The 42,059-nt window shown below is 44.9% G+C and carries 35 protein-coding genes and 1 pseudogene (1 of these 36 only partly in view); 14 read left to right on the forward strand and 22 right to left on the reverse strand.

Features of this window, described 5'->3' with window-relative positions; all coding sequences use genetic code 11:
- Window positions 1-688, reverse strand: the 5' portion of a protein-coding gene (gene norW / locus R8269_RS09360) for an NADH:flavorubredoxin reductase NorW (protein ID WP_206225745.1). 461 nt of this gene lie to the left of the window's left edge; only the first 688 of its 1,149 coding nucleotides appear in the window; it begins with the start codon at window positions 686-688; the stop codon falls past the left edge of the window.
- Window positions 689-698: 10 nt separating this feature from the next.
- The gene (norV, locus tag R8269_RS09365; protein WP_033906753.1) at window positions 699-2,201 is read right to left on the reverse strand and encodes an anaerobic nitric oxide reductase flavorubredoxin; all 1,503 of its coding nucleotides are present in this window, start codon (window positions 2,199-2,201) and stop codon (window positions 699-701) included.
- Window positions 2,202-2,391: 190 nt separating this feature from the next.
- Between norV and norR the strand changes: the two genes are divergently transcribed.
- From norR to azu, 4 genes are all read left to right on the forward strand, one after another.
- A complete protein-coding gene (gene norR, locus R8269_RS09370) occupies window positions 2,392-3,924 on the forward strand; it encodes a nitric oxide reductase transcriptional regulator NorR (RefSeq protein WP_213867409.1) in 1,533 nt (510 codons plus the stop codon).
- A 398-nt stretch (window positions 3,925-4,322) separates the two neighbouring features.
- A complete protein-coding gene (locus R8269_RS09375; RefSeq protein ID WP_053307894.1) occupies window positions 4,323-4,841 on the forward strand; it encodes a hypothetical protein in 519 nt (172 codons plus the stop codon).
- Window positions 4,842-5,110: 269 nt separating this feature from the next.
- Complete coding sequence (locus R8269_RS09380; RefSeq protein ID WP_005385872.1) at window positions 5,111-5,761, forward strand: HAD family hydrolase; 651 nt, start codon at window positions 5,111-5,113, stop codon at window positions 5,759-5,761.
- A gap of 335 nt (window positions 5,762-6,096) precedes the next feature.
- Complete coding sequence (gene azu, locus R8269_RS09385) at window positions 6,097-6,549, forward strand: azurin (RefSeq protein ID WP_005375211.1); 453 nt, start codon at window positions 6,097-6,099, stop codon at window positions 6,547-6,549.
- Window positions 6,550-6,775: 226 nt separating this feature from the next.
- Here the strand turns inward: azu and R8269_RS09390 are convergent, their stop codons facing one another.
- The 6 genes and pseudogenes from R8269_RS09390 to R8269_RS09415 form a co-directional block, all read right to left on the reverse strand.
- Window positions 6,776-7,126 (reverse strand): ethanolamine utilization protein EutQ, encoded by a 351-nt coding sequence (locus tag R8269_RS09390; RefSeq protein WP_005375208.1) that lies wholly within the window; start codon window positions 7,124-7,126, stop codon window positions 6,776-6,778.
- Entirely contained in the window at window positions 7,123-8,439 is a 1,317-nt protein-coding gene (locus tag R8269_RS09395) for an NAD(P)/FAD-dependent oxidoreductase (RefSeq protein WP_258477448.1), read from the reverse strand. The genes R8269_RS09390 and R8269_RS09395 overlap by 4 nt, the downstream gene beginning before the upstream one ends.
- Window positions 8,440-8,451: 12 nt before the next feature.
- Window positions 8,452-9,735 (reverse strand): NAD(P)/FAD-dependent oxidoreductase, encoded by a 1,284-nt coding sequence (locus tag R8269_RS09400; protein WP_258477471.1) that lies wholly within the window; start codon window positions 9,733-9,735, stop codon window positions 8,452-8,454.
- Window positions 9,724-9,885, reverse strand: a pseudogene (locus tag R8269_RS09405) (rubredoxin); the annotation flags it as partial. The pseudogene R8269_RS09405 and the gene R8269_RS09400, both read right to left, overlap by 12 nt.
- Before the next feature lie 142 nt (window positions 9,886-10,027).
- Window positions 10,028-11,464: an aldehyde dehydrogenase family protein gene (locus tag R8269_RS09410; RefSeq protein ID WP_258477447.1), complete on the reverse strand. Its 1,437-nt coding sequence runs from the start codon at window positions 11,462-11,464 to the stop codon at window positions 10,028-10,030.
- Between the two features lies 1 nt (window position 11,465).
- The gene (locus R8269_RS09415; RefSeq protein ID WP_042521602.1) at window positions 11,466-12,653 is read right to left on the reverse strand and encodes an aromatic ring-hydroxylating oxygenase subunit alpha; all 1,188 of its coding nucleotides are present in this window, start codon (window positions 12,651-12,653) and stop codon (window positions 11,466-11,468) included.
- A gap of 319 nt (window positions 12,654-12,972) precedes the next feature.
- Here R8269_RS09415 and R8269_RS09420 point away from each other — a divergent pair, with 319 nt between their 5' ends.
- Window positions 12,973-14,709 carry a BCCT family transporter gene (locus R8269_RS09420; RefSeq protein ID WP_044129598.1) on the forward strand — a complete coding sequence of 579 codons (1,737 nt, stop codon included), beginning with the start codon at window positions 12,973-12,975 and terminating at the stop codon, window positions 14,707-14,709.
- Window positions 14,710-14,802: 93 nt separating this feature from the next.
- Here R8269_RS09420 and gcvA read toward each other — a convergent pair whose 3' ends face one another.
- The 6 genes from gcvA to R8269_RS09450 all read right to left on the reverse strand — a co-directional run bounded on the left by gcvA (window position 14,803) and on the right by R8269_RS09450 (window position 21,968).
- Window positions 14,803-15,729 (reverse strand): transcriptional regulator GcvA, encoded by a 927-nt coding sequence (gene gcvA, locus R8269_RS09425; protein WP_017635307.1) that lies wholly within the window; start codon window positions 15,727-15,729, stop codon window positions 14,803-14,805.
- A gap of 247 nt (window positions 15,730-15,976) precedes the next feature.
- The gene (locus R8269_RS09430) at window positions 15,977-17,341 is read right to left on the reverse strand and encodes a TrkH family potassium uptake protein (RefSeq protein WP_062730915.1); all 1,365 of its coding nucleotides are present in this window, start codon (window positions 17,339-17,341) and stop codon (window positions 15,977-15,979) included.
- A 1-nt stretch (window position 17,342) separates the two neighbouring features.
- Window positions 17,343-17,996 carry a potassium channel family protein gene (locus R8269_RS09435; RefSeq protein ID WP_005375180.1) on the reverse strand — a complete coding sequence of 218 codons (654 nt, stop codon included), beginning with the start codon at window positions 17,994-17,996 and terminating at the stop codon, window positions 17,343-17,345.
- Between the two features lie 151 nt (window positions 17,997-18,147).
- Entirely contained in the window at window positions 18,148-18,846 is a 699-nt protein-coding gene (locus tag R8269_RS09440) for a response regulator transcription factor (protein ID WP_062730914.1), read from the reverse strand.
- Window positions 18,843-19,886, reverse strand: coding sequence for a DUF4118 domain-containing protein (locus R8269_RS09445; RefSeq protein ID WP_318222514.1), 1,044 nt, complete (start codon window positions 19,884-19,886; stop codon window positions 18,843-18,845). Before R8269_RS09445 ends, R8269_RS09440 begins: the two co-directional genes overlap by 4 nt.
- A 228-nt stretch (window positions 19,887-20,114) precedes the next feature.
- Window positions 20,115-21,968 (reverse strand): ABC transporter ATP-binding protein, encoded by a 1,854-nt coding sequence (locus tag R8269_RS09450; protein ID WP_042521744.1) that lies wholly within the window; start codon window positions 21,966-21,968, stop codon window positions 20,115-20,117.
- A 145-nt stretch (window positions 21,969-22,113) separates the two neighbouring features.
- On the opposite strand from R8269_RS09450, the gene R8269_RS09455 reads away from it, so the two are divergent.
- The 4 genes from R8269_RS09455 to fhuB are packed head-to-tail and all read left to right on the forward strand — an operon-like array spanning window position 22,114 to window position 27,937.
- A complete protein-coding gene (locus tag R8269_RS09455; protein WP_206225750.1) occupies window positions 22,114-24,216 on the forward strand; it encodes a TonB-dependent siderophore receptor in 2,103 nt (700 codons plus the stop codon).
- Between the two features lie 51 nt (window positions 24,217-24,267).
- Complete coding sequence (locus R8269_RS09460) at window positions 24,268-25,053, forward strand: ABC transporter ATP-binding protein (protein WP_005383893.1); 786 nt, start codon at window positions 24,268-24,270, stop codon at window positions 25,051-25,053.
- Window positions 25,044-25,973: an iron-siderophore ABC transporter substrate-binding protein gene (locus R8269_RS09465; protein ID WP_318222515.1), complete on the forward strand. Its 930-nt coding sequence runs from the start codon at window positions 25,044-25,046 to the stop codon at window positions 25,971-25,973. The genes R8269_RS09460 and R8269_RS09465 overlap by 10 nt, the downstream gene beginning before the upstream one ends.
- Window positions 25,970-27,937, forward strand: coding sequence for a Fe(3+)-hydroxamate ABC transporter permease FhuB (fhuB, locus tag R8269_RS09470; RefSeq protein ID WP_206225751.1), 1,968 nt, complete (start codon window positions 25,970-25,972; stop codon window positions 27,935-27,937). The genes R8269_RS09465 and fhuB overlap by 4 nt, the downstream gene beginning before the upstream one ends.
- Window positions 27,938-28,032: 95 nt before the next feature.
- Here the strand turns inward: fhuB and R8269_RS09475 are convergent, their stop codons facing one another.
- The 8 genes from R8269_RS09475 to R8269_RS09510 all read right to left on the reverse strand — a co-directional run bounded on the left by R8269_RS09475 (window position 28,033) and on the right by R8269_RS09510 (window position 36,933).
- Window positions 28,033-28,881 carry a mechanosensitive ion channel family protein gene (locus R8269_RS09475; RefSeq protein ID WP_005375171.1) on the reverse strand — a complete coding sequence of 283 codons (849 nt, stop codon included), beginning with the start codon at window positions 28,879-28,881 and terminating at the stop codon, window positions 28,033-28,035.
- 95 nt (window positions 28,882-28,976) lie between these two features.
- Window positions 28,977-30,317, reverse strand: a complete 1,341-nt coding sequence (locus tag R8269_RS09480) for an HlyD family type I secretion periplasmic adaptor subunit (RefSeq protein WP_005383906.1) — start codon at window positions 30,315-30,317, stop codon at window positions 28,977-28,979.
- A complete protein-coding gene (locus tag R8269_RS09485; protein ID WP_053350060.1) occupies window positions 30,292-32,010 on the reverse strand; it encodes a type I secretion system permease/ATPase in 1,719 nt (572 codons plus the stop codon). The genes R8269_RS09480 and R8269_RS09485 overlap by 26 nt, the downstream gene beginning before the upstream one ends.
- 152 nt (window positions 32,011-32,162) lie before the next feature.
- Entirely contained in the window at window positions 32,163-32,753 is a 591-nt protein-coding gene (locus tag R8269_RS09490) for a calcium-binding protein (protein ID WP_005375168.1), read from the reverse strand.
- 206 nt (window positions 32,754-32,959) lie between these two features.
- Window positions 32,960-33,616: a LuxR C-terminal-related transcriptional regulator gene (locus R8269_RS09495; RefSeq protein ID WP_031777174.1), complete on the reverse strand. Its 657-nt coding sequence runs from the start codon at window positions 33,614-33,616 to the stop codon at window positions 32,960-32,962.
- Between the two features lie 228 nt (window positions 33,617-33,844).
- Window positions 33,845-34,513 (reverse strand): LuxR C-terminal-related transcriptional regulator, encoded by a 669-nt coding sequence (locus R8269_RS09500; RefSeq protein WP_021707603.1) that lies wholly within the window; start codon window positions 34,511-34,513, stop codon window positions 33,845-33,847.
- A gap of 246 nt (window positions 34,514-34,759) precedes the next feature.
- A complete protein-coding gene (locus R8269_RS09505; RefSeq protein ID WP_005375165.1) occupies window positions 34,760-34,960 on the reverse strand; it encodes a restriction endonuclease subunit S in 201 nt (66 codons plus the stop codon).
- Window positions 34,961-35,016: 56 nt separating this feature from the next.
- Window positions 35,017-36,933 carry a methyl-accepting chemotaxis protein gene (locus R8269_RS09510; RefSeq protein WP_017821859.1) on the reverse strand — a complete coding sequence of 639 codons (1,917 nt, stop codon included), beginning with the start codon at window positions 36,931-36,933 and terminating at the stop codon, window positions 35,017-35,019.
- A gap of 310 nt (window positions 36,934-37,243) precedes the next feature.
- Between R8269_RS09510 and R8269_RS09515 the strand changes: the two genes are divergently transcribed.
- The 5 genes from R8269_RS09515 to R8269_RS09535 form a co-directional block, all read left to right on the forward strand.
- Complete coding sequence (locus tag R8269_RS09515) at window positions 37,244-38,200, forward strand: AAA family ATPase (protein ID WP_017635415.1); 957 nt, start codon at window positions 37,244-37,246, stop codon at window positions 38,198-38,200.
- A 13-nt stretch (window positions 38,201-38,213) separates the two neighbouring features.
- Entirely contained in the window at window positions 38,214-39,140 is a 927-nt protein-coding gene (locus tag R8269_RS09520; RefSeq protein WP_206225752.1) for a DUF58 domain-containing protein, read from the forward strand.
- 37 nt (window positions 39,141-39,177) lie between these two features.
- Complete coding sequence (locus R8269_RS09525) at window positions 39,178-39,654, forward strand: DUF4381 domain-containing protein (RefSeq protein WP_206225753.1); 477 nt, start codon at window positions 39,178-39,180, stop codon at window positions 39,652-39,654.
- Window positions 39,647-40,651, forward strand: coding sequence for a vWA domain-containing protein (locus tag R8269_RS09530; RefSeq protein WP_206225754.1), 1,005 nt, complete (start codon window positions 39,647-39,649; stop codon window positions 40,649-40,651). The genes R8269_RS09525 and R8269_RS09530 overlap by 8 nt, the downstream gene beginning before the upstream one ends.
- Window positions 40,644-42,059, forward strand: a 1,416-nt coding sequence (locus tag R8269_RS09535) for a VWA domain-containing protein (protein WP_318222516.1), incomplete at its 3' end; no start/stop codon positions are given. The genes R8269_RS09530 and R8269_RS09535, both read left to right, overlap by 8 nt.

Raw genomic sequence — 42,059 nt, forward strand, 5'->3', positions numbered from 1 at the left:
CTTCGATCGCTTCACCATTCCTCAAGCTTGCCACCAGCGAATCATCTGAACGATTGATCGCAGCAACTCCAGTCTCCAAGGCAAGTTGAATACCTTGCTGCTTAAGTTGGTTCTCCAGCGGCAATGCGACGAATTCAGGAATCAAGTTAGCGAGCAAACGGGGATTTGGCTCAACCACCGTAACCGCTTTACCACTGGTTGCGAGATCCATGGCGATCTCGACGCCGATCAAACCACCACCCATTACTAGAATTCGTTTCGCACGGCTAATTTGCTCTTCCGCTAATTGATATTCTTGTAGCGAGTTCAGCGTTATCACCTTAGGTGCTGCATCACCAGATATTGGCGGCACAAAGGCTTTCGCGCCTGTCGCAAACACCAGTTTGGAGTAAGGATAGGTTTGGCCGTTGGCGACCACTTGCTGAGCTTGCACGTCGACATGCTCAATCATGGTATGGGCGAACAGTTCGATGTTGTGTTCCTGTGCGAACGCCTCAGCACTTTTAACCACTAAGTCTTGGGCGGTTTGCTTGTTGCTGAATACATGACTCAAATCAGGCTTGTTGTATTCCGCGCCATCATCAGCAGTAAACACTTGCAGCGGAATATGTGCGTCCATTCGACGCACTGTTTTCACCAATTGGTAAGCCGCAAAGCCGCTACCAATAATCACAATAGGTGCTTGCATATTCGCCCCCTTACCCGTTGTATTCGACAAAGACGTCTTTACCCAAATGGCATTCTGGGCACAAGAAGTAATCTGGCACTTCAGACCATGCCGTGCCCGGTTCAACGCCTTGATTAGGCTCGCCTTTAGCTGGGTCGTATACCCAATTACAAACCGTACAAACCATGCATTGACAATCTGCGGGATGCGCCTCGGCACTAGGGTTGCTAGGAGCAGCATCGACTACCGCTTGTGTTGCTATTTGTGCTGCGGGTTGTGATTGAACTTGTGGTGCAGACGCAGCAATCGCCGGAGAAATAACAGGACTTGTCAGGTCATGCTTCGCCCACAACTTCGCGATGTTCTGACCATGTTCGCGACATTCACGCATCGCATTACCATCTGGTCGCCATTTGGTTTTCAAACCCACTGCGGTTTCAAAGCCTGCGTCAGTCAATCGAGCATGGATACGATCCACCGCACCACCGTTCCAACCGTAGCTACCAAACGCAGCGGCTTTCTTCGCTTTGAAGCGCAGGCCTGTAATTTCTTCTAGCATGCCTGCGATCTTCGGCATCATGACGTTATTCATGGTAGACGAACCAACCAAGATGCCTTTTGAGCGAAATACGTTGGCGAGAATTTCATTCTTATCGTGCTTAGAGACATTAAAGACTTTAACCGCCACACCAGGATCGACATCGTGAATGCCTTGCGCGATTGCATCTGCCATCATTCGGGTGTTATTTGACATAGAATCGTAGAAAATCGTAATGCGATCTTCTTGATAATTGTCTGCCCACGCCAAGTATTGCTCGATGATTTGAACCGGATTATCGCGCCATACAATACCGTGTGACGTTGCGATCATGTCGACAGGCAAATTGAAACTCAGCACTTCTTTGATTTTTGCGGTTACCAAGCTGCTGAATGGCGTTAGGATGTTTGAGTAGTAACGCAAACACTGTTCCATCAACTCATTTTGATCCACTTCATCATTGAATAAGCGTTCATCGCAGTAGTGCTGACCAAATGCGTCATTGCTGAATAATACTGCATCGCCAGTTAGGTAAGTCATCATGCTGTCTGGCCAATGCAGCATCGGCGCTTCCACGAACACCAATTGCTTACCGTTGCCAATATCAATGCTGTCGCCTGTTTTTACGGTTTTGAAGTTCCACTCAGGATGGTGGTGATGACCAACGATGGAATCAATCGCCGCTTCTGTACAGTAAATTGGCGTGTTCGGAATCTTCTCCATTAATGCCGACAATGCGCCTGAGTGATCTTCCTCTGCATGGTTTACCACGATAAAGTCGATAGACTTAAGATCGATTTCCATTTCTAAATTTTGGATGAATTGTTGACTGAATCGATGATCGACCGTATCAATCAATACGGTTTTCTCTTCACGAATTAGATAACTGTTGTAGCTGGTACCTTTTGTCATTTTGTATTCTGTACCGTGGAAATCTTGGACTTCCCAATCGCGTTGACCTACCCAGTGGATGTTGTTTTTTACGTGAATTGTCATAATTACTACCTTGAATGACGGGATAAACAAAACTAATTTCTTCTTGTATTGCACTGGGCGTGCCAACTTTCAATTGCTATATATTTCAATGCCTTAATTAAAAATCAACTTTATAAAGTGTCATTTAGACACAGTTGAAAATTGTCATTAAGACACTACAATAGTCATATTGACACAATCGGTATTGGCTATGACTTCTTTAATCGCGCAATGGCTACACATCACGCAAGATCTTAACTCGGCGCTCACTCAACAGGCTCGCTTTGATACGTTATTAACCACGATTCGAGACGTATTGAAGTGTGACTCTTCTGCCCTTCTTTTATATGAAGATCAGCACTTTAAACCTTTAGCGATCAATGGATTGGCGAAAGAAGTGCTTGGACGCCGTTTCTCCATTGAGCAGCACCCAAGGTTAGAAGCTATAGCCCGAGCAGGCGACATCGTGCGCTTTCCCTCTGACAGCGACTTACCTGATCCATACGACGGCTTGATTCCAAACCACGATGACAAACTGCATGTCCATTCCTGCATTGGTTTACCTCTGCTGATCGACGATCAACTGATTGGTGCCATTACAATTGACGCCTTCGACCCCAACCAATTTGATGGGCTACGCAACCAAGAGTTACGTTTTGTCAGCGCGTTGGCAGCAGGTGGCCTTCACACTGCACTCCTACTAGAACAACTAGAGACACAAGCGAGCCTGCCACGCGACTCTTACGCCGAGAAGCGCACCTTAAGTAATGAAATCATTGGCAACTCTCAGGGTATGAAGAATCTTCAAGAGCAGATTGATGCCGTCGCCGATACGGAATTGTCTGTGCTGGTGATGGGAGAAACGGGCGTAGGTAAAGAGTTGGTTGCCAGCGCTATTCACCATCGCTCTAGCCGCTCTAGCAATACTTTGGTTTACCTCAACTGTGCGGCGCTGCCAGAATCAGTCGCGGAAAGCGAGTTGTTCGGCCATATCAAAGGCGCATTTACAGGCGCAATCAGCAATCGCAAGGGTAAGTTCGAACAAGCCGATGGCGGCACACTGTTTTTAGATGAAGTCGGCGAACTGTCGTTAGAGCTGCAAGCCAAGTTACTTCGAGCCCTACAATACGGCGACATTCAACGTGTGGGTGACGACCGCCATATTCGAGTCAATACACGCATTGTCGCCGCCACCAACCGTATATTGCATGAAGAAGTGACTGCTGGTCGCTTCCGAGCCGACTTATATCACCGCCTAAGCGTCTTCCCGCTTCATGTTCCACCTCTTCGTGAACGTGAAGACGATGTGGTGTTACTCGCAGGCTTTTTTGCCGAACGTTTAAGAAGCAAATTGGGATTGAACAGCATTCGTTTGTCCCCCACTTTGGTGCAGGCACTCAAAGACTATTCATGGCCAGGCAACGTGCGAGAGCTTGAACATGTCATTAAACGTGCTGGTGTTTTGGCAAAAGCGCGTACCCACGCCATGGACATTGAGTTAGTTGAGCAAGATTTTGACATCCGAACGCCGAATCAGAACATCAAGAACGTTGAAGAAACGGAACAAAAATCTCGGCTTGAGCTACCAGAAGGCGGATTAAAGCCTGCCACAGATGCCTTCCAAAAAGCGATGATTGTTCGAGTTCTGGAAGAGAACCAAGGTAACTGGGCAGCAACGGCACGTCAGCTTGAATTAGATAACGGCAATTTGCACCGATTAGCAAAACGGCTAGGGATAAAATAGACACTAACGAATATCACCTAATATGGCATATTCATCGCCAAATAATGTGCCTGATGCCCAACCGCTCACTCAGCCCACTATAAGTAGTGAGCTGAGTGCTCAGATAGAATAGCCACCTAAGTTTGACGGTATTTTCTTCTAAATTTTATTGTCTTGAACCACCTCACAGATTTAATAACCCTTAACAATAAACACAATAATAGTTAAGGTATTTTTATGAGCCAGATCTAATAAAATTAAATATATAATATTTATTTTAAGAATCTAAACTTTCAAAGTTCATCATAATAAATACAACCTCTATGTATACACTTTACCTTCAAAAAACATCAAAATATAATCCCTTCGATAAAAACACTTAAATGAATTTAACTGTATAAAAGTGAGGAGAATAAAATATGGGATATGGGGCGACAGTATATTCATTAGATACTGAAAAGGTTTTTAACGTACTAAAGAATGAGCGTAATCCAGAGCTAGAAAAAGCCATCATGGAAAGGTGTCAAGACTCCTTTAAAGTGATTAATGAAATGCTGGAAAGTAGTGGCGAAAGCATCCGAGCTGAAGAGCTTCTTATGCAGATGCTGTCTGAAGAGATAAAATACAGTCACTTGGGTTACGCCTATGCTTACTTGCTTGAAGCTATATGTAAGATCACTGGTTATTACTTATCCAATAACTCTTGGTATCCTTGCGATGTAAACGATTTCTGCGATATTCCATTCACTAATACCGATTATCCCATAAAATTCCCACTCCCTGACGATTTCCCTGTTGTTTTTATGATAAAAAATCAAGATATTCACCAAGATAACGTTGACTTCGGAGGCTTATCAGAGCAACAAATATCTGAAGTCAAGAGCTGGTACACTCATGCAGTCGTAAACAATCGTGACTTGGTATTATTTTATTATTAATTTTAACTATTAATAAATTATCCAATAGTTAAAATAACAATAGAATATTAATAAAACTCTAGCTTATATTAAGATAGAGTTTTATCTATTTAACTGAAATTTTTATAATTTTAAAAATATTATATTTCACACCTAATTTATAGACTCTGTGTATAGTGTGTTCAGAGGCAATGTGAACTCATAGGATCAAAATCAAGTTCTAATTTTTAGAAGAAAAAACGATCTGCTTGTGTCAAAATGCGCCATCCCAACCAAAAAGTCTTAATGTAATGAACTACCAAGCTGCTATTTTTGATATGGATGGTTTGCTCCTTGATACTGAGCGCGTCTGTATGCATATTTTCCAAGAAGCATGTGAAGCCCAGAACCTACCCTTCTATAAAGATGTTTACCTTTCAATCATTGGTCGCAATGCAGCGGGCATTGAAGTGATTTTTCGTAAAGCTTATGGGGATGATCTTGACCGCTTACACCAAGAGTGGCGCGACCGTTACGACGCTGTGGTTAAGCACCAAGCGATACCGGTAAAAGAAGGGGTGATTGAGCTGCTTGAGTGGTTGAAAGGCCAAGGGTTGCCAATTGCAGTCGCCACTTCTACAGCAAAAGAAGTGGCACAGAAGAAGTTGGAGTTAGCGGGCCTAAGCAAGTATTTCGACAACTTAACGACAGGCTGTGAAGTGTCACACGGCAAACCTGATCCAGAGATCTACCTGCTTGCAGCAAGTCGTCTAAGCGTAGATCCAACCAAATGTCTCGCCTTTGAAGATTCAAATAATGGCGTACGTGCTGCGGTAGCAGCGAACATGATCACTTATCAAATTCCTGATTTGGTTGAGCCTTGTGACGAAATAAAGCAATTAGGCCATACTGTCGCACCTTCACTGCATGATGTGTTGCACACGTTAAAGCAAACTCGCTAGGCCTACTTGTCGTCTGTTCTCTAGAAGCTCAGCAATTTAGCTGAGCTTCTTTCTTGAAACCTCTCCAATACCGTAAAACCAAACAATTCTTCCACCCGTTTAGCGAGATTAATTTCACCTTAACTCTGGTTCATCACGATTTTTGATTTAACTCACGCAATCGCATGAAATAAGGCATTTGAGTGATCAAATAGCGGAACTGACCAGTACAAGCTTGCAACAAAACGTCAATATACCGATTGAAGCACGTTTTTGGAGTGAAAATTGGCTGATAATGAGAACTATTGGATAAGATCAATCCAAGTCAGCCTAAAATACAAAATGGAGAGTGTTATATGTCTTTACGTTTATTAGCAACAACCTTCGCATTAGTAGGAATGAGCTTTGGTGCCCAAGCCAGTGCCGAGTGTGAAGTGTCATTAGATGCTAACGATATGATGCAGTTTTCTACTAAAACATTGAGCGTACCAGCCACTTGTAAAGAGGTAAAACTAACGCTGAATCACACAGGTAAGATGCCAGCGCAATCGATGGGTCACAACGTGGTCATCTCTGACACAGCCAACCTACAAGCAGTCGGTACTGATGGCATGGCAGCTGGAGCAGAAAATAACTACGTAAAACCAAATGATGATCGCGTCTACGCTCACACAAAAGTAATTGGTGGCGGTGAAAGCACCAGCATTACGTTCAGTACTGAGAAAATGAAAGCCGGCGGTGACTATTCATTCTTCTGTTCGTTCCCGGGTCACTGGGCAATCATGCAGGGTAAATTTGAGCTAAAATAAAAGCTTTAGCCAAGCCAAAAGAAGACTCATTATAGGGAAGCCAAGGCTTCCCTTTTTGATAGATAAAATAGCAATTGAGAAAGGTCTAACACGTCTGGAAACGTGACCAAGAAACATAGCAAGTATGAAACCCTTGCTCCATTGAGATTAAGTTCTTTTGCGAAAAGTTATGGTTAAAAATCAGATTTTTATTTTGCCTTTCCGAGACACTACTAAATGATAAAAGTCATTCAATACCATGTAACTCTTTCCAGTTTCCTGGATGAACCACATAGCCGAACAGAGCATGCCCACCATAAACCAATTCAGTCCCTTCCGGTATCCACAGCATCTGACCTGGGTGCACAAAATGTGTTTCACCATTTGCGGTCAGCTCGAAACAGCCTTCAATCACGAAAATAACTTCATCATAAAGCACTGTCCAAGCCACTTTAGCGCCTTCCCATTTAGCAAAGCCTACGCCAATGTTTGGTGAAATTTCTGGGCTTAACGCCCTGGCAACATACGCCATTCCCGGCGTATCACCACGAACATTGAAATCTAGACTTTTACTATCAACAAGTTTGACTTGCTTCATAATTCACTCCGGCTTTGCCATTTTGCTAATTGGATACGCGTTTTTACTCCCAAACCTAAAAAAGGCTCTGGCGGATTCAAACAAGGCATTCCTGTCACTTGCTGTATGTCATCTAATGATTTAGATGTCGCACCAACGACATAGTCAGCTAACAGTGTTCCAGAAATGGTTCCCCACGCAGCACCAACACCATTGTCACAAGCGCTGGCATAAACACCTTCATCTAATTGACCGAAAAAGTTAGTAAAGTTACGAGAGATGGCATACACCCCACCCCATGTGTGAGTAAATGGTACGTCGGCCAGCTCGGGATAACGCGCCAGAAAGACCTGACGATGATCGTCGCGAATTTGTTCTCTGACTTTATCGTTCATGCTTGAGCCATATTTCGGCACGTGTTTGTAAGTATTGCGGATCAAAATACGTCGATCGGCGGTCATACGTAACGTCGTTCCCGCATGATCAGCTGGAGTTAACCCCCAATTCAGCTCACCTCCGTATCGTTGCATTTCTGCGTCGGTCAATGGACGCGTCCAGCTTGCAAACGTCATCACTGGAAGTAGTCTGTTTTTAAGATAACCAAACTCCCGAGTAAAAATGCTGGTCCCAAGCAGCAGTTCAGGGGCTTCAACAGAGCCACTATCTCCATGTAATACCCAGCAACCGTTTTCTTTACTGAGCTTGCGGATTGGCGAGTTCTCTAACACCTCGACGTTCTCTGGAAGGCTTTCCCCTAGCCCACGCACCAAAGCAGCAGGTTGCATTAAATAACCACCTGGCGTGTAAATTGCGCGGCTGTAGTAGTTTGTTCCCAAGACTTTCGCCAGCTCACTGCCATTAACATGGAAGTATGGTTCGCCAAGGTCTTTCATTAGGTGCTCAAAGTGATCGAGATACGCTTCACCGCGCGCGCCTACGGCTCCTTGATATTTGCCCTTTGCTGACCACTGACAAGAAATACTGTGCTTCGACACTAAAGTGTTTAGCTGAGCAATCGCAGAACGGTTGAGTGATAATAACTTTTGCTTGTACTCAGGGTCGGGATGCTCAAGTGAAAACTTATGAGGCAAATCGATAACAAAGCCCGAATTTCTTCCTGAAGCCCCTTGGCCGATACGTTGCGCATCAATCAGTATAATTCGTGCATTAGGCATAAGTTCAGCTAAACGTCTTGCCATAGCTAGGCCTGCGAAACCGGCACCTAACACGGCATAGTCAGCACTTTGTTTACCTTTTAACGCCGATTTTTCTGGAATACTTGGCAACGCATGGTACCAACCACACGTCACGTCATCATTGGGTAAATGAATCATCTTTTTTCTCCGCTACGCTGCTGACAGTTTCAATGACAATTGATCTAGCCAAGGGCCGCGTAATGACTGTACTTTTCTTCCTAGCAACGCAAAACCGAGCATTGCTCCTTCTGGTGAATAAAACGCAGCGGTCAATTCATCTGCTTGGTTCTCGATGTACCATTGTCCCTGTTCTTCAGCGGCTACCGGGAAAATCGTGAGTGGAAGAATCGGCGTTTTTACAATCACTGGAGTTGGTGTTAACGAGATAGGGGCGACATCGCCTAGCAAGCTTTTCGCTACAGAAGGGATCATTTGATTAATCGGTGCAATATACGGCTGCCAACCTTGCTCCGTTTCAACACAGTCGCCTAGCGAGTAAATACTCTCATCACTCGTCTGGCCGAATTGATTCACTTTAATGCCGCGGCCCACTTCGAGCCCTGCTTGCTCAGCCAGAGAAACATTTGGCTTGAGTCCAACCGCGCTCAGCACTAGATCTGCTTCAATCTGCTTGCCACTGTTTAGATGTAAAACCGCACTAGATTCCGACCTTGGTTCGATTCTGGTGATACTGTCTTGTAGAGCCCATTGCACGCCTCGTTCGGCAAGTGCGCTTTGTAATGATTCACCCAACTGTTGCGGGATCAAACGCTCCATTGGCCATTGACCCAACCCGATAACTGTTACTTCATAACCGCTTTCGATCAGATCATTTGCGAACTCACAGCCAATTAAGCCATCACCTAGGATCGCGATGCGCTTTTTGTCTTGCAGCTCCGCTCTGAAACGGCGGTAATCAACTAAGTCGTTCACACTCATAACCCAAGAGCGATCGCCCTCAATTGGGATTTCAATCGGTGATGCACCTGTTGCCAGTACCAAGCGGCTGTAGGCGTATTTACCGATGGAGGTATGTAACGTTGAATTGGCACGATCGATCTGTTCAACACGGGTATGCGGGTAAACTCGGATATTGAGACGGCTTTCCCACTCCAACGCGCTCTCACTTTGTAGCGCGTCGCCGTCTTTATTCATGACCAGTGCATTAGACAATGCTGGTTTGCTGTACAAAGCGCCATCATCAGCGGTAAAGACAGTGATCGGAACCTTCTCAGATTGCGCTCTAAGTGCCGCCGCCAACTGGTAACCACTGTGGCCACTACCGATGATAACGATAGGGTCATTTGAGAATACAGGTTGAGTAACTTCAGATGGAAGAGGCTGAGCCGTATTTGGCTGAACAGATGCTTCTACCGACACCGAAGACACCACTGCAACCTCTTCTAGTGGCGCATCGTCGGTGATTTCGATCATTTCAAAATCGGCCTTACCCACTAAACAGTCAGGACATAACCAGTCATCCGGTACATCTTCCCATGTTGTTCCTGGTGCAATGCCATCGGATGGCCAACCTTGTGCTTCATCATAGATTAAGCCGCAAATAATACAGAGCCACTTTCTCATCACTTATACTCCAACTACCTTGTTCAGAATTTCCGTGTTTACAAACCGTTGTCAGATTTGTTGTGATTCCATCAACCTCGCCCTAGCTTGTGGTCTGAAATCCAAGCCGGTACGAGGTGATGAAAATACAGTTACACGGTACCTATACGTTGCTGTCTTGCTGCAAACGAATGGCAATATTGCGTGTCTGGACATAGCTATAAATCGCTTCTTGTCCTTTTTCTCGCCCAAAACCGGACAAGCCCACGCCACCAAATGGTGTTTCGATACCACCAGCAAACCATTCATTGATGAACACTTGCCCACCACGCAGTTGCTGCGCCACACGCAATGTTTGGTTTAGGCTTTCACCAAAGACACCAGCAACCAGGCCAAAATCGGTGCAATTCGCGATTTCAACGGCCTCTTGCTCGGTTTCAAACGGTGTAATTACCAGTACAGGACCAAACACTTCTTCTTGAGCAATACGCATATCTGGTGAGGCTTCAATCACCGTCGGTGCCACAAAGTAACCCGACAAATCAGGGGCGTATCCACCCGTTAGGATGTTCGCGCCGTCGGCTTTTGCTTGTTCTATCATTTCAAGCACGCGCGCTTGTTGATCAGCCGATACCAACGGTGTTATATCCGGCTGGCTTTCACCTTGACCAATGGTTAGGTCTTGCGCCATTTTCACTACCGCCGCTTTTACTTCTTCATAACGCTCTTTTTGAATTAGCAAACGAGACATTGCCGAACAAACTTGACCAGCGTTAAAGAAAATACCGACTTGAACGCTTTGTAAAAGCGTTTCGAGACTCACATCTTTCAGTGCGATAGCGGCCGATTTACCACCCAGCTCCATCACAGATGGTGTGGCGCGTTGCGCTGAATCTTTCAGTATGCGTTGGCCGGTCGGCACAGAACCTGTAAAGACAATTTGATCAACGTCTTGATGCTGCACCAAGTGGCTGCCAACTACGGAGCCTTTGCCACATAGCAAGTTAATCGCGCCTTTTGGGAAACCCGCTTTTTCAATCGCTTTAATCAACAACGTCATAGCGAGTGGGGAAATCTCTGGCGATTTGATCACCACTGCGTTACCAGCAGCTAATGCAGGTGCTAATGAGCGTGCACAAATAGAAACTGGGAAATTCCACGGCACAATCTGCACTGACACACCAAACGGCACATATTGGGTGAAATCGACATAATCTTTACCCAACGGAATTGACGTGCCTTCCAGCTTGTCGGCCATGCCAGCGTAGTATTCGAAGTAACGTGCCGATTCTAAAAACTCATCTTTGGCATCTTGCAAAGATTTCCCATTTTCACGGCAGGCAACTAACCCACCTTCATCAACCATTTCACGAATAGCCGCGGCGGCTTTTAACATCCACTCGGTTCTGACGGCTGGACGAACGTCCGAAAGAACGCCTTGATTGACTACTCGACGTGCCGCTGCCATTGCGCGATCTGCATCGGTGATAGTGGCTTCTGCAACCGTCGCATACGCTTCGGCTGTGCCAGGGTTCATGACGGTCAGCGCTTGCTCTGAATCGCACCACTCACCATCAATATAATTAAGGTAATGCATCATATTACTGCTCCAGTGCCGCTTTCACTTGCTTTGCCAACCAGGTTTGAAAGAAATGCGTCGGAACATCCATTTCTGGTGAGAACACACCACCACCAAAGCCAGGTGAGTAACGACCTTCCTGCATGCCCTCGACCGCTCCAATATCTTCGCCGAATACGACTCGCCATGACTCAACGGTAGCAGTACGGCACGCAGCGAACTCATCTTTCGTTGCTTCATCACCCACATAGAAAACACGTAGGTGCTCAACACTTTTATTCGCAGTGATTGGTTCAATCATCATCGCAAAGGCATGATCGGCTTGAATACCAAGCAACACGTTTGGAAAGAGTGCAACATATTCTGCATGACGCAGTTTATCTTCTGGCCAGCTTGGAAATTTAGGTAAGTGTGTTCCTGCAGTATCAGAGAGGTTGTATGCGAGACTACCTTGGCCAGAAAAACGCTCTGCAAACATGATGTTGTAGTGATCCTCTAGGCGAGAATAACTGTTCAAACTCGGATGCACCCAAGGTAAGTGGTAAGCTTCACAGTAGTTTTCTACGGCAAGCTTCCAGTTACTTTTCACTTCTATCTCTAAGTTGCCACCCATGTTCACGCGGCGAAGAAGCCCTAATCCTTCTTCACCTAAGAATTGCTGCCAACGTTGCTCTAGCGGCGCGATATGGTCTTCAAAGCTTTCTGCATTGCCCGATAAGTTGACGAATACCATGTCCATCCAAACGGCTGAACGAAGTGGCTTAAGGCCGTGCTTTTCACACTTAAATCGATCATCTTTGTGTTTTGCGATACCACCAATGTGTGGTGTGCCTTTTAGATTGCCGTCAAGATCGTACGTCCATGAATGGTAAGGACAGCGAATCATTCCTTGAACTTCGCCTGCCTCATGAACCAGCTTCATACCACGATGACTACATACGTTGTGGAAAACTTGGACTTCACCTTGGCGATTTCTCATCATGAGTAGTGGAAGATTCATGAAATCAAGTGGCATCACATAACCATTTTTAAGCAGGTCTGATGCAAAACCAATACATACCCAAGTGTTACCAAACACCTGATCACGCTCAAAAGTAAAATACTCTTCGCTGGTGTAGGCCTGATTCGGCATTCCTGTTGCTTCACTGATTGGGTTCAGTACATTATCAACAAGTTCAACAGGAATAATGGTTTGGTTGACATTGCTCATATTCATATCTCCGAGAGTCGAGTTGCATCCAGTGCGTACAACATCGTGTTGTGTTAGTGGAGATGATTTTGATTAACAACCCGGCAACAAACAAACGACTTTTTCGCCGGGCTTGGATGAGTTTTTGTCATTCATGCATTGATCTCGAACAAAAAAATAACCTTTTAATTAACAATGATCTTCTTGTCATGATTAATACTCATTAACCGATGAGTATTAATCAGTTGAAACACAAAAGCCCTCTCTCTACTCTCTTTCAAAAATTAACAATAACGCAACAAACAATAACGCTAAAACAAACGCACTGTGAGGGATGCCTATGAGAGCAACATCTGGGATATTGAAAGGACTCAATCCGACTGTGACTATCGCATCAAAGATCGTCGTTATCGGTTTTGTACTTTTCTGCGCCATTCTCGCCAACCAAGCGGGCCAATACTTCGAAACGATTTCCGGCATTTTGCTGCAGAATATGAAGTGGTTTTACATCGGACTTGTTTCACTCGTTGTCGGTTTTCTTCTTTACCTTATGGTTAGTCGATATGGGCATATTCGTTTGAGTAAAGATGACGAAAAACCAGAGTTTAGTTATTTGTCTTGGGTATCCATGCTTTTTTCCGGAGGCATGGGGATAGGCTTGATTTTCTGGTCGGTCGCCGAACCGATGTGGCATTACGCTGACAACCCATTTACTCAAGGCCTGACCAATGAAGCCGCAACAACATCAATGAAACTGACATTCTTTCACTGGGGCCTACATCCTTGGTCTGTCTTTATCATTGTGGCACTCGCATTAGCTTACTTTTCCTACCGTAAAGATCTGCCTTTTACCCTACGCTCTATCTTGTACCCTTTGATTGGTGATCGTATTTATGGGCCTATCGGACACACGGTTGATATCCTAACAGTCGCGGTGACCGCTTTCGGTATATCTCAAACCTTGGGGATGGGAGTTATCCAAATAAACTCTGGTTTGAATCAAGCCTTTGGTCTAGATATTAGTTTGGGGATTCAACTCTTTATTATCGTTTCCCTTTGTACTTGTGCGGTTGCGTCGGTGCTATCTGGTGTAGGAAAAGGTATTCGCCGTTTATCAGAATGGAACATGCTGCTCTCACTCGCACTCGTGCTAGTCGTACTTTACATTGGCCCAACTCGCTATATCTTAAATACGCTACTCGAAAGTACGGGGCTTTATGCACAAAACATTGTCGGTATGAGCTTATGGAGCGATGCACAGAATGACTCTGGCTGGCAAAACTGGTGGACGGCTTATTACTGGCCTTGGTGGATGACTTGGGCACCTTTCGTTGGCATGTTTGTGGCTCGTATCTCTAAAGGACGCACAATACGTGAACTTATCGGCGGTGCTCTCATCGTACCCACGCTGATCACGTTTTTATGGATTTCAGTATTTGGTGGTGCAGCGTTGAAGGTAGAGCAAGACGCTCGTGTTGCTCATCAAGAGCAAGTCACTGCGGCACAAGAAGCCAAACAAACACCACCTGCGGATTTCTCTGGCGGCCCGATTCTTGAAGCGACTAAAGCCGATACGACACGCGCTTTGTTTACGCTATTCGACAATCTAGATACAGGTATGTTTGGTAAACTCCTTAGCGTGCTTGCGTGTCTATTGCTCGGTACTTATTTCATTACCTCCGCAGACTCGGGTACCTTGGTTCTATGTACCCTCGATGCCGCTGGGCACAGTGAGCCTCCTACGTCTATACGCGTATTGTGGGGAATCATGATCGCTGCCATTGCGGGAGTGCTTCTATATGCAGGAGGGTTAAAAGCAATGCAAACAGCCTCCATTATTGCCGGTTTCCCTATCGCGATTTTTATCGCAGTGATGAGCTTAACGCTGTTTCATAGTATTCGACGCGAACCTAAGCCATGGGCAATGCTTCCAGAGCACGTTCACCCAGAGCAAGAGAAACTTGATGGTCCTGTTGAACCGCTTGTTGAAAGCAAAACAGTGGTTTCCGAGCCTATCGCTTCAACATCCTCACTAAAAGATGATTCCACACTCAATCAGGGACCAGTACTAAGTTAGTGCGTCGTTTCATCAATCAATTAAAACAAAGCGGGAACTGGTACTCCCGCTTTTTAACATGACCAAACTCTGTTATTTTCTCTGCTTATTGATTTAGGCTAAACCTCGATCACCCACCTCATCTGGCAACTGTTGCAAAAGCCACTCTCTAAAACGCTTGACGCTTGCTGGGATTAAACCTCTATTTTTAGGTTCAAGCATAGAGAAATTGGAAGGTGTTGAAAGCACGTGTTCGACTGGCCTAACTAAAGCACCGCTTTGTAAATAGTCGTCCACTAATGACCCCCAGGCTAACGCGATTCCCTGACCATTAATTGCCGCTTGTAACAGCATTGGATAGTTATTGATGTTCATGCGATTACGAGGCGAAATATTTGGCAATCCTACACTCGCAAACCACTGCTCCCAATTCACCCAATCTCTTTGAGACTCTTCCAGATAGAGTAACGTTTTATTGAAGATTTCTTCTGGCTTACTAGGCTGGCCGATTTTCTCTAGATAAAGCGGGCTACACACAGGGAATACTTCTTCTGAAAATAGCGTTGTCACGTCCATTTCCGCAGGTGGAGTGCGACAATAAAACAAGGCGATATCGCAATCTAATCGGCGTAAGTCCAACACATTATCTGAGGCCAATATCCTTATATCGATGTCATCATGTTCATTTTGAAATTGAGCAACCTTAGGCAACAACCACAAGGCTGCCATTGCATTTGTCGTCGCAACCGTGATCTTTTGTTCGCCCTGCCACTTCTTCACTTCACCCGTGATTTGAGCAATATCGAGCAAAGATTGGCTGACAGCTTGATAATATTGAAGACCTGTAGGCGTTAAATTAATGCTTCGATTGGCTCGCGTGAACATAGCCTTGCCTAAGTATTCTTCTAATTGTCTAATTTGGCGACTGATAGCACCTTGGGTCACGTTTAGCTCGTCAGCGGCTAATGTAAAACTCAAGTGCCGCGCCGACGCTTCAAACGCAACGAGGCTATTTAAAGGTGGGAGGGGTTTGATTTTCATGTATCTTCCAGTAAGGCAGTATTGTAATTATTTTTATTCCCGGCAATCTTATGTTGCACGTGGATAATGCCATTCTGGACAACACCTCAAAAACGACAATTTATAAATGATAAAAAATAGAGATGAATCATAAATTGTTGTGAGAGAGACTGCCGTATACAGTTTCGTGGCTACAACGAGCACAAAAAGAGGAGCAGTTACTCCTCTTTTGTCTAGCCTTTTGCTCACTTTGTACGAGTTAGCCCATTTACCCTATTGCCAGTTTAGTACTCGCGTAACGCGCTTTTTTCTTTCTTGGACTGGCTAAGAAGTACGCTAATGTAAGAGGCCCTAATCGTCCCATAAACATCATGAAGATGATCACTAACTCACCCGGTTCGGACAAACTGCCCGTTAAGCCTCGCGATAACCCAACCGTACCCAGTGCCGAGACCGCTTCGAACATAATGTCTAACATAGACGCTTTCTCTGTCAGTAACAGCGTGAATATGGCAAACCAAGTCACCCCCACCGAGATCAGAGTCAGCGCCAATGCCTTGCTGATGGTCTCTTTGGGAATCTCGCGTTGAAAGGCATAGGTTGCTTCATCGCGACGCAAATAGCTGTAAGTCGCCAAGACTAACACTATAAATGTCACAACTTTAATGCCACTTGCCGTACTCAATGATCCACCGCCGATAAACATCAACACCAGAATGATCGCCGTTGTGGCATCTTCCAACTGATCGATAGCTAAAGTGTTGAACCCTGCCGTTCTTGGCGTCACCGCTTGAAACCACGATGCCCACCATTTCCCTGCTTCGCTCAACGGGGCAAGCGTGTTGGGGTTGTCATATTCAATCAGATAAATCGCGATAAGTGCCACCACGTTAATGATCATCGTGCCTAAGATCATCATTCGACTGTAAACGGTGAGTCGATGCCAACGGCGATTGCGTTTTAAGTCAATCCAAACCGAGAAGCCTAAACCACCAATAATGAACAAACTGGTAATGGTGAAGTTAACGACCGGGTCGTCCACGTAAGGCATTAAGCTATCGGCACTCAACGCAAAACCTGCATTGTTAAACGCACTGATGGTGTAGAAGAAACCATGGAACAAACTGGTTTCCCAGCCCAGCTCTTCACTCCAATAAACGCTCAAAATAGTGAAACCAATAAGTTCAACGAGCAGAGCGAACATCAATACAGATTTAGCAGTGGCAATGAGTGTCGATGAATCAGTCTGGTTGAACGCCTCTCTCGCGACTGCTCGCTCCAAAAAGCCAATTTTTCCGCCCAGAGCCAGCAAGGTCACGATAGCAAACGTCATCAAACCTAGGCCACCACATTGAATCAGGAAAGCAATAACCACTTGCCCAAAAGGCGTAAACGCCGTGCCCGTGTCCACCACAACTAATCCCGTCACCGTAATGGCCGATGTTGCTGTAAACAGGCTTTGAATCCAAGTGATGGGCTCTGTGGTGGCAATCGGCAGTTTGAGTAAGACCGTGCCGAGCATGATCAAGCACGCAAAGCTGAGGCTAAGTATTAATGGCGGTGCGCCCAACAATTTTTTGCCCGCTTTGGGTTTTCGCTCGATTGGGATAACAGAGGGATGCCACAAAACCATGTTACACCAACCTTGGAGCGACGTATTTCAGCTCAGCGCGACTACCGCAAAGCAACAGCGTGTCGAACTCATTAAGCACAAACTCATCATTGATATTGGTGTAGACGGCTTCTTCGCGCTTCACCAAGATAGGCTGAATGTTGTAACTGCCTCGGCTGATCAACTTAGAAAGCGGCGTATCGTGCAGATTGGATTTAACGTGGATTTCCACCACATACAAACCATGCCCCATTTCCAAATAGTTGTTCACCATCGGATAGTTGAGTGCCTGCGCGACTCTTACGCCCATCTCCTCTTCCGGATGAATAATGCGTTGTACACCAAGCTTAGACACGATGGTGTGGTGTGCTTTGGTGCTCGCTTTGACCCAAATAGATTTCACACCCAGATTTTTCAGCGCCAGCGTACACAACAAACTGGCTTGCATGTCTTCGCCAATCGCCACCAACACCACATCACTGTTCGCTAACGCTAACTCTCTGAGTGCACCTTCGTCTGTTGCGTCACATATGACCGCTTGCGTTAACTCTTCGACGTATTTTTCGACGATTTTCGGGTCGCTATCCACCCCCGTTACGGTGTGTCCAAGATGAATAAGTTCTAAGCTGGCGGCAACGCCAAATCGCCCTAGACCAATTACTGTAAAGTGAGCCATATCAATACCTAACTGTGTTTTATGTATAGAAAATGCTAATGCGTTAAGGGTTAGACTGATTTTCCGTCACGGAAAATAGGCAACACGAATCCTGTTCGAGTGCCGATAACCAGCACTAAACCTTGGCATTAACGTTGATTAAATTTGGAATTTAGTGGTGCTTGGACGCCTCTAGCACTAAACGATAACCCAACCCCGGCTCGGTTTTTAATAGCCGCTGTTCGTCAGCACTATCGTTCAGTTTTTTGCGTAGTTGACTCACTAACACACGTAAGTAGTGAGTATCTTCGACATGACTTTTTCCCCAAATCACCGCTAGCAAATGAGTTTGCTCAATGAGTTTTCCCGGCTTGAGAATCAACTGTTCAATGAAAGAAAACTCTTTCTTGGTGAGTGGAATTTCCCTCTGATCCAACCAAAATTGGTGAGTACTTTTGATGATTTTGACTCGGCCAGCCACCAGCTCATCAGCGACGGTTTGCTCATCCACCAAATCTCGAACCAGCACTTTGATGCGCGCGATGAGCTCTTTTACGCCAAAAGGCTTGCTCAAGTAATCATTCGCGCCTGCTTCTAAAAGGCGGATTTTTTCCTCTTCTTGATCGCGAGCTGTCAGCACTAGCACTGGCGTTTTATACGTCTGACGAAGCGTAGTGAGAAACTCCGCCCCATCGCCGTCGGGCAAGCCTAAATCTAGCAGAATGACGTGCGGCGAATACGCTTCGAAACACGCTTTGGCTTCTGCAATGGTACTCGCGCCAATGTAATCAAACCCTTCAGCAGACAGCGAAATTCGAATAAAGGTATGAATGCGAGGCTCATCGTCCACGACTAAAACTTTGTAACTCACGCCTGCTCTGCTCCTTGATTGAGTGGAAGTCGAATGCGGATCAGCGTCCCTTCTGATACTGGCATAGATTGAATATATCCTTGGTGTGCGGTGATGATGCCTTTGGCAACCGCGAGTCCCATTCCGGTGCCTGAATCGGCCGATTTGTTGTTCGCGCCGGAATAGAAAAGGTTGAATATTTTTTCCGCATCTTCAGCTTTGATGCCAATCCCCATGTCCCGAACATCAATCACGCACGACGAACCCTGCTTAGAAAGTGAAACCTCAACAGATTCATTCTCTGGCGAAAATCGCATGGCATTATCCAGCACATTAAAAATCGCTTGTTCGATGAGCGAACGACTTACTGACAAATAGCCAACGGCATCATCCATATTCATGGACACTTTCTCGGTGTAATTTGGCAAACGAGAAACCGCATCCCGCACAATATCTGCAATCAGCTCATCTTTTTTGGTAATTTTTAATGTGCCGTGCTGGAGCTTAGTCGCCTGTAAGAGGTTCTCGATATATTGATGCAAGCGATGGCTTTCTGAAGTCGCACTGTCGAGCAATTCTTTGCGCTCTAAGTCATTGAGCTTGGGCATGTACTCGTTGAGTGTGGTCAGTGTTCCAATAATGGTTGCCAGCGGCGTGCGTAGGTCATGGGACACCGATAGCAGGATGCTGTTTTGCAGCTTGGTTTGTTTTAACTCTCCCTGCTGGCGACGATAAAGATCCGCAAAGGTGCTGGTGATAAATGCCACCACCATAAACACGACTAAATTAAAAATGTCTTCCGGACGAAACATCTGCAAAGAGTAACGAGGCGTCGTGAAAAAGAAGTTGAAGCTCAACGCTTCGATCACCGCCGCCGCATAAGCGAATCGCGAGTTGCATTGAAACGCCACTACCACGACCGCTAACTGTAAAATCAGCAGGACTGCGGCTGTAGAGCCAAACAGTTGGTCTAACAACCATGAGACGACAACCGCGCCAACAATCACGGTAGTAGAAAAGAGAAAGGTGTTATCTCGCCATTGAACAAACATAAAATACATCAACCAAAATTCGATGTAGAAAACTTTAGCAAAAGCCCATTCGGAGTTCGCGTAAAAAAAGCGTAAAAAATTCAATAACGACAGTGAGTTATAAACATAATCATCATTAAGTTGGCCTAACTTAATGAATAATCACAAGTTAACGTTGCCCATTAACGCCTACTTACTCGGTATAAACGACAGACACAAAAAAGAGGAGCATTTGCTCCTCTTTCGTGTAGCGTCATATTAGATGACTTGCAGTTGAGCATCACCTTGCTCAGACAAAAATCCGCCGGTTTGATGCTTCCACAACTGAGCGTAAACACCACCCAATTGCAGCAGCTCGTAATGCGAGCCTTGCTCAATGATTTTGCCGTCATCCATTACAATCAAACGATCCATCGCGGCAATCGTTGATAAACGGTGAGCAATCGCAATCACTGTTTTTCCTTCCATCAGAACTTCAAGGTTTTCTTGAATTGCCGATTCTACTTCTGAATCAAGTGCAGACGTTGCTTCATCCATGATCAAAATTGGCGCGTTTTTCAGCAGAACGCGAGCAATCGCCACACGTTGACGCTGACCACCAGACAGCTTCACACCGCGTTCACCCACTTCAACGTCATAGCCAACGTTACCTTGCTCGTCTCGTAGAGATTGAATGAAATCATGAGCATGTGCTTTCTCAGCAGCTGCGATAACGGCATCCATTGAAGCATCTGGATCACCGTAAAGAATGTTCTCTTTAATTGAGCGATGTAGCAAAGAGGTGTCTTGCGTGATCATACCGATGTGTTGGCGAAGCGACTCTTGTTCAACTTGAGAAATGTCCTGTCCATCAATACAAATCTTACCGCTATTTACGTCGTAAAAGCGCAGCAACAAGTTGACCAACGTGGATTTACCTGCCCCAGAGCGACCGACAATGCCGACTTTTTCGCCCGGTTTGATAGTCAGATTCAAGTTCTCAAATACTGCCTTCTCATCACTGTAGTTAAAACCTACGTGATCAAAGCAGATCTCACCTTGAGAGATTTGCAAAGGCTTAGCATTTGGTACGTCTTTCACTTCAACATCGTTTGAAATCGTATTAATACCGTCTACTACTGTACCGATGTTTTCAAACAGTGCGCTAACTTCCCACATGATCCACTTCGACATACCTTGTACGCGCAACGCAATACTGATGGCAATCGCAATAGCACCAATTGTTACAGCGTGATCTAGCCATAGATAAACCGAAATGGCACTAATAGACATCAGCAGCAAATAGTTGATGGCATCCACACTAAACAGTAAACAAGTAACCATGCGCATTTGGCGGTAAACCGTCACCAAAAATTGCTTCATGCTGCTTTCTGCGTATTCCAACTCTCGTTGCGAGTGCGCGAATAGCTTTACGGTAGATATGTTGGTGTAAGAATCGACAATGCGCCCAGTCATTACAGAACGAGCATCCGCTTGCTCTGTCGCTACTTGTTTCATTTTAGGGATAAAGTAGAACTGGATAACCGCGTACATTCCTATCCAAATCACAATAGGCAACATTAGCAAACCATCGGCTTCGCCCATCATCCAGAGCATCGAAAGAAAATAAACGCTGATATAAACCAGTACATCCACCAGCTTCATGACCGTTTCTCGTACCGCTAACGCACTTTGCATCACTTTGGTCGCAACTCGGCCTGCAAAGTCACGCTGGAAAAATCCAACCGCTTGTTTTAGCAAGTAACGGTGAATCAACCAACGGATAGACATCGGGTAGTTACCCAATAACGTTTGGTGCATCACCATTGAGTGGACAAAACCGAGAGCTGGCATCACAACCGCCACTAAGAACAGCATCATTAGCATGCGATCACCCTGGTCTTGCCAGAATGTTGCGCGATCTTGATTAGAGAGAATATCGACGAGCTCGCCCATATAACGCAACAGCGTCACCTCAGTAATGGCAATAAGCGCACTGAACACAGCCATAACGAGTAAAGGGGCTTCAAAGCCACGAGTGTAAAAACGACAAAAGCCAAATAGCGTCTTCGGTGGCTTTTCGGTTTCCATCTGGGGAAAGGGTTGGGTCAGCTTTTCAAACCAATTGAACATAACAATGACTTTAGGTACCGCGAATGAATTTGCGAACGTTTTACTATCTTTTGATACAAAAGTCAGTAAAATACCGAAACAAAAGCTCAAATGATAATAATTACAATTAAGCTTAGCGTTAATCATAATTATCGGGAATAGATTTATGCAAAAGAATAACTCACTGACCATCGCTATCCGCAACGCGTTGGTTTGTGCTTTAGCACCTACAGCAGTGGTTGCATTCACAGCACAAGCTCAAGAAGACGTCGTACAAGATGACGTGATTGCCATGGAGACCATAACGGTCACCGCGCAAGCACTTAAAGTAGAAACCCCTGCAGCAGAAACGCCGCGCAGCGTATCTATCATTTCTGAAGATGAACTTCGTGTTCGTGCACCGAAAAAGCTAGATGAAGCATTACGCTACACGTCTGGTGTAACCGCTCAGCCTTATGGCGCAGACAACGACACTGATTGGTTCAAAGTTCGTGGATTTGATGCAGCGACTTACCTAAACGGCAACCGCCTATTCCGCGATGGTTACTACACATGGTTGGTCGAACCTTACGGCCTAGAAAGTGTAGAAGTCGTTAAAGGTCCATCGGCTATTCTGTTTGGTGAATCGGCACCAGGCGGTATCGTGAATGCTGTTCAGAAAAAACCAACGTTTACGCCTCAAGGCGAAGTAAAAGTCGAAGTTGGCAACAACCAACACCAATCCGTAGGTTTTGACATTGCTGACGAAGCAAACGACGCAGGCACTGTGCGCTATCGTTTGGTTGGCTTGATGACAAGCCAAGATGGTGAACTGGACGGCACAAACAACGAGCGTTTCTACCTAGCGCCAAGTGTCGAGTTCGACATTTCTGACCGTACAATGCTGACCGTTTTGGCAACTTACCTTCATGATGACGGTGTACCAACTAACCCATTCTTCCCAGCTGCAGGTACTCTGATTGGTTCTAACTTTGGCAAAATCGATCCTTCGACTAACCTTGGTCAACCAAACTACGATAAATACGAACGCACGCAGTTTTCTCTAGGTTACTTACTAGAGCACGACATCAATGACACGTGGTCACTCTCGCAAAACCTCAACTACGGTTCGAATGAGTTGTTCTTGCGCAGCTCTTACGCGTTCTCAAACAACGATCCAGCGAAAGAAGAATTAACGCAAGGCATCGTATTCCGTGACGGAAAAAACCAGAGCATCACGTTCGATAACAATGCTGTCGGCAACTGGATGACAGACAACGCAGAGCACACAGTGCTTATCGGTATGGATTTGCAATTCCACAAAACCGATGGCGACGAGCAGGACAACTACGCATTTGGCACCATCAATCCGTGGAACCCAGTTTACGGCAACTTCACCCCTCTTGATCCTGCCGACAACGTGAAACGTGAGATTGAGAAATCTCAAGCAAGTCTCTATTCACAATACCAATTGAAACTGCATGAACAGTGGATTGGTAACATCGGTGCTCGTTACGACTGGGTGAAAACAGAAAACTCTGGCAAAGGCGCTACCGTTGATCAAAGTGAATCTCGTGATGATGGTCAGCTATCTCTAAGTGCGGGTGTGATGTACCTTGCAAACAATGGCCTGTCACCTTACGCAAACTACTCTCAGTCGTTTGAAGTGATCAGCACTATTGATACGGCAACCAATGAACTTTACAAACCGCTGGAAGGCGAGCAAGTAGAAGTGGGGGTGAAGTATGAGCCAAGCTTTATGGATGGCTTTATCAACCTTGCATGGTTCGACATCACGCAAAAGAATGCATTGGTCACAAACCCATCAACATGGATTGCGACACAAACAGGTGAAGTGACATCTCAAGGTGTTGAGCTAGAAAGCACGGCGCAGCTAACCGACGATCTAAAACTGATGGCAAGCTACACCTACACTAAAGCGAAAACAGATGAGAGCTTTGGCCAAGGTAAAAAACAAGCCGCACTTATTCCTGAGCACCAAGCTTCTGCATGGGTAGACTACAGCGCCTACAGCCTGATTCCAGGCCTCAATATCGGTACTGGTGTGCGCTACGTAGGTGAGTCAAAAGATAACCCTAAGAGCTCGAACCTAACGGTTCCTTCAGTCACTCTTTGGGATGCGTCAGTCACTTACGACATCACTTCACAGTGGCAAGCACAGCTAAACGTGAACAACATCCTAGATAAAGAGTTTGTTTCAGGTTGCGATTACTGGTGTTACTACGGCCAGTCTCGCTCTGTTATGCTAAACGCAAACTACCGCTGGTAATTGTACTTCTACTCCCCTCTATTGAGGGGAGTTTTCTCCTAAGAGCCATCCATGTTTCAACTGTCTAATATTGAGATCGTGCGAGGTGGACGTCAGATCCTCGGCATCGAACAACTTAACATCCCAACAAATGAGCTAACGGTCGTTTTAGGCCATAACGGTTCAGGTAAGTCGACACTGGTGAACCTGCTTTCTGGTCAAATGCCACCAGATAAAGGCACGGTAACACTAAACGATACTTCCCTTTCATCACTCAAAACCAAAGAGTTGGCAAAACAGATCGCCTATTTGCCACAAAAGCTGCCCTCTTCAGCTGGTTTAACGGTAGAAGAGCTAGTGCGCTTAGGTCGCTTTCCGTGGCGTGGGGCACTTGGTCGTTGGAAAACTGAAGACAAACAAATCATCACGCAGGCTATGGAACGAACAGGAGTTACACCTTTTGCTCAAGCTTTGGCGGATGACTTATCGGGCGGCGAGCGCCAACGCGCTTGGGTGTCTATGCTACTGGCTCAACAATCGCCAATTTTAATTCTCGATGAGCCAACCTCGGCGCTCGATGTTCACCATCAGTTTCAACTAATGGCGCTGCTGGCAGAACTGAATCGAACCGAGAACGTAGGCATTATCGTGATCCTGCACGATCTGAACTTAGCCCTGCGCTACGCCACCCACATTGTTGCGCTCAAAAAAGGTAAAATTGCCTTTGAAGGCAACGCCGACATGTTGTTAGACGAGGCACGCCTTTCTAAACTATATGAGTCACCAATTAAGCTGATTGAGCACCCAAGCCCGGCTAACACATTAGCGAGCCAAAAGGTGGCTGTTGTATGCGCATAATAGCTCGTTTACTTACTGTGGTTACACAATCTGCTTTTCTCCTCGTATTTTTTATGACCAATGCACATGCAGTCATCACCGTTACCGATGAATATGGTGAGCATAGTTTTGAGCAAGCGCCTCAACGCGTTGTTGCCTTAAACTGGGACATCTTAGAACAAGTTTTGGCGCTAAACTTAGAACCAATCGCAGCCCCAAATTTACCAGGCTACCGCCAATGGGTCGTCAATCCAACCGCACCAAAGTCAATTGAAGATATTGGAACCCGAGCAGAGCCCAACTTAGAAAAAATAGCCAGTTTAAAACCAGATATCATTCTTGCTGCGTCTCCACAGCAAGACTTGATTCCGTTACTCAAACAAATTGCTCCGGTAATCTATTTACCTAATTTTTCTGAAAATGAGGCCGCAGCTGAAACGGCCATTCGTCACTTTCGTACGCTCAGCAAGCTATTCAATAAAGAGGCACTTGCTGAACAGAAACTGGCAGAATTAGATGCTTCATTTGCGCAGATGCGCCAGCGAATTCGCCACTATTACTCTTCTCCACTCAGCGTTCTTGTGATGCGATTTTCAACCCCGAATACTGTATTACTTGCAACCGAAAACTCCACCACTGACTACGTGGTTAGAAAACTGGGATTACAGGCTCCAATTAAAGAGGACCCACGTGCGTGGGGAGTAAAGCAAGATCGAATCAATCGGCTTCAGAGCCTTCAAAACAGCTACGTTCTCTACGTACAGCCTTTCCCAGAAGAACGAAAACTGAAAGAGTCGCCACTTTGGCAAGCGATGCCGTTTGTGAAAAAGCAGCGGGTAAATTCAGTCAGAGCAGTGTGGGCGTATGGCGGTGCCATGTCTTTGCAATACACCGCTGAAGCGATTACCGACAGTCTAATAGAGTTGGCACCAGAACAATGAGAACGAAACATTATATTGGTTATCTGGCGCTGATTACGTTACTTAGCGTCTTTAGCCTACAAATTGATACTAATTTATCACTTTTCGAACAATGGCAATTATTAACAAAACCAGAGGTAGCAACCGAGTTTCGTGACGTATTCTTTACGCAAGCGCAGCTTCCTAGGTTAAGTATGACCCTGCTTGTTGGTGCCATGCTTGGTCTCACCGGCAGCTTAATGCAGCAATTAACGCAGAATAACCTCACCTCGCCGTTGACTCTTGGCACCTCTTCTGGTGCTTGGCTTGCATTAGTCGTGGTAAACATTTGGTTCGTCGATTGGGTAGCCGATTACTCTGCATTAGCCGCAATGATGGGGGCTTTAGTGGCGTTTGGCCTGATCGTATCAATTGCCGGCGTGCGTAATATGACAGGTTTGCCGCTGGTCGTTTCGGGGATGGTGATCAATATCTTGCTTGGTTCTATCGCCACAGCCATTATTATTTTAAACGCCCAGTTCGCACAGAATATTTTTATGTGGGGAGCAGGAGACCTCTCTCAATACAGCTGGGATTGGTTTGAGTGGTTATTACCTCGCTGCGCTATCGCAATCGTAATTTTGATCGTCGCACCACGTATTCTGACCTTAATGAAACTAGGACAAGAAGGCGCAGCAGCCCGAGGCTTAGCGGTATTACCCACGTTTGGTGCATTAATGGTGATGGGTATTTGGCTGGTATCTGCCTCAATCACCGCAGTTGGCATTATCAGCTTCATCGGATTACTGACACCCAATATTGCCAGAGCGATGGGAGCAAGAACACCGCGCGACGAATTGATCAGCAGCATGCTTTTGGGCGCAATGCTACTAATCATCACAGACTCTGCCGCTATCTCGCTGAGCTTATGGTTAGAGGAAACCATTCCTAGCGGCGTAGCGGCTGCAGCTATTGGCGCTCCCGCTTTAATTTGGTTTACTCGTAAAAAACTGACGGCAACCGATCAACTTAACCTTTCAATGAGCCAAGGAAAAACGGCGCTTTCTAAACGCGCGGTATGCAGCATTGCGCTATTCAGTCTGGTTGGGATTCTAGCTTACTCATTCGTTACCCATGGTATAAACGGAATTCAATGGTCTGTGCCAGGTGAGTTCCAATGGCAATTGCGCTGGCCGCGCATGTTAACCGCACTTTCTGTCGGTATTGCTCTATCCGTTGCCGGAATCATTTTGCAACGCATAGTTTACAACCCTCTGGCAAGTCCCGATATTCTCGGTGTGTCTTCCGGAGCCACGTTTGCCATTATTACGACAGGAGTCATCGCTGGGTCGCTTCTCTCCGCATTTAGCTGGGGTATCGCTTTTTTCGGAAGTATGTCCGTATTGATGTTATTGCTGATTATCGGTAAACGAAGCCATTTTAATCCATCTAACTTCGTGTTGTCCGGCATCGCGCTAACGGCACTACTAGAAGCCCTCGTTCAATTTTCGCTAGCTCAAGGTTCTGGTGACAGTTACAAAATTTTATTGTGGTTAACTGGTTCAATTTATCGAGTCACAGCCGACACCGCACTGATGCTATGTTTGGCCATAATAGTTCTGCTTGCCGCTGTATTCTCGATTTCTCGTTGGCTAACACTAATTTCCATCGGGCGACAATTCTCAAATGCACGAGGGCTTAACCCTACCGTAGCCAATACGCTTATGCTCACCATCGTTGCTTTGTTATGCGCCTTTTCTACCGCTACAGTTGGTCCAATATCTTTTGTTGGCTTGGTCGCTCCCCATATGGCGATGATGTTAGGAGCAAGAAAAGTGAAAGAGCAACTGTGTGTCGGTGCCTTAATTGGCGCAACCCTAATGTTGTGGGCAGATTGGCTAGGACAAATCGCTATTTATCCAAGTCAGGTCGCAGCTGGCACGTTGGTCGCTATTATAGGCAGCACTTACTTCCTATTTTTAATGCTGAAGAGTAAATTCAGCTAAGTTGGGAATATTGTTACAGCCTAAAAATACGCTAAGAAAAACAAACCCCGCTATTTTGATAGCGGGGTTTGAAATGAAAGGCGAAGTACGATGCTCTATTCTTCTCGCACTACAGGAAAACGTTGCTCATAAAGTTCCATAAAGTCCTTACGAATTAAGTGCTCTAAGTGGTTCGCTTTATCGGTTGGGCAGAAAATCATCACGTGCAGAATTTGTTCACCATTAATGTTGCTAGAAATATGCATATGTGGCTCAGAACCAGGAAGGTCAACACCGGCATGTTTTTCAATCATCGCATTGTAACGATGTGCAACATCAGCAAAGTAACTGCAATGTTCTTCAATTTTATCAGTTAAAATCGGTAACAGTGGATACAAATTGACGAAGTCTTTCACCACTACAGAAAAGTTGTGGTAAACGTACCGCTTCATGAAGTTGAGGTTCTTTACTGGATAGGTAAAGAACATACTATTAGGCAATGTCGCTGTTTTGCCGGTGTAATGATATTGCCCGTGATGCAGGTCGATCTCTTGAATCACCGTCGCCATCATATTGTGCTCAATCACTTCACCACACAACTTTCCGACCTCAATCCAGTCTCCAACGCGAAAAGAACGCGAACTTGCTCTTTGAATCGAACCCGTAAAACACAAAATGATTTCTTTGGATGCCACTACAATGGCAACGGCAATCGCCGTTACACTCAGAGCAAACTCGTTAATTTCTGATTGCCATAAAATAAATAAAATCAGTAATGTAACAGCGAAGGTGCCATTTTTAGTTCTGGACATCCAACTACGCTGATCTTCTGAGAGAAAAGCGTGATCACCACGAATCATCGATAAAATTGCACGACGAATTAACCACATAATCGCAAAGATCAGTGCGGTAAAAATCAATTTATGAGTGAGAAGAAAATCGACAACTAACTGCACTTTCTCCATTCCACGGCTCCCTCGAATAAAAATACGGCCCAGTAACAGCTAACGATAACAAATTATTTTGTCTGTTGTCCGTGCTCACTCAAGTCTTTTTGAAATTACTCCTCTCTAAAGGCGCGATTCATGCTTTCTGTAATTGGCTTTATTAGGTAGCTCAATGGCGTTCGTGGCTCAGATAAAATAAGCACTTCGGCATTCATGCCTGAGGTTAAACGATGTTTTGTCACATCTTCCGGTGAAATTGCAATTCTAGCGAGATAAAAATCTTCTTGGTTTTCTTGCGAGAGCTTATCGGCAGAAATCGTCAGCACAGTACCGTCTAAAGGTGCCAACGTCCGTGCATTCAGAGCGGTCAGACGAACATGCGCTTGCTGGCCTGGATTCACTAAATCAATATCCTGAGGATTAACACGAGCCTCGACTAACAACTTATCGTCTTGCGGGACCAGTTCTAGTAACGTTTCACCCGAGCCAATCACACCTTTCTCGGTAAACACTTGCATGTTGACTACGCGACCAGAAATAGGTGCGTTGATCGTTGTTCTTGCGACAATATCTTGAGCGGAGCGATATTCTTCCCGAATTGCGACAATTTCCGTTTTGGTATTTCGTAGTTCCTCGACAATCTCATTCAGCCTTTCAAGCTTCAACTCTTCAATTTGCGCTAGGTTCTCATCTAACCTTTTTCTAACGGTGAGCGACTGCCTGTCTAACTGGCTTAAGGTACTTCTCACCTCCGCTGCTAAGCGCTTGAGTTGAAGTAAAGTAGATTTTCCCGAGAAACCTTTTTGCACCAAGGCTTGGTTACTGTCTATTTCTTCAGCAATAAAGTTGAGCCGTTCCGTCTCAATCACTTTGGTTTGCTGAAGGTTTTCAAGCTCTAAATTTGCTCCAGAAATACTCTGCTCAATGATACTCAGTTTACTGTCAAAGAATCGCTTTCTCGCTTCAAAGATCTTGTTTTGAACCAGTTGTGCTTCTTGGACGATATCGACACGGGGAATGCTTTCAAGATCATCAGACCATACAATCGTTGGAAGCTCATCAAGCTCCGCACTTAAACGGTTTTCCTTTGCTAGAGTATGGATAAAACGACCACTTAACGAATCCAACTTAGCCATAGCTTGACGCTTAGAAAGTTGAATTAATAACTGACCTTTTTCGACTAAATCCCCTTCCTGTACATATAGCTTTTCAATAATACCGCCTTCTAAATGCTGAATTTCTTGTCGCTTAGTGAGAACTGACAAATCACCATAAGCAATCGCTGCACTTTCTAATTTGGCTGTTGCAGCCCAGTAGCCAAGGCCTCCAAGAAAAACACTTAAGGTCACCACACCGAGTAAAATTGGTTTTCGAAAGCTTAGTCTCGCTTTGGGGCTAAAACGATATACGATCTCGGTAGAACTCTGATTAACGGTTGGCAGTTGATTGCTCATTTCTTACCCTTGGGATATCTGTTCTTTCTTCGCCCATCAAACGTTTTAATACTTCATCTTTAGCGCCGTATAACTTGACTCGGCCGTCAGCCAAATACAACAGCCTATCCATTTGTCGTAACGTACTCGGATTGTGGGCAATGACGATAATCGTTGTACTCTGTGCTTTTAAATGGGCAATCAAACGTTGATACGCAGCCTCTCCCTCACCATCGAGGTTGGCGTTCGCTTCATCGAAAATCACAATAGATGGGTCGCCATAAACGGCTCTTGCAAGAGCGATTCTCTGCCTTTCCCCCCCAGATAAACCACGGCCATTTTCACCAATAATGCAATCATAGCCTTTGTTTTTCTTGAGTATTAATTCATGACATCCTGCTAGTTGAGCCGCCTTGATGACTTTAGCGGGGTCTTCTTCTTTAAAGCGCGCGATGTTCTCTCGAATTGTGCCAGGAAATAACTCCACCTCTTGAGCGAGATACCCAAAATGCACGCCGCGATCTTCAGATGCCCATACGGAGACTTCCATTCCATCAAGAGTCACTTTACCCGCTAATGGCTTAACCGTACCTAATAACAGCCGAGCAAACGTCGATTTACCCGTACCAGAAGGGCCAATCACCCCAACAGCAACACCCGGAGGAATCGATAAGCTGATCGATGAGAGCACTGGTTCGGTTGCTCCAGGATGGCGATAGGCCAGTCCGGTAAGCTCATAGTGTCCTTTTGGTTTAGGCAGTGGCATATCTGATTCATCTTGGCGCACGATCGCATCGATTTCTTTCAACCTTTTATAGGCGCCTTTAGCAGACATCGCGCTTCGCCACGTGCCTATCGCCTGCTCCATCGGCGATAATGCCCGACTCATTAATATGGAGCTCGCGATCATCGCCCCTGCCGTTATCTCATGTTGGATAACTAACCATGCACCACCTCCCAGTAAAAATATCTGTAATGAGCCACGTACAAACTTAGAAAAGTTAGCCATGTAGATGGACTTACCTGCAACTCGCTCTTCAAGCACATTCACTTCACTCACGCGCGACTGCCACTTCTCTAAAAATGCATTCATCATCCCCATTGCGAGAATTGAATTGGAGTTTTGCGTGGCTAATTCTGCGTTGTTGATATGAGAAATCGCTCTGACTTCGCTCTCTTGCATTGTTTTACGCGTCATCAGCTCATTGAGTAGACCTAGGCTAAACAATACGATAGATCCAAGTAACGCGATGTGACCTAGTATCGGGTGCAATAAATACACAAATAAAATAAACAGCGGTGTCCAGGGCGCATCCAACAGTGGATAAGGTGCTTGACTGCTCAAAAAGCTTTTGATGTTCTGAATGTCTCTCAGAGTTTGCGAGGTATAACTCTTCCCGGTATGTGATTGATATTGAATCGTGCGCTTGAGCATGAAAGCGGAGAGTTTTGTATCCATCCAATAACCAAAAGATTTACTCATTTGTGCTCGTGCAATGTCGATGATGGACATGGTTAACAGCGCGACAATTACGATGACAGTGAGCAAGAATAAAGTATCGGTTGAGTAGGAGGATATCACTCGGTTGTACACTTGAAGCATGTACAACGGAATCGAGAGAACCAATAAGTTGATAAAAAGGCTAAAAACGATCAGCAAGCCCGCAAGCGTGCATAGTTTTTGTTTCACTTCTTTGAAAACCGTTTTTTGCACGACTACTTCCGTTTAACGTGAAAATTGTAGGCGCCAGAAATACTAGCGCCTAGCTTAAGGTAACCTCAAATCGCTCTAGAGTGTCCGATTAGTTCACCTCAGCATGGCAGAGCCACGCAAACTAATTCCCATCCAGAGTTATTTTCAGTCGTTTAGATTACGAACAGATCTGCACCATAGGTGTTGATGTCAGTTTCAGTCACGCCAATAAGTTTCACTGTTAGATCAGCCCCATCGGTAAACACTGCATTCCCAACTGCATCGTAGCTAAAGCTTAAATCACCAAAGTCAGTGACAGAGTCGCTAATGATGTGCAAAGAGTCTTCACCAATGGTAAAATCAACAACTTTGGCTTCGCCATGGCCACCAAACTTATCCGTGAACACAAACTTATCGCCATTGCTGCCGCCAACTAAAACGTTGTCACCAGAACCAGCAACAAGAATATCTTCACCGACACCACCATTTAATTTATTGTCACCCAACAAACCCAACAGCAAGTCATTACCGGTACCACCGCCGAGGTAGTCGTTTCCTGTACCAGCCCTAAGGATGTCATCTCCAGCACCACCAGTTAGGCGATCGTCGCCGTCGCCGCCGATCACATAATCATTACCGCCACCGCCAACAAACGAGTCATTACCACCAAAACCGATAAACAAATCATCGCCGCCATCGAAATCAGCAAATTGGTTATTTACACCTGCATCGCCTAAATACGTGTCATTGTCACTTGCGCTCATTTTTATTCCCTCTTAGCTTATTAATTGAATAGACCTTCTGTTCCACGTCTGACTAGATTCGTCACGACATGAGAAGTCTAATAGTCAACTGAATAGGAATAAGTTTGAATATGGGATGATATTTCAGACTGACATTTTAATAATAAATATAAAATTTAGTACTTTATAGAGTATTTTCTTTTTATTACAGCAAGTTAATACTAGTACTACAGGTTTCTCTTAGCCCAACTTGTAGCTTGCGTACGGTTCTTTACTTCTAACTTTCTAAAAATATTGTATAGATGTGATTTAATAGTATGCTCGCTGATAAATAAAGAATCAGCGATTTCCATATTTGAACCACCTTCTTTCAACATTTTTAAAACCTGAACTTCACGCCGAGTAAGCTCAACCTCAATAGCAGGTTCGATAATGCTATTTACTTCTCTGCCTCGATAATAATTTACTAGCTGATCAAGTAATCTTCGAGACAGCCAATTATCCCCTTTTATTATTGCTTTTAATCCCTGACAAACCTTGTCCATTGAATCTCCTGGACCAAATATACCTTTTACATGAGGCCAAGAAGCGAGTTCTTCTGTGTCTAAGTCATAACCTAGATTAAGCATTATAGTTCCTAGCACTTTATTACTATCTTTTAAATAAACTAAAGTTTCGGAAGGAATCTCAACTGAAAAATCAACAAGCAAAAAGTAGCGTTCCGGAATGAGTTCATGATAACTAGGGTTTTTAGTATCAATGATCGTTATTTTAGTTTCTGTATTTTTAGAAAGCATTTCCTTAAAGTTTTCACTCTGTAAACTTTGTTGAGTGAGCATTAGGATTTCAGGCTTTTCCATATACTGTTCCATAATGTTTCTCATACTTTCAGTGACTTAACATTCTTAAATTAGTAGTTAATCGTCAGCACTTAGTTTGATATGTAAGTGCTAGTTCACAGAGTAAAGTTATTTGCTACTTTTTTAAATTCTAAAGTTATTAAAAAGAGAACCAAAAAAAGTGTTTCTCATAAAAGAAACACTTTTAACACATTCAGGTCACAGAAATTATTAAGAGTTTACTAAATTAGGCAACCTAATATTGCAATAGCATTACACCGTTAACGAGTTGTCTGAAATATTTTCCTTTGCCCAAATAAGTGCTTGAACTCTATTTTTCACATCAATCTTCTTGAAAATATTATGTAAATGCGTTTTTACCGTATTCTCGCTGACAAATAATTGTTCGGCGATTTGTTGATTGGACGCCCCCATGGAAAGAAAGGTAATTATTTGTTGCTCTCGTTTGGTCAGAATAGCGGAAACATTCTTATTTATAGGTTTGCAATGTCGACGAAGGTAAGTAATGTACTGCTGAGAAAACTTACGGCTGAACCACATATCTCCTTGAAGCACCTTACCAATACCAACTTGCAACGTTTTTATATCATCAGAGGTATAGAAAATACCGGCCAAAGTACGCCAAGCAAAGAGATCTTCTGTCGATATGGATTGCTCACAATTAATTAAGATTTCAAGCGTGTCTTTCTGCTTGGCCGCTTTAAACTCCGCATAACGGCGAAAAATTTCATCCGTGATCACGCTGCAATCAACAATAATGGCTGATGCAAGAGATTCATGTAACACTCCGTGAATCAGATTATCTGGCGTGATTAGAGCAACACTAATACCGAGTTTGGTCTCCAATACATCTTTCAACAGAGATGACTGTAGACTTCCCTCCGTGATTAAAATAACGTTTCTTTTTTTTTGCTGCTCCATCCTGATCGCATTCCCTTGGTCGTTTTTATTGAAATACGCAATAGATTTAGATAGAGCGGTAGTATTGTCAAGTATGAAAATCACTAGTACTAATTAATAACTCATTGAAGTGTCAATAATTTTTAAGTGGCAAGTATGTGAGAGGTATTAGCATTTTTCAGACATTAAAAAAGGGAGTATAAACTCCCTTTTTGTGTTTGAGCAGGTGATTTAAACACGCACGTTAGAGGCAAAACACCACCTAACTTAGTGGATTGGAACTGCGTTTTTTTGGTTAAACTTACCAAAGTGTTGTTCTAACACTTCTGGCGTCAGCTTACCTTCCGCTTCCAGCTTTTTCAGCTCAGCGACGATCGCTTTTTGCTCTTCTAGCGACGGCAGTTTTACTTCTGGCTCCTGAGCGGTTTCTTGAGAAATTTGCTCTAGTTCTTTTTCGAAGTCATTCATAGTACTTACCTAAAATTAATGATTGAACTTTTAAACTTCGCCTATTCTATCCAACTCTATAACTTGAAGCTACCAACCATCTTGTCCAAACGAGAAGAGAGCGCTTGAAGATCGCGACTTGCATCCGCCAACTCTTCTGCTGTCGCGGTTGTCATTTCATTTATCGCGTTGATTTCTTCGATATTTTGATTAATGGTATGCACCACCGTGGATTGCTCTTCCGTCGCCGTTGCAACTTGTGTATTACGATCAGAGATGTCGGTGATTCGTTCAGAAATACTGATTAATACCTCGACTGCTTCATCGGTAGAAGTAACCCCTTCTATGGTGACCGCTTTGCCCGCTTCCATAGCACTTACCGCGTCTTGTGCGTCACTTTGAAGCTGATTGATCATGCGCTGAATCTCTTCTGTAGAATCAGCCGTGCGTGAAGCTAGGTTTCTTACCTCATCAGCAACAACCGCAAAACCACGTCCCTGCTCACCAGCACGAGCAGCTTCAATTGCAGCGTTTAGCGCAAGTAAATTCGTTTGTTCAGAGATGTCACGAATTACACCCAGAATCGAGCCAATATCTTTGGTTGTCGATGCCAACTGCGTAACAACAATATTGGTTGTTTCAACATCATCGGCTAGGCGGCTGATCACCTCTTTTGCTTTCATCACAACTTCTCGACCAGTTTGAGTGTTATCTGAAGCCTGATTTGCCGTATCAGCAGCGGTAGCAGCGTTCGATGCAATTTCACTGATGGTCGCACCCATTTGGTTGATAGCTGCAACTACTTGAATGGTTTGATCACGCTGCTCTTGGCTGTTGTCGTGTGTGGATGTTGCTTTCGTTGACACACTTTCTGCCGCTTGACTTAATGAGCCACTGGTTAAAGCAACTTCTTTCATCGTGGCATGAATCTTCTCAATAAATCCATTAAAGCCTTTTGAAAGCTGAGCAATTTCATCATTACCCTTAATTTCAATACGCTGCGCCAAATCGCCTTCACCTTGCCCAAGGTCGGTAAAACGATCGGCAATCAGTCGGATTGGTTTCGTAATGCTGTTTGCCAACCATACGCCCATGAGGATGAATACAACGGCAACAATGATGGTCGTAAACAGCATTTTTTTAGCTGTCGCATTAAGGTCTGCGAATACTTCATCAACGGGAACCACGCCAATAACAAACCAGTTCATTGAAGGAACATACAAACTAGAAACAAAAGTATCCTGCCCTTCAAACTCCACATTAATTAGGTTGAAGCTATTTTTGTTCAACAGCGCACTTGCGTCACTACCAAATAGTTTAGTGATAGAAGTTTGGTTCTTACCTTGTTGGCGGTGTATTTGAATCTGGCCTTGTTCATTAGTGAGGAACACGTAACCCGTATCTTCAATTTTAAACCCATTGAGCAAAGCAACCATGTCTCCCATAGATTTAGAGAGACCTGACATTGATGTACCATTAAGATCTTGGAAATTGGCAAACATTTTCACTTCGCCATTTGCCTCTTGGAACACACTCACGGACGTTTCTTGACCAGACGACGTAAATCCAAAGAACCAAGCATCTTGCGTTCGGTTAAGTTGACGTAAGAATCCGTTTTGATTCCAGTAATATGCCGTTTGACGATTCGCTACCGACGCATCATTAAGACCATACTGTGATTTAACGTTATTGAGCTGCTGAACCAACTGAACTTCTACTGACGGATCACGGTCTGTATTAGATAGGGCTTCAACAATAAATTCGTTTGTAGCCAGCTGTTTTGCCGCTTGTTGCATTTCGACAACTTCGCGGTCAATTTCGGTATTGATTTGCTGCAACATCGCAGGTAGCTCGATGTCAATAAGACGATGGCTCAATACATCTCTCGCATGACGCTGAGCCATAACACCAACAATGATTGTTGATGCTAGAACAGCAAACGTAATGCCAAGTACAACCTTCTGTTTGATGCTCAAGGAATGAAGTTTCAACATATTCGGACCTTTTAAAAGAATCACTTGTTATTGGCCCCACAAGGGGAATCAGGTGCATATCTCATGACACGCACACCACGGAATCTTTATCGGCTCATATGTACAAAACTAGAGGCATTTCTCATTATATTATGAAAAATAAATGTAACACACTGTCAAATAAGCACTTTCAGAGATAGCACGTACTTGCAATTCTCTGTAGCGTCCCAATATTGAAAAGATAAATTGCAATAGAGCGTTGGAACTTTTTTCACATGGAAAATGACCAATACTCAACACGAAAATCACATGGATACCGAGAGTCCAAAGCATGCATAAATCTAACTTCGAAACTCTTCAGCAATACTTAGAGTCGCAGATCATCGGACAGCAAGATCTGGTAAAGCAACTGCTTGTTGCGCTTCTTGCGGATGGGCATATTTTAGTTGAAGGCCCTCCTGGGTTAGCAAAAACCCGTGCAGTAAAATCACTCTCAGACTGTGTTGAAGGCGACTTCCACCGCATTCAGTTCACCCCTGATTTGCTGCCAGCCGATTTAACCGGCACCGATATCTTCCGTCCCGAAACCGGAGAATTCACTTTCCAATCAGGTCCTATCTTCAACTCGCTTATTCTTGCGGATGAGATAAACCGTGCGCCAGCCAAAGTACAAGCGGCAATGCTTGAAGCAATGGCAGAGAAACAAGTCACAGCAGGTCGTCATACCTACCCGCTGCCAGAGTTGTTTTTGGTTATGGCAACTCAAAACCCGATAGAGCAAGAAGGGACCTACCCCCTTCCTGAAGCGCAGCTAGACCGCTTTTTATTGCATTTAGAAGTGGAATACCCAGATGCGGAGCATGAGCTATCTATCTTGCGTATTAACCGCGGAGAAGCAAAAGGCGAAGCAAAGGTTGAACGCCCAATGTTAAGCCAACAAGATATATTCACCGCACGTAAAGAAGTGTTGGATATTCATATGGCGGAAACGATAGAGCAGTACATCGTCCGTTTAGTTATGGCGACACGTCAAGCCAACAAATATGACACTGAGTTGGACAAGTGGTTGTCAATGGGTGTGAGTCCGCGTGCCACCATCGCTCTTGATCGCTGTGCACGTGCGCACGCTTGGCTTGCTGGTCGTGATTTTGTCTCTCCGGAAGATGTTCAAACCATGGCTTATCCGGTACTGCGCCACCGTTTATTATTGAGTTACCACGCTCAAGCTGAAGGCATTACGGCAAACCAGGTCATCGATAAACTGCTAAACCTTGTTGGCAGTGCATAAACGAGTGAGTGATATGTCCGCTACACATTCATTACCACCTCATGCGAATGGGGTGACATTAACCCTTGAAGAGCTGCTCCAATATCGCACTCAATCTGTACGTTGGTTACCACCAGCACAGAGTCTCTGGTCGCAGATGAGTGGTAACCATACCAGTCGCCAAAAAGGGCGAGGTATGGATTTTATGGAGGTGCGCCAATATCAACCTGGCGACGATATTCGCAGCATTGATTGGCGAGTCACCGCTAGGACCGGTAAAGCACATACGAAGTTGTTTGCAGAAGATAAAGAGCAAGCGGTCATTCTTTATCTTGATCTAAGTTCTAGTCTACATTTTGGATCTAAGTATGTACTCAAATCCGTTCAATTGGCCCACTTTGCCAGTGTTCTAATTTGGCTAACTCTAGCTAAAAAAGATCGCATCGGCGCAGTGATTGATGACGGACATCAATGTCTTGAATTTCGCCCCTCTTCTTTACAAAGACAAGGGCTGCGGATTCTTAACGCCATAGTCGACATACATAATGCGCAAGTAACTCGTACTGCAAGCAACGACACTCGTACACTACCGTATGCACAAGTATTGGAGACACTTCATACGCTAACCCCAAAAGGCAGCGAATTGATTATGCTCAGTGATTTTGCCCACGTAACACCAACGGAACTGGCACAACTACGTCGACTCAAACAACACAATAGCGTAAGGGCTGTTCAGTTTTATGATCCGTTAGAAAGAGGCGAAACAGACTTTAGAGGTCAAGTGAAAGCTTCGGATGGGCTGCATAGTCAATGGTTTAACTTTGGCTCTAAAGGACAACGAAGAGAACTCGAAAGCCACTTTACCCAACATCAAGAAACCATTAAGCAGCAATGCCATTCAATAGCAATTCCATTTAACACGCTATCAAGTGGCCGGCCCTTAATTTCACAATTAAGCTAACAAACTGACAAGCAGTATTTATTAAGCAGTAATAATAATGACAACAAACAACCAAAGCCTAGACCTTGAACCTTTGATTTTGCCAAACGCACCGGATTGGTTTCCGCTCGCTTGGGGATGGTGGGTGGTGCTTGCAGCTACCTTGCTCTTCATTTTCGGCATTTGTCTTTATGTGAGATGGCGTAAAAAACACTTACGCGCAAAAAAGACAGCATTAACACTTTTAACTCAACCTACCGCGCCTCATACCCCCTCTTCTGCTCTGGAAATATTGCGCCAGGCAGCATTGAGTTACTTTCCGCGTGAAGAGATCGCACCATTAACCGGAATCGCTTGGTATGAATTTCTCGATAGCCATACCAAAGAGACTCGATTCGTAGACAAACAACATCAGTGGCAAGAAGCGTTATATCAGAATTCCTCCCAAGGGCAGCATCAAAGCTTGGTAGACGATTGTGTCTTTTGGATAACCTACGCTTTGCCACCAAAGAAAAAGGCAAATAACCGTGACTGAGCAAACACTCATAGCCGCTCTTGCCCAATGGCTAAACATTGAATTTGTCTGGTGGTGGGCACTGTTTTTGTTGCCCATCCCCTGGCTGGTATACAAGTTCCTGCCACAAGAATCTCAACAAGCCGAGATCAAATTGGCGTACTTACCAACCAATGAGAATCGCAGCAAGCCTAAGCAAGCGCTGCAAAAAGCACTTTCAATCGCGATCTGGGGCCTTCTTGTCGTCGCTTGTGCGCGTCCAGTTTGGTTTGGCGATCCCGTTGAATTCCAACCCAAGTATCGGGACTTGATGTTAGTCGTCGATCTGTCCGGTTCGATGCAGCAGGAAGACATGGAACTCAACGGCGAATATATCGATCGCCTCACAGCAGTCAAAAAAGTTCTGTCTGATTTCGTAGCAAAGAGAAAAGGTGACCGTCTCGGAGTTGTTTTGTTTGGCGACCATGCTTATTTGCAAACACCACTCACTGCAGACCGCAAAACCGTCATGCAGCAGATTAATCAAACCGTCATCGGCTTGGTTGGTCAACGAACCGCCATTGGTGATGGTATTGGTTTAGGCACAAAAACCTTTGTAGACAGTGATGCTCCGCAACGAGTCATGATTTTGCTCAGTGACGGCAGCAATACTGCAGGGGTGCTCGAGCCGCTAGAAGCAGCGGAAATTGCGAAAAAATACAACGCCACTATTTACACCGTGGGCGTGGGCGCTGGTGAAATGATGGTGAAAGAGTTTTTCATGACTCGCAAAGTCAACACCGCAGCCGACTTAGATGAACAAACACTGACTAAAGTGGCAGAGGTGACAGGTGGACAATATTTTCGAGCGCGAGATACGGGGGAGCTCGAAAAGATTTATGACACCATCAACCAGCTAGAACCCGTATCTAGCGACACACAAACTTGGCGCCCACAGTCTGAATGGTTTCCATATCCATTAAGCGCTGCATTTGTATTATCGGTATTGTTATTCCTATTAAGGAGAAAACATGGCTGAGTTTATTTTCCTCAATCCTTATTGGCTTTTGGGGCTCATCGTGATCCCTATCGCACTCTTGCTTAATCACAAATTTAGAGCCCAAAAGTCCACACTGATTGCCCCTCACCTAGCACGGATGCTCGGACAAAACACACAGTCTAAGCATTACTTCACTCTATGGGGTTTAGCTTGGGCAATAACTTGCATTTCATTAGCGGGGCCAAGCTGGCAGTCCAATGCTCGACCAAGCTTTGAGTTAAACCAAAACCGTATCTTGGTACTTGATATGTCTCGCTCTATGTTTGCTACAGACATCAAACCCAATCGGCTAGCACAAATACGTTATAAGGCGCTCGATTTGCTGCCAAAATGGAAAGAGGGAGCCACTGGACTTATTGCTTACGCTGGCGATGCCTATAACTTAAGTCCACTGACAACTGATTCCAGCACGCTTGCTGGCATTATCGAAAATTTGTCACCAGAGCTGATGCCTTTTCAAGGAGCAAACCTGCCTGCCGCGATTGAACTTGCGATCAACCAGTTTTCTCAAGCCGGCACGCAACAAGGCGATATCATCGTGTTAGCGGATGATCTTGATACGTCAGAGCTGTCTCGCGCGTTAGATTTAGTCCAAGGTACAAAGTTTCGCATTTCTGTTCTTGCCGTCGGGACTCCTAACGGTGCGCCTATCGCGCTGCCCGATGGCTCTCTGCTAAAAACTGCACAAGGCACTACCGTCGTAGCGAAAACAAATCTGAAAAATCTACAAACGCTAGCGAATAAGACTGGCGGTCTATTTGTTCCTATTCAGCACACCAACCGTGATGTTGAAAACATCGCGGCCTTTACCAATAACATTGGTAGCCAGCTTTCTGCGACCCAAAGCGAAGAAGTTAAAACTGATTCTCGTCTCAACAGTGGCTTTTGGTTACTGCCGTTGTTACTTCTTCCTGCGGCTTTACTGTTTCGACGCGGCCTGATTTGGATGGTAGTTGCGGCTGTAGTCCCAGTAACGTGGACACCGCATGCAGAAGCTAATCCGTTCTTAAATGCCGACCAACAAGGAGCGGAACTATACAAGCAAGGTGAGTATGAACAGGCGCAAAACCTATTTACAAACCCAAGCTGGAAAGGAGCCGCCAGTTATCAAAAAGGTGACTACGAAGCCGCTATCGAAGCATTTTCTCATGATGCCTCCCTTAACGGCCGCTATAACCTCGCCAACTCGCTCGCTCAAAATGGTCAATTAGAAGATGCGGCTGATTTGTATAAAAAACTGCTAGAGGAAAAGCCTAACTTTGAAGCCGCGAAGAAAAACCTATCGGTTGTAGAAGAAAAGCTAAAACAGCAACAGCAACAGCAACAGCAACAGCAACAGCAACAGCAACAGCAACAGCAACAGCAACAGCAACAGCAACAGCAACAG

The sequence above is a fragment of the Vibrio sp. Vb0667 genome (genome assembly GCF_033391095.1).

What these genes read in the sequence shown, in the direction of transcription:
- norV (WP_033906753.1), bottom strand. Translation starts at nt 2,201, where the DNA reads ATGACAATTCACGTAAAAAACAACATCCACTGGGTAGGTCAACGCGAT.
- norR (WP_213867409.1), top strand. Translation starts at nt 2,392, where the DNA reads ATGACTTCTTTAATCGCGCAATGGCTACACATCACGCAAGATCTTAAC.
- R8269_RS09375 (WP_053307894.1), top strand. Translation starts at nt 4,323, where the DNA reads ATGGGATATGGGGCGACAGTATATTCATTAGATACTGAAAAGGTTTTT.
- R8269_RS09380 (WP_005385872.1), top strand. Translation starts at nt 5,111, where the DNA reads ATGAACTACCAAGCTGCTATTTTTGATATGGATGGTTTGCTCCTTGAT.
- azu (WP_005375211.1), top strand. Translation starts at nt 6,097, where the DNA reads ATGTCTTTACGTTTATTAGCAACAACCTTCGCATTAGTAGGAATGAGC.
- R8269_RS09390 (WP_005375208.1), bottom strand. Translation starts at nt 7,126, where the DNA reads ATGAAGCAAGTCAAACTTGTTGATAGTAAAAGTCTAGATTTCAATGTT.
- R8269_RS09395 (WP_258477448.1), bottom strand. Translation starts at nt 8,439, where the DNA reads ATGATTCATTTACCCAATGATGACGTGACGTGTGGTTGGTACCATGCG.
- R8269_RS09400 (WP_258477471.1), bottom strand. Translation starts at nt 9,735, where the DNA reads ATGATCGAAATCACCGACGATGCGCCACTAGAAGAGGTTGCAGTGGTG.
- R8269_RS09410 (WP_258477447.1), bottom strand. Translation starts at nt 11,464, where the DNA reads ATGATGCATTACCTTAATTATATTGATGGTGAGTGGTGCGATTCAGAG.
- R8269_RS09415 (WP_042521602.1), bottom strand. Translation starts at nt 12,653, where the DNA reads ATGAGCAATGTCAACCAAACCATTATTCCTGTTGAACTTGTTGATAAT.
- R8269_RS09420 (WP_044129598.1), top strand. Translation starts at nt 12,973, where the DNA reads ATGAGAGCAACATCTGGGATATTGAAAGGACTCAATCCGACTGTGACT.
- gcvA (WP_017635307.1), bottom strand. Translation starts at nt 15,729, where the DNA reads ATGAAAATCAAACCCCTCCCACCTTTAAATAGCCTCGTTGCGTTTGAA.
- R8269_RS09430 (WP_062730915.1), bottom strand. Translation starts at nt 17,341, where the DNA reads ATGGTTTTGTGGCATCCCTCTGTTATCCCAATCGAGCGAAAACCCAAA.
- R8269_RS09435 (WP_005375180.1), bottom strand. Translation starts at nt 17,996, where the DNA reads ATGGCTCACTTTACAGTAATTGGTCTAGGGCGATTTGGCGTTGCCGCC.
- R8269_RS09445 (WP_318222514.1), bottom strand. Translation starts at nt 19,886, where the DNA reads ATGTATTTTATGTTTGTTCAATGGCGAGATAACACCTTTCTCTTTTCT.
- R8269_RS09450 (WP_042521744.1), bottom strand. Translation starts at nt 21,968, where the DNA reads ATGTTCAATTGGTTTGAAAAGCTGACCCAACCCTTTCCCCAGATGGAA.
- R8269_RS09455 (WP_206225750.1), top strand. Translation starts at nt 22,114, where the DNA reads ATGCAAAAGAATAACTCACTGACCATCGCTATCCGCAACGCGTTGGTT.
- R8269_RS09460 (WP_005383893.1), top strand. Translation starts at nt 24,268, where the DNA reads ATGTTTCAACTGTCTAATATTGAGATCGTGCGAGGTGGACGTCAGATC.
- R8269_RS09465 (WP_318222515.1), top strand. Translation starts at nt 25,044, where the DNA reads ATGCGCATAATAGCTCGTTTACTTACTGTGGTTACACAATCTGCTTTT.
- fhuB (WP_206225751.1), top strand. Translation starts at nt 25,970, where the DNA reads ATGAGAACGAAACATTATATTGGTTATCTGGCGCTGATTACGTTACTT.
- R8269_RS09475 (WP_005375171.1), bottom strand. Translation starts at nt 28,881, where the DNA reads ATGGAGAAAGTGCAGTTAGTTGTCGATTTTCTTCTCACTCATAAATTG.
- R8269_RS09480 (WP_005383906.1), bottom strand. Translation starts at nt 30,317, where the DNA reads ATGAGCAATCAACTGCCAACCGTTAATCAGAGTTCTACCGAGATCGTA.
- R8269_RS09490 (WP_005375168.1), bottom strand. Translation starts at nt 32,753, where the DNA reads ATGAGCGCAAGTGACAATGACACGTATTTAGGCGATGCAGGTGTAAAT.
- R8269_RS09495 (WP_031777174.1), bottom strand. Translation starts at nt 33,616, where the DNA reads ATGAGAAACATTATGGAACAGTATATGGAAAAGCCTGAAATCCTAATG.
- R8269_RS09500 (WP_021707603.1), bottom strand. Translation starts at nt 34,513, where the DNA reads ATGGAGCAGCAAAAAAAAAGAAACGTTATTTTAATCACGGAGGGAAGT.
- R8269_RS09505 (WP_005375165.1), bottom strand. Translation starts at nt 34,960, where the DNA reads ATGAATGACTTCGAAAAAGAACTAGAGCAAATTTCTCAAGAAACCGCT.
- R8269_RS09510 (WP_017821859.1), bottom strand. Translation starts at nt 36,933, where the DNA reads ATGTTGAAACTTCATTCCTTGAGCATCAAACAGAAGGTTGTACTTGGC.
- R8269_RS09515 (WP_017635415.1), top strand. Translation starts at nt 37,244, where the DNA reads ATGCATAAATCTAACTTCGAAACTCTTCAGCAATACTTAGAGTCGCAG.
- R8269_RS09520 (WP_206225752.1), top strand. Translation starts at nt 38,214, where the DNA reads ATGTCCGCTACACATTCATTACCACCTCATGCGAATGGGGTGACATTA.
- R8269_RS09525 (WP_206225753.1), top strand. Translation starts at nt 39,178, where the DNA reads ATGACAACAAACAACCAAAGCCTAGACCTTGAACCTTTGATTTTGCCA.